Source organism: Flavobacterium denitrificans DSM 15936, from assembly GCF_000425445.1.
Taxonomy (GTDB): domain Bacteria; phylum Bacteroidota; class Bacteroidia; order Flavobacteriales; family Flavobacteriaceae; genus Flavobacterium; species Flavobacterium denitrificans.
This window is the reverse complement of record NZ_AUDL01000004.1, coordinates 461,371-519,041: the sequence shown is the minus strand read 5'-3', so window position 1 is coordinate 519,041 and position 57,671 is coordinate 461,371. Positions and strand designations below refer to the sequence as shown.

At 33.7% G+C, this 57,671-nt stretch carries 56 protein-coding genes (2 of these 56 only partly in view); 16 read left to right on the top strand and 40 right to left on the bottom strand.

The features are described 5' to 3' along the window. From atpG to H600_RS0102320, 8 genes are all read left to right on the top strand, one after another. Positions 1 to 189: the end of an ATP synthase F1 subunit gamma gene (atpG, locus tag H600_RS0102355; protein WP_026727277.1), read on the top strand. It extends 672 nt beyond the left edge of the window; 189 of the gene's 861 nt are visible here — the last part of the coding sequence; its start codon lies off the left edge, out of view; its stop codon occupies positions 187 to 189. Between the two features lie 524 nt (positions 190 to 713). Beyond that, complete coding sequence (locus H600_RS0102350) at positions 714 to 1,160, top strand: GNAT family N-acetyltransferase (protein ID WP_026727276.1); 447 nt, start codon at positions 714 to 716, stop codon at positions 1,158 to 1,160. Positions 1,161 to 1,254: 94 nt separating this feature from the next. Further along, positions 1,255 to 2,712 carry a lipopolysaccharide biosynthesis protein gene (locus tag H600_RS0102345; protein ID WP_026727275.1) on the top strand — a complete coding sequence of 486 codons (1,458 nt, stop codon included), beginning with the start codon at positions 1,255 to 1,257 and terminating at the stop codon, positions 2,710 to 2,712. A gap of 26 nt (positions 2,713 to 2,738) precedes the next feature. Next, a complete protein-coding gene (dut, locus tag H600_RS0102340) occupies positions 2,739 to 3,173 on the top strand; it encodes a dUTP diphosphatase (protein WP_026727274.1) in 435 nt (144 codons plus the stop codon). A 95-nt stretch (positions 3,174 to 3,268) separates the two neighbouring features. After that, positions 3,269 to 4,285: a sugar phosphate nucleotidyltransferase gene (locus H600_RS0102335; protein ID WP_026727273.1), complete on the top strand. Its 1,017-nt coding sequence runs from the start codon at positions 3,269 to 3,271 to the stop codon at positions 4,283 to 4,285. A gap of 51 nt (positions 4,286 to 4,336) precedes the next feature. Further along, positions 4,337 to 5,686, top strand: coding sequence for a tetratricopeptide repeat protein (locus tag H600_RS0102330; RefSeq protein WP_026727272.1), 1,350 nt, complete (start codon positions 4,337 to 4,339; stop codon positions 5,684 to 5,686). A gap of 3 nt (positions 5,687 to 5,689) precedes the next feature. Next, positions 5,690 to 6,472, top strand: a complete 783-nt coding sequence (gene lolB1, locus H600_RS0102325) for a lipoprotein insertase outer membrane protein LolB1 (RefSeq protein WP_026727271.1) — start codon at positions 5,690 to 5,692, stop codon at positions 6,470 to 6,472. A gap of 23 nt (positions 6,473 to 6,495) precedes the next feature. Then, positions 6,496 to 7,749, top strand: coding sequence for a murein hydrolase activator EnvC family protein (locus H600_RS0102320; RefSeq protein ID WP_026727270.1), 1,254 nt, complete (start codon positions 6,496 to 6,498; stop codon positions 7,747 to 7,749). 45 nt (positions 7,750 to 7,794) lie between these two features. Here H600_RS0102320 and H600_RS0102315 read toward each other — a convergent pair whose 3' ends face one another. Next, positions 7,795 to 8,214 (bottom strand): CBS domain-containing protein, encoded by a 420-nt coding sequence (locus H600_RS0102315; protein WP_026727269.1) that lies wholly within the window; start codon positions 8,212 to 8,214, stop codon positions 7,795 to 7,797. A gap of 229 nt (positions 8,215 to 8,443) precedes the next feature. On the opposite strand from H600_RS0102315, the gene rbfA reads away from it, so the two are divergent. The 3 genes from rbfA (at position 8,444) to H600_RS0102300 (ending at position 11,637) form a co-directional block, all read left to right on the top strand. Next, positions 8,444 to 8,836, top strand: a complete 393-nt coding sequence (gene rbfA, locus H600_RS0102310; protein ID WP_026727268.1) for a 30S ribosome-binding factor RbfA — start codon at positions 8,444 to 8,446, stop codon at positions 8,834 to 8,836. Between the two features lies 1 nt (position 8,837). Continuing rightward, positions 8,838 to 10,037 carry an ABC transporter permease gene (locus H600_RS0102305; RefSeq protein ID WP_026727267.1) on the top strand — a complete coding sequence of 400 codons (1,200 nt, stop codon included), beginning with the start codon at positions 8,838 to 8,840 and terminating at the stop codon, positions 10,035 to 10,037. A gap of 172 nt (positions 10,038 to 10,209) precedes the next feature. After that, the gene (locus H600_RS0102300; protein ID WP_026727266.1) at positions 10,210 to 11,637 is read left to right on the top strand and encodes an MATE family efflux transporter; all 1,428 of its coding nucleotides are present in this window, start codon (positions 10,210 to 10,212) and stop codon (positions 11,635 to 11,637) included. A gap of 49 nt (positions 11,638 to 11,686) precedes the next feature. On the opposite strand, the gene dusB is transcribed toward H600_RS0102300, so the two are convergent. The 18 genes from dusB to H600_RS0102210 form a co-directional block, all read right to left on the bottom strand. After that, positions 11,687 to 12,679 (bottom strand): tRNA dihydrouridine synthase DusB, encoded by a 993-nt coding sequence (dusB, locus tag H600_RS0102295; protein WP_026727265.1) that lies wholly within the window; start codon positions 12,677 to 12,679, stop codon positions 11,687 to 11,689. Positions 12,680 to 12,840: 161 nt separating this feature from the next. Continuing rightward, positions 12,841 to 14,133, bottom strand: coding sequence for a flexirubin biosynthesis putative acyl-CoA ligase FlxY (flxY, locus tag H600_RS0102290; protein ID WP_026727264.1), 1,293 nt, complete (start codon positions 14,131 to 14,133; stop codon positions 12,841 to 12,843). After that, on the bottom strand, positions 14,130 to 15,794 hold the full coding sequence (locus H600_RS0102285) for an acyl-CoA--6-aminopenicillanic acid acyl-transferase (RefSeq protein WP_026727263.1): 1,665 nt from the start codon (positions 15,792 to 15,794) through the stop codon (positions 14,130 to 14,132). Before H600_RS0102285 ends, flxY begins: the two co-directional genes overlap by 4 nt. 8 nt (positions 15,795 to 15,802) lie before the next feature. Then, positions 15,803 to 17,320 (bottom strand): phytoene desaturase family protein, encoded by a 1,518-nt coding sequence (locus H600_RS0102280; RefSeq protein ID WP_026727262.1) that lies wholly within the window; start codon positions 17,318 to 17,320, stop codon positions 15,803 to 15,805. 1 nt (position 17,321) lies between these two features. Beyond that, on the bottom strand, positions 17,322 to 21,002 hold the full coding sequence (locus H600_RS0102275) for an MMPL family transporter (RefSeq protein WP_026727261.1): 3,681 nt from the start codon (positions 21,000 to 21,002) through the stop codon (positions 17,322 to 17,324). Positions 21,003 to 21,098: 96 nt separating this feature from the next. Then, the gene (locus tag H600_RS0102270; protein WP_026727260.1) at positions 21,099 to 22,277 is read right to left on the bottom strand and encodes a DUF2062 domain-containing protein; all 1,179 of its coding nucleotides are present in this window, start codon (positions 22,275 to 22,277) and stop codon (positions 21,099 to 21,101) included. 18 nt (positions 22,278 to 22,295) lie between these two features. Then, the gene (locus tag H600_RS0102265; protein WP_026727259.1) at positions 22,296 to 22,781 is read right to left on the bottom strand and encodes a hypothetical protein; all 486 of its coding nucleotides are present in this window, start codon (positions 22,779 to 22,781) and stop codon (positions 22,296 to 22,298) included. A gap of 2 nt (positions 22,782 to 22,783) precedes the next feature. Continuing rightward, the gene (locus tag H600_RS0102260; RefSeq protein ID WP_026727258.1) at positions 22,784 to 23,155 is read right to left on the bottom strand and encodes an ApeI family dehydratase; all 372 of its coding nucleotides are present in this window, start codon (positions 23,153 to 23,155) and stop codon (positions 22,784 to 22,786) included. Positions 23,156 to 23,159: 4 nt separating this feature from the next. Further along, positions 23,160 to 23,768 (bottom strand): outer membrane beta-barrel protein, encoded by a 609-nt coding sequence (locus H600_RS0102255; RefSeq protein ID WP_026727257.1) that lies wholly within the window; start codon positions 23,766 to 23,768, stop codon positions 23,160 to 23,162. Then, a complete protein-coding gene (locus tag H600_RS0102250; RefSeq protein WP_026727256.1) occupies positions 23,768 to 24,385 on the bottom strand; it encodes an outer membrane beta-barrel protein in 618 nt (205 codons plus the stop codon). The genes H600_RS0102255 and H600_RS0102250 overlap by 1 nt, the downstream gene beginning before the upstream one ends. 28 nt (positions 24,386 to 24,413) lie before the next feature. Further along, a complete protein-coding gene (gene lolB2 / locus H600_RS0102245; protein WP_026727255.1) occupies positions 24,414 to 25,049 on the bottom strand; it encodes a flexirubin biosynthesis protein LolB2 in 636 nt (211 codons plus the stop codon). After that, on the bottom strand, positions 25,015 to 25,641 hold the full coding sequence (gene lolA2 / locus H600_RS0102240) for a flexirubin biosynthesis/transport protein LolA2 (RefSeq protein ID WP_026727254.1): 627 nt from the start codon (positions 25,639 to 25,641) through the stop codon (positions 25,015 to 25,017). The genes lolB2 and lolA2 overlap by 35 nt, the downstream gene beginning before the upstream one ends. A 108-nt stretch (positions 25,642 to 25,749) precedes the next feature. Beyond that, entirely contained in the window at positions 25,750 to 26,535 is a 786-nt protein-coding gene (locus tag H600_RS0102235; protein ID WP_026727253.1) for a polysaccharide deacetylase family protein, read from the bottom strand. Next, positions 26,532 to 27,593 (bottom strand): beta-ketoacyl synthase N-terminal-like domain-containing protein, encoded by a 1,062-nt coding sequence (locus tag H600_RS0102230; RefSeq protein WP_026727252.1) that lies wholly within the window; start codon positions 27,591 to 27,593, stop codon positions 26,532 to 26,534. The genes H600_RS0102235 and H600_RS0102230 overlap by 4 nt, the downstream gene beginning before the upstream one ends. Before the next feature lie 226 nt (positions 27,594 to 27,819). After that, positions 27,820 to 29,022, bottom strand: a complete 1,203-nt coding sequence (locus H600_RS0102225) for a beta-ketoacyl-[acyl-carrier-protein] synthase family protein (RefSeq protein WP_026727251.1) — start codon at positions 29,020 to 29,022, stop codon at positions 27,820 to 27,822. A 330-nt stretch (positions 29,023 to 29,352) separates the two neighbouring features. After that, the gene (locus tag H600_RS0102220; RefSeq protein ID WP_026727250.1) at positions 29,353 to 29,610 is read right to left on the bottom strand and encodes a phosphopantetheine-binding protein; all 258 of its coding nucleotides are present in this window, start codon (positions 29,608 to 29,610) and stop codon (positions 29,353 to 29,355) included. A 2-nt stretch (positions 29,611 to 29,612) separates the two neighbouring features. Further along, positions 29,613 to 30,230 carry a 3-oxoacyl-ACP synthase gene (locus H600_RS0102215; RefSeq protein WP_026727249.1) on the bottom strand — a complete coding sequence of 206 codons (618 nt, stop codon included), beginning with the start codon at positions 30,228 to 30,230 and terminating at the stop codon, positions 29,613 to 29,615. Between the two features lie 47 nt (positions 30,231 to 30,277). Next, positions 30,278 to 30,775: a hypothetical protein gene (locus H600_RS0102210; RefSeq protein ID WP_026727248.1), complete on the bottom strand. Its 498-nt coding sequence runs from the start codon at positions 30,773 to 30,775 to the stop codon at positions 30,278 to 30,280. A 327-nt stretch (positions 30,776 to 31,102) separates the two neighbouring features. Here H600_RS0102210 and H600_RS0102200 point away from each other — a divergent pair, with 327 nt between their 5' ends. Continuing rightward, a complete protein-coding gene (locus H600_RS0102200; protein ID WP_026727246.1) occupies positions 31,103 to 31,291 on the top strand; it encodes a hypothetical protein in 189 nt (62 codons plus the stop codon). Positions 31,292 to 31,298: 7 nt separating this feature from the next. Here the strand turns inward: H600_RS0102200 and H600_RS0102195 are convergent, their stop codons facing one another. The 16 genes from H600_RS0102195 to flxA form a co-directional block, all read right to left on the bottom strand. Continuing rightward, positions 31,299 to 32,438, bottom strand: a complete 1,140-nt coding sequence (locus tag H600_RS0102195) for a beta-ketoacyl synthase N-terminal-like domain-containing protein (protein WP_026727245.1) — start codon at positions 32,436 to 32,438, stop codon at positions 31,299 to 31,301. 115 nt (positions 32,439 to 32,553) lie between these two features. Beyond that, positions 32,554 to 33,003, bottom strand: a complete 450-nt coding sequence (locus tag H600_RS0102190) for an acyl-CoA thioesterase (RefSeq protein ID WP_026727244.1) — start codon at positions 33,001 to 33,003, stop codon at positions 32,554 to 32,556. Continuing rightward, a complete protein-coding gene (locus H600_RS0102185) occupies positions 32,978 to 34,261 on the bottom strand; it encodes an ABC transporter permease (RefSeq protein ID WP_026727243.1) in 1,284 nt (427 codons plus the stop codon). The genes H600_RS0102190 and H600_RS0102185 overlap by 26 nt, the downstream gene beginning before the upstream one ends. Beyond that, positions 34,251 to 35,003, bottom strand: coding sequence for an ABC transporter ATP-binding protein (locus H600_RS0102180; protein ID WP_026727242.1), 753 nt, complete (start codon positions 35,001 to 35,003; stop codon positions 34,251 to 34,253). The genes H600_RS0102185 and H600_RS0102180 overlap by 11 nt, the downstream gene beginning before the upstream one ends. 7 nt (positions 35,004 to 35,010) lie before the next feature. Continuing rightward, on the bottom strand, positions 35,011 to 36,009 hold the full coding sequence (gene darH, locus H600_RS0102175) for a BtrH-related acyltransferase DarH (RefSeq protein ID WP_026727241.1): 999 nt from the start codon (positions 36,007 to 36,009) through the stop codon (positions 35,011 to 35,013). Continuing rightward, complete coding sequence (DarG, locus tag H600_RS0102170; protein WP_026727240.1) at positions 36,009 to 36,413, bottom strand: flexirubin biosynthesis protein DarG; 405 nt, start codon at positions 36,411 to 36,413, stop codon at positions 36,009 to 36,011. Before DarG ends, darH begins: the two co-directional genes overlap by 1 nt. Before the next feature lie 25 nt (positions 36,414 to 36,438). Beyond that, positions 36,439 to 36,903 carry a hotdog family protein gene (locus H600_RS0102165; protein WP_026727239.1) on the bottom strand — a complete coding sequence of 155 codons (465 nt, stop codon included), beginning with the start codon at positions 36,901 to 36,903 and terminating at the stop codon, positions 36,439 to 36,441. 97 nt (positions 36,904 to 37,000) lie between these two features. Continuing rightward, a complete protein-coding gene (locus H600_RS0102160) occupies positions 37,001 to 37,432 on the bottom strand; it encodes a hotdog family protein (protein WP_026727238.1) in 432 nt (143 codons plus the stop codon). Then, entirely contained in the window at positions 37,432 to 38,565 is a 1,134-nt protein-coding gene (gene darB, locus H600_RS0102155) for a dialkylresorcinol biosynthesis protein DarB (RefSeq protein ID WP_026727237.1), read from the bottom strand. Before darB ends, H600_RS0102160 begins: the two co-directional genes overlap by 1 nt. 19 nt (positions 38,566 to 38,584) lie before the next feature. Then, positions 38,585 to 39,487, bottom strand: coding sequence for an NADPH-dependent FMN reductase family protein (locus tag H600_RS0102150; protein WP_026727236.1), 903 nt, complete (start codon positions 39,485 to 39,487; stop codon positions 38,585 to 38,587). A gap of 287 nt (positions 39,488 to 39,774) precedes the next feature. Then, entirely contained in the window at positions 39,775 to 40,656 is an 882-nt protein-coding gene (locus H600_RS0102145) for a lysophospholipid acyltransferase family protein (RefSeq protein ID WP_026727235.1), read from the bottom strand. Further along, entirely contained in the window at positions 40,656 to 40,910 is a 255-nt protein-coding gene (locus H600_RS0102140) for an acyl carrier protein (protein ID WP_026727234.1), read from the bottom strand. The genes H600_RS0102145 and H600_RS0102140 overlap by 1 nt, the downstream gene beginning before the upstream one ends. Then, positions 40,903 to 42,138, bottom strand: a complete 1,236-nt coding sequence (locus H600_RS0102135) for a beta-ketoacyl-[acyl-carrier-protein] synthase family protein (RefSeq protein ID WP_026727233.1) — start codon at positions 42,136 to 42,138, stop codon at positions 40,903 to 40,905. The genes H600_RS0102140 and H600_RS0102135 overlap by 8 nt, the downstream gene beginning before the upstream one ends. Positions 42,139 to 42,358: 220 nt before the next feature. Further along, complete coding sequence (gene flxB / locus H600_RS0102130) at positions 42,359 to 43,090, bottom strand: flexirubin biosynthesis SDR family reductase FlxB (protein ID WP_026727232.1); 732 nt, start codon at positions 43,088 to 43,090, stop codon at positions 42,359 to 42,361. 34 nt (positions 43,091 to 43,124) lie between these two features. Beyond that, the gene (locus H600_RS0102125) at positions 43,125 to 44,348 is read right to left on the bottom strand and encodes a WG repeat-containing protein (RefSeq protein ID WP_026727231.1); all 1,224 of its coding nucleotides are present in this window, start codon (positions 44,346 to 44,348) and stop codon (positions 43,125 to 43,127) included. A 33-nt stretch (positions 44,349 to 44,381) separates the two neighbouring features. After that, positions 44,382 to 45,905 carry a flexirubin biosynthesis tyrosine ammonia-lyase FlxA gene (gene flxA, locus H600_RS0102120; protein WP_026727230.1) on the bottom strand — a complete coding sequence of 508 codons (1,524 nt, stop codon included), beginning with the start codon at positions 45,903 to 45,905 and terminating at the stop codon, positions 44,382 to 44,384. A gap of 101 nt (positions 45,906 to 46,006) precedes the next feature. Here flxA and H600_RS0102115 point away from each other — a divergent pair, with 101 nt between their 5' ends. Continuing rightward, positions 46,007 to 47,257 (top strand): NAD(P)/FAD-dependent oxidoreductase, encoded by a 1,251-nt coding sequence (locus H600_RS0102115; protein ID WP_026727229.1) that lies wholly within the window; start codon positions 46,007 to 46,009, stop codon positions 47,255 to 47,257. 148 nt (positions 47,258 to 47,405) lie between these two features. Here H600_RS0102115 and H600_RS0102110 read toward each other — a convergent pair whose 3' ends face one another. The 5 genes from H600_RS0102110 to H600_RS0102085 all read right to left on the bottom strand — a co-directional run bounded on the left by H600_RS0102110 (position 47,406) and on the right by H600_RS0102085 (position 54,054). Continuing rightward, the gene (locus tag H600_RS0102110; RefSeq protein WP_026727228.1) at positions 47,406 to 48,479 is read right to left on the bottom strand and encodes a DUF4238 domain-containing protein; all 1,074 of its coding nucleotides are present in this window, start codon (positions 48,477 to 48,479) and stop codon (positions 47,406 to 47,408) included. Between the two features lie 267 nt (positions 48,480 to 48,746). After that, positions 48,747 to 50,432 (bottom strand): sodium/sugar symporter, encoded by a 1,686-nt coding sequence (locus H600_RS0102100; RefSeq protein WP_026727226.1) that lies wholly within the window; start codon positions 50,430 to 50,432, stop codon positions 48,747 to 48,749. Positions 50,433 to 50,705: 273 nt separating this feature from the next. Beyond that, positions 50,706 to 51,755, bottom strand: a complete 1,050-nt coding sequence (locus H600_RS0102095) for a UDP-glucose--hexose-1-phosphate uridylyltransferase (protein ID WP_026727225.1) — start codon at positions 51,753 to 51,755, stop codon at positions 50,706 to 50,708. Between the two features lie 17 nt (positions 51,756 to 51,772). Beyond that, a complete protein-coding gene (galK, locus tag H600_RS0102090) occupies positions 51,773 to 52,933 on the bottom strand; it encodes a galactokinase (RefSeq protein ID WP_026727224.1) in 1,161 nt (386 codons plus the stop codon). Between the two features lie 68 nt (positions 52,934 to 53,001). Next, positions 53,002 to 54,054, bottom strand: a complete 1,053-nt coding sequence (locus tag H600_RS0102085) for an aldose epimerase family protein (protein ID WP_026727223.1) — start codon at positions 54,052 to 54,054, stop codon at positions 53,002 to 53,004. Between the two features lie 102 nt (positions 54,055 to 54,156). On the opposite strand from H600_RS0102085, the gene H600_RS0102080 reads away from it, so the two are divergent. The 3 genes from H600_RS0102080 to fsa all read left to right on the top strand — a co-directional run. Then, positions 54,157 to 55,155 carry a GntR family transcriptional regulator gene (locus tag H600_RS0102080; protein ID WP_026727222.1) on the top strand — a complete coding sequence of 333 codons (999 nt, stop codon included), beginning with the start codon at positions 54,157 to 54,159 and terminating at the stop codon, positions 55,153 to 55,155. A 394-nt stretch (positions 55,156 to 55,549) separates the two neighbouring features. Continuing rightward, complete coding sequence (locus tag H600_RS0102075) at positions 55,550 to 57,604, top strand: transketolase family protein (RefSeq protein ID WP_026727221.1); 2,055 nt, start codon at positions 55,550 to 55,552, stop codon at positions 57,602 to 57,604. Between the two features lie 7 nt (positions 57,605 to 57,611). Beyond that, positions 57,612 to 57,671, top strand: the 5' end (the start) of a protein-coding gene (gene fsa / locus H600_RS0102070; protein ID WP_026727220.1) for a fructose-6-phosphate aldolase. Its footprint extends 597 nt past the window's final position; 60 of the gene's 657 nt are visible here — the first part of the coding sequence; it begins with the start codon at positions 57,612 to 57,614; the stop codon falls past the right edge of the window.

Here is a 57,671-nt window from a genome sequence, read left to right as displayed (position 1 = left end):
TTATATAAAGGTATCCGCGATTCATTTGCTTCTGAGCATGGAGCTCGTATGACAGCTATGCATAAAGCAACTGACAACGCGACTGCATTAAGAAATCAATTGAAATTGACTTATAACAAAGCACGTCAAGCCGCAATTACTAACGAGATCTTAGAGATTGTTGGTGGAGCTGAAGCTTTAAACGGGTAATATAATTAAGAATAAAAAGAGAGCCGACAATTACTTGTCGGCTCTTTTTTTTGTGTAAAAAAGCCGACATCCCCAAGTGCCTGCTTTTTTATATATAGATTTTATTTGTGAATTTGAACTTATAAAATGGTGATTCTCAATTTACCCAAAAACTGAGAATCAGTACCATTTTATAAAATTATTGTACAGATTTATCACCTCTGTTTGCTTTGTCTTTTATGGGAACAAACTAGCTTTATTAGTCCCAATGCTCTGTTTTTTGAGGGTTACATTTCAGCAGAATCAATCCCTTTTGCTTTGTCTTTTGTGGGAACAAACTAGCTTTATCAGTCCCAATGCTTTGCTTTTTTAAAGGGTTGTATTTTAGCTTTTCTCATTCCCTTTGATACAAAGTTAATACATAAGCAATTGTAAAAAATTATATAATTTTTTTGCGTTTTTATACATTTCACATCTTTAGTTGTTTTAGAATTATATTATAAAAGGAGAAAAATTGAGTATTTTTGAGGTTTATTTTTAGTATAATGGAATTTCAAATACGAGAACTTACTACAATCGAAGAAATGCTGGAGCAAATTGACACCATGCGTTTTCTATATCCAAAACTTTCAGTTGAAAAATATCAATCTTTTCTTTTGGAGATGGTACCACACAATTACATTCAGATTGGGGTTTTCGAAAATGATTCTTGTTTAGGGATAACGGGCTGTTGGTCTGCGACAAAACTTTGGACAGGAAAATATCTTGAGATTGATAATTTTGTCGTAAATCCAGCATACAGATCTAAAGGAATAGGAAAAATGCTAACGGATTATGTTGACCAAAAAGCAAAAGATCTAGGTTGCAGCAGTATTGTTTTGGATGCATTTACAGGAAATTTTGGCGCACATCGCTTTTACTACAATCAAGGATATAGCCCAAAAGGATTTCACTTTGTAAAAGTTTTGGACGAAACCAAATTAACGCAATAAAAACACGCACAACTTGTTTTATTGAACGAGCAAAATCATTATTAAACCAAAGAATTGGTTATTTTTGTTTTACGAACTTTATTATTAAATTATTTTGGGATTATATAAAAATCTATTCAAACAAACTGCGATTTACGGACTAGCAACGGTTTTACCTCGAATGCTGAGTTTTTTATTGGTCAGGTTATATACTGGTATTTTGCCAACAGCAGAATATGGCGAAGTTTCGATTGTCTTGTCTTGGATGGTTTTCTTTAATGTTGTTCTTTCGTACGGAATGGAAACTGCTTTCTTCAGATTCTATAGCGCCGAAGAAGACAAGAAAAATGTGATTGCAACTTCTACGATTTCAATATTTTGGTCATCTATAGGGTTTTTGTTTGTGGCCTTGATTTTTAGAAATACTTTAGCAACCTGGGCCGAAGTTGATGTACAATATATTACATACTCAGTTTGGATTTTAGTTTTGGATGCTTTGGTTTTAGTGCCTTTTTCTAAACTTAGAGCCAATCAAAGGCCAATGGTTTATGCGGCAATTAAGATTGGAAATGTTGTAATTAACTTATTATTGAATATTTTCTTTTTGATGTATTTGCCTGTATTAGCAGATTCACATCCTAATTCGGTTTGGGATAACTTATATGTTGAGAATTTCCAGATTGCTTATATCTTCATTGCCAATCTTTTGGCAAGTTTAGCCACTTTTGTGGTGCTTTCGCCAAATTATCTTTCGCTTGGCCGAAAATTCGATCCAGAACTTTGGAGAAGAATGATGAAATACGGTCTTCCAATTTTAGTTGCCGGATTGGCATTTGCCGTAAATGAACATTTCGATAAAATCTTATTAGGATATTTACTTCCAGAAAATTTAGCAAAATCTGAAGTCGGAGCTTATTCCGCTTGTTACAAATTAGGATTGTTTATGGTTCTTTTTGCAACCGCATTTAGATTAGGAATCGAACCGTTCTTTTTCAGCCATGCCAAAAATGAAAATGCACCTCAGACTTATGCCGTAATCACGAAATATTTTGTGATTTTAGGATCATTAATTTTATTAGGCGTTATTGTTTTTGCAGATGTCTTAAAATTTTTATTGTTAGATAACAAATCGTATTGGGAAGCGATGAAAGTGGTGCCACTGATTATTTTGGCAAACTTCTTTTTAGGGATCTACAATAACTTATCTGTTTGGTATAAACTGACAGACAAAACAAAAATTGGAGCTTATATTTCTATCGTTGGCGCAATTGTGACTTTGGTTTTAAATTATCTTTTGATTCCAAAATATAGCTATTATGGTTCGGCAATTGCGACCATTTCTGCTTACGGAAGCATGATGCTTATTTCTTATGTTTTAGGAAATAAATATTATCCAATTCCCTATGATATGAACAAAATTGGCGCTTATTTGGGTGTTTCCATATTATTTTCAATAATTTCATTTTACGGATTTAGAGAGAAATATTATGTTGGAATTCCGCTTCTTTTAATCTTTATGTATATGGTTTATCATTTTGAAAAAGACACTATAAAAGGAATATTAAAGAAATAAGTACGTTTAAAAATTTATACTTAGAAATGAAAATACAAATTATCAATAAATCACAGCATGATTTGCCAAACTACGAAACGATTGCTTCGGCAGGAATGGATTTGCGTGCTAATTTAACAGAATCGATTATATTAAAACCTTTAGAAAGAACTATTGTAAAAACGGGACTTTTTATTGAATTGCCAATTGGTTACGAAGCGCAAGTTCGACCAAGAAGCGGATTGGCAGCCAAAAAAGGTGTAACCGTTTTGAATTCTCCAGGAACTGTAGATGCTGATTACAGAGGTGAGATAGGAGTGATTTTGGTAAATTTATCAAATGAAGAATTCGTTGTTGAAAATGGCGAACGAATCGCACAATTGATTATCGCAAAACACGAAAGAGCAGAATGGATAGAAGTTGAAGAATTATCTGAAACTTCAAGAGGCGCTGGAGGTTTTGGGAGCACTGGAGTGAAATAAATTTTCGGTCGCAGTTTTCAGTTTACAGTACTTTAAAAAAACAAGAACCAACTCAAGAAGATTTTTAAATCTTCCCATAAAAAATAAATATAAAAATGAAAATAATAGTTCCAATGGCGGGCCGTGGCTCGAGACTTAGACCACATACATTAACAGTTCCAAAACCATTAATTCCGGTTGCAGGAAAAAGTATCGTTCACCGTTTAGTTGAAGATATTGCTAAAATTTTAAAAGAACCAATTGAAGAAGTTGCTTTTATATTAGGTGACGAAGCTTTTTTTGGCGAAGATGTTGTGACAAGTTTAGAGGATTTGGCAAAAGGTCTTGGAGCAAAAGCATCTATTTACCGTCAGGATTTGCCTTTAGGAACAGGACATGCTATCATGTGTGCCAAAGAATCATTGTCTGGTCCTGCAGTTATTGCTTACGCGGATACTTTAATCAGAGCTGATTTTGAATTGGATCCTTCGGCAGATGCTGTAATTTGGGTAAAACAAGTAGATCAGCCAGAAGCTTTTGGTGTAGTTAAACTTAATCAGAATAATGAAATTATTGAATTGGTTGAGAAGCCAAAAGAGTTTGTAAGCGATTTAGCTGTTATCGGGATTTACTATTTCAAAGAAGTTGGTGATTTGAAAAAAGAGCTTCAAGGTGTTTTGGATAACAATATTCAAAATGGTGGAGAATATCAAATCAATGACGGAATTAAAGCCATGATGGCAAACGGAAAAGTTTTTAAAACTGGAAGTGTTGATGAATGGATGGATTGCGGAAACAAAGACGTTACGGTTGAAACGAATTCAAGAATGCTTGGTTTTTTACATAATGATGGAGAGCATTTAGTAGATTACGATGTAACATTAGAGAATTCAACAATTATTCCACCATGCTATATTGGAGAAAATGTGGTCTTGAAGAATACAACAGTTGGACCAAATGTTTCTGTTGGAAAAGGATGTCGTATCACAGACAGTTCTATTAAAAATAGCTTAATACAAACGTATTCTCAAATAAAAAACGCTAACTTAGACAATGCGATGATTGGAAATCATGTTAGTTATGATGGTAAATTTACCAGCATCAGCATTGGAGATTACTCCGTTTTAGAATAAGAAAAGAGTTTTAGCAGTTTCTTTTTGATTTAAAAATCAAATTTTTTTAAAATGAAAAAAGGCGTTTTGGTCATTTTATTTCTTGTTTTGCTTGGCAATTCAAACTCGGTTTTGGCTCAGACCGAACCGGAAGATATTGCTATGGTGCCAGATGAATATCAAGATGCTTTTTATGAATCTTTGAAACAAAAAGGAATCGAAAATTATGATAAAGCCATAGTATCATTAGAAAAATGCATAAAGCTAAAACCTAATGACGCTGTTGCTTATTTTGAGTTGGGGAAAAATTATTTTTCTTTAAGAAATTATCAAAGCGCAAATACTGCTTTTGAAAAAGCTACACAATTAGATCCTAAAAACAAATGGTATTGGCTTGGAATTTATGATGTAAGTTATGAAACCAAGAATTATCCGTTGGCGATAGAAACGATTCAGAAAATTATTGTTTTTGACGAAGAATACAAAGACGATCTGATTTCGTTGTATATGCTTACAAACCAGTTTGATAAAGCACTTGTGACGATTAACGAAATGAATGATAAATTCGGAAAATCGGAAGATCGTGATCGTTATAAAATGCAGATTCTTTCTCAAGGAAAATATCAAAATGCAGAGATTTCAAATTTGATTGATCAGATAAAAAGGAATCCAAAAGAAGAATCAAATTATCTTGATCTGATTATTTTATATTCAAAATCGGATGATAACGATAAGGCTTTAGAAATTGCAACAAAACTGGCAAAAGAAGTTCCAACTTCTGAATGGGCACAGGTAAGTTTGTTCAAAACTTATTTAGATGCAAATCAGGCAGATAAAGCAATCAAGTCAATGAATATTATTTTGGCAAGTTCAAAAATTGATTCAAAAATCAAACACAGAACTTTGAATGAGTTTTTGATTTTTACCAATAAAAATCCGCAATACGCTCCAGATTTAGAGAAAGCGATTTCATATTTTGATAATGATCCAAATGTTGATGTTGCTAAAGAAATTGGAAAATTTTATCACAGCAAAGGTCAATTTGAAAATGCGATTAAATATTATGAAAAAGATTTACGCGCCAATTCAGACACAGATCGCGAAACCAATTTGCTTTTGCTTGAAGCCTATACACAGGCAAAACAATTTGAGCCAATGACTAAAAGGGCCATGAATATGATTGAAGTTTACCCGAGCCAACCGCAATTTTATTATTATGCTGGACTGGGAAACAATCAGTTAAAACAATTTAAGAATGCAAAAACCGTTTTAGAAATGGGGCTTGATTATGTTGTTGATGATAAAATGTTGGAATCAAATTTTAATATTCAATTAGGAGAGGCTTACAATGGATTGGGAGATGCCAAGAAAAAAGAGGAATACTTTTTGAAGGCGAATGAGTTATTAAAACAAAAGAAGTAAAAGATGAAAAAATATATAGCAATTGTATTGCTCTCTGTTTTTGTGATTTCATGTAAATCAAAAGCCGTAGCAGTACAAAACAATAATGTCAAGACAGAAGAAGCGCCAAAAGAAGATAAAAAAGCAATTGAAAAACATTATAACAATAAGTTAGATTTTTCAACTTTAAGTATAAAAGCCAGCGCAAAGTATGAGGACGAAAAACAAAGTCAAAATGTTACTGCTGATATTAAAATCGAAAAAGACAAACAGATTTTAATAAGCGTTCGTTTTCTTGGAATCACAATGGCAAAAGCTTTGATTACGCCAACAACAGTTAGTTATTACGAAAAAATAAAAGGTACCTATTACGAAGGTGATTTTACCAGTTTGAGCAAATGGCTGGGAACAGAATTGGATTATAGCAAAGTTCAGAATTTATTGGTTGGAGAAGCACTTGACGATTTAAGAAAAGGAAAATATACACAGACAATTGTAGAAAATCTATTTCGTTTAGAAGATGAAAAAGAGGATAAAGTAAAAAAGATATTTTATTTAGATTCAGAAAAATATTTGATCCAGAAAGAAGAAATTTCACAATCTGCTGAAAACGTAAATCTGGAAATTATTTATTCAGATAATAAAACATTTAATCAAGGAACGCTTCCAACAAATATTGAAATTAATGCGGTACAGCCAAAAGGCAAAACCAATATTAATTTGAACTATAATAATATTTCATTTAATGAAGAGCTTTCTTTCCCATATAGTGTTCCAAGTGGGTATAAAAAAGTTATAATTAAGTAAATTTGCAAAAAGAAAACAGAAACATGCATAAATTTCTCCTAAGTCTTATTTTTATTTGTGCCACAACTTTTACGTGGGCACAGGATTCACAGCAAGAAAAACTTGAACAGCGTAAAGCGCAAATTCAGCAGGAAATTAGAGATAATGAAAAAATGCTTCAGTCGGTAAAGAAACAAGAGAAATCGGCTGTAAATGTTTATATGATTCAGGCGAATAAAATTAAGCTGAAAGAGAAACTTATAAATACAACTGCAAAGCAGGAGCGAATTTTGAGTAATGACATGTACATTAACCAAGTTCAGGTTAATAAGCTGAAAAAAGAATTGACAGTTTTGAAAGCTGATTATGCAAAGATGATTTTGAAATCATACAAAAGCCGTTCTGAGCAAAGCCGTGCAATGTTTATTTTGTCATCTGAAAGCTTTTTGCAGGCTTATAAAAGAGCACAATATTTAAAACAATATACGAATTACAGAAAAAATCAAGGTTTAGAAATTCAATCTAAAACGGCTCAATTAGTTGATTTTAACGCAAAATTAGACGGGCAGAGACAAGTTAAAAAGAAAATTATTGCTGAAAATCAAAAAGAAAAACAAAGTTTAGAAGTAGAAAAGAAAGAACAGCAAAAATTAGTTAATTCGCTTAAAAAAGATAAAAACAAAATTATTGCTGACACAAGAAACAAACAAGCGGAAGCAAAAAGAATTGACAGACAAATTGATCGTTTGATTCGTGAGGCAATTGCTGAAGCAAATAGAAAAGCAGCTCTTGAAAGAGCAAAAGAAAATCCGGGATCAACATCTTCAACGGCTCCAGTTTCATCTTCTAAAATTGCTTTAACGCCAGAAGGAAAAATACTAGCTGCCGATTTTAAAGCGAACCGTGGGAAATTGCCTTGGCCGGTTGAAAAAGGATTTGTTTCATTAGGTTATGGAGATCAGCCACACCCACTGCATCCGTCAATTACAGTTCATAATTCTGGAGTTGAGATTACGACAGAACAAGGCGCAACAGCCCGCGCAGTATTTGAAGGGGAAGTTTCGAGTGTAATTGTTTTATCACCAATCAACAGAGCAGTTATGATTCAGCACGGAGATTACTTTACAGTGTATCAAAATTTAAGTTCAGTATCAGTTGCAAAAGGTGATAAAGTAAATACGAAGCAAAGTATTGGAAAAGTAAGAACCAGCGGCGATACAGGAAAAACAACTATTAAGTTTTTGATTCTTCAAAATACAACAAATATGAATCCGGAAGGATGGTTACAAAACAGATAATAAAAAAGGGAGCTCTAATGCTCCCTTTTTTATTAAGCTTAAGGTTTATTCGTATTGTTCTAAAAGATATTTAATAACATCAGTAGTTGTGACAATTCCCTTAAGTTCGTCATGGTCAACAACTGGCAATGCATGGAAATCTTCTTTTGCGAAAATTTCAGCTAAATCTTTAATAATCATGTCAGACGGAACCGTTCTGGGCTTCGAAGTCATAATCTGAGAAATATTCAGCATATCAAGAATAGCTTCATCTGCACCTTCTTGTCCCTCAAACAAAGCACCAAAAGTTAATCGGTTGACGTCTGTTCGACTAATGATGCCTACTACTTCTTTTCCTTTAACAATTGGAATGTGACGAATTGTATTTTTCTTTAATTTTTCAACTACTGTTTTTAAATCATCTTTTTCATTTGCAGTCACCACGGCTTTTGTCATAATGTGACTAATTGGTTCTCTCTTTTTCATGATAAATAGGTTGTAATGTTTCCATCAAAGGTCGAAAAACAATAGTATGAAAAATATGATTTTTATCAGGTTTACTATTTGAAAATAAGAAAGTTAAGCTAATTTATTTTTCGAATAAAAATCAAGAAATCAGAATCAGATAAGAATGAAATTATCATCTATTTGAAAAATCAATCTATATCTTGATTTGAAATTAACCTATTGAATTTAAAAATAGTATTTTTGCATTATGGAAACAAATAGACAGAAAAAAATAGGCGGCGTTATCCAGAAAGATCTGGTTGATATCTTGCAAGGTGAAGTGCGAAAAAACGGAATTACCAATTTAGTAATTTCGGTATCCAAAGTTAGTGTAACTACAGATTTATCTGTGGCAACAGTATATTTAAGCATTTTTCCTCAGGAGAAAGCAAAAGAAACTTTAGAAGGGATAAAATCAAATACAACTTTAATCAAACATGATTTGTCACAGCGCGTGCGCCTGCAGTTGCGTCGTGTGCCAAACTTGGTGTTTTTTATTGACGATTCATTAGATTATATCGAAAAAATCGACAATGCTTTAGCTGGCAAAGATAACCCTATTGAAAACCGTGATCTTTTAGAAAAAAGAAGAAAATCATAAATTGAATTTCCCGCTTTACATAGCCAAACGTTATATTTTTAGCAAAAGTAAAAACAATGCTATCAATATCATAAACCGTATTGCCAGCTTAGGAATTATTGCTGGTACAATGGCTTTGTTTGTGGTTTTATCTGTTTTTAGCGGATTGAAAGTCTTTAGTTTGTCGTTTACAAACGAAATTGATCCCGATTTAAAAATGACAAGTACTTATGGAAAATCATTTTTGATTACGCCGGATCAGGAAAGTCAAATAAAAAAAATAGATGGTGTAGTTTCATACACCAAAATCATCGAAGAACGCGTTTTGTTTTTGTTCAAAGACAAACAAAAAGTTACTGTATTAAAAGGAGTTGACCGCAATTATCCCGTAGTCAATGACATCAAAAAAAAGCTTTTCACAGGGCAATGGCTTAAACCAGATACATATCAAGTTGTAATTGGTTACGGAATTTCTCGTGATTTTTCTTTAGGAGTTTTGGATTTTGAAAATCCGTTGCAGATTTTTGCTCCAAAACCAGGAAAAGGTGCAATTGAAAATCCTGAAGATGCTTTTACAAAAACAGATGTTTTGCCAGTTGGAATTTATTCAATCAGTGAAGATCTAGATTCCAAATATGTTTTTGCCGATTTAGGTTTGGTGCAGGAATTACTGGAATATAAAACCAATCAGATTTCAGGACTTGAATTTAATCTAAAAGAAGATGCAAATGAAAGTGCCATCAGATCGCAGCTTGAAAAGATCTTCAAAAATAAAGTTACGCTCAAAAATAGAGCACAGCTGAATGAATCTTTGTACAGAATGCTAAACACTGAAAATATTGCAGTTTATCTGATTTTTACATTGGTGATTATTGTAGCGCTTTTTAATTTGATTGGTGCTTTGATTATGATGATTTTGGAGAAAAAAGGAAACCTCAAAACCCTTTTTAATCTTGGAACAGAAATAAGCCACCTGCGAAAAATATTTCTTCTTCAAGGAACTTTGTTAAGTGTTTTTGGTGGCATAATCGGACTTATTTTGGGTGTTATTTTAGTATTACTCCAACAAAAATACGAGCTGATTATGATTACGCCAACTTTGGCATTTCCGGTTGTTTTTACAATTGAAAATATCTTGATTGTTTTAGGAACCATTATTTCATTAGGTTTCTTGGCTTCTTTAATTGCTTGTAGTCGCGTAAGCAAAAAGCTGTTGGATTAAGATTTCCGGCTGAAAAATATTTCCTATATTTATTGTCTCAAAAAATTACTGCATATGATAGTTTCTGCCTAATCCTAATTTATTTTTTAGAATAATTAGGATACTTTACGTTTTTTACTTTTTAGTTCAGGTTTATAGATCTGGACAATTTTATCATTTATCCTAATATATCATGACAGAAACATCTATAAAGGAAAGTTTTATTTCCAAAATTTTTACTACAACAAAACAAGCCTTAAAAGGCGACGAATCATTTGATTATACTTCGGGAAGTATAAAAAAGGCTGTAATTCTATTAGCTATTCCAATGGTTTTGGAAATGATGATGGAATCGGTTTTTGCTTTAGTCGATTTATATTTCGTTGGACATTTAGAACATAGCAGTTTTGCAATTCAAACGGTTGGTTTAACAGAATCTGTATTAACCGTAATTTATTCGCTAGCAATTGGAATGAGTATGGCCACCACCGCGGTTGTCGCCAGAAGAATTGGCGAAAAAGATCCTGTCGCTGCAGCAAAAGCCGGAATGCAATCCATCATAATCGCATTTGCGGTAAATAGTGTTCTAAGTATTTTCGGAATTATTTATGCAAAAGATATTTTGATTTTAATGGGTTCTTCAATAGAATCAGCCGAACATGGTTTCCGATTTACACAAATTATGATTGGTTCAAGTTTGTGTATTATGCTTTTGTTTTTGATAAACGGAATTTTCCGTGGAGCAGGAAATGCGGCAATCGCGATGAAAAGTCTTTGGATCGCCAACATTTGCAATATTATTTTATGCCCGATTTTAATTAACGGTTTTGGACCAATTCCTGCTTTCGGATTAGTTGGTGCAGCCTTGGCGACAACTTTTGGAAGAAGCATTGGCGTTTTATACCAATTGTATCATTTGTTTTCAGGAAAGGGAATTTTAAAAATTAAGCTTCCTTACTTCGCTCCCGATTTTACACAGATAAAAGCTTTAGTAAAAATTGCAGCTCCAGGAATTTTACAATTTGTAATTGCCTCCTGCAGTTGGATTTTCTTGGCGCAATTAGTGGCGACAACAGGTGGAGATCACGGTTCTGCAGGTTATCAAACCGCACTTAGAATTATGATGTTTTTTATACTTCCTGCTTGGGGATTAAGTAATGCCGCTGCGACTTTGGTCGGACAAAATTTAGGAGCAAAGCAAATTGAACGTGCCGAAAAATCAGTTTATACAACCGCGCGTTACAATGTGATTTTTATGGCTTCAATTATGATTATCACTTTAGTTTTTGGACAATATATTATTTCGTTTTTCACAAATGATCAACAGGTAAAAACCATTGCGATTGAAGCTTTGCAAATAATGAGCATCGGATTTATTTTTTACGGAATAGGAATGGTTTTGATCAATACTTTCAATGGAGCAGGAGATACTTGGACACCAACCGGAATTAACTTTTTCGGGTTTTGGTTGTTCCAAATTCCGCTGGCATTTGTATTAGCCAAACATTTCAATATGGGACCAACAGGTGTTTTTATTGCCATTCCCGTTGCTGAAACTGCGATTACTTTAGCAGGAATCGTTTTCTATAAAAGAGGAAGGTGGAAACGTGTTCAAGTATAATTTAAAAATAAGAAAGGCCTTCAATTTTGAAGGCCTTTCTTTTTACTTTTTAAACAAATTCATATCCCGCATAAACCTGTTCAATTTCTTTCATAATGGCGAATAAATCTTCAGGGGCATCAGTAGTAACTAATTTTTGCTTGAATTCTTTAAACGAATGGATTCCTTTGAAATAGTTCGTATAATGGCGACGCATTTCTACAATTCCCAAACGTTCGCCTTTCCAATCCATTGACCATTGCAAATGATTTCTAGCGGCTTCAACACGATCAACAACCGTTGGGGCAGGTAAGTGCTCTCCGGTTTTGAAATAATGCTTTATTTCGTTAAAAATCCACGGATAACCAATCGCTGCACGGCCAATCATGATTCCGTCAATTCCGTATTCATTTTTATATTTTAATGCTTTTTCTGGACTGTCAATATCTCCGTTTCCAAAAATAGGCATTGTAATTCTTGGGTTGTTTTTTACACGTGCAATGTGTGACCAGTCAGAATGGCCTTTGTACATTTGAGCACGAGTTCTGGCGTGAATAGTCAAAGCCTGAACACCAATATCCTGAAGCCTTTCAGCAACTTCATCAATATTGATCGAGTTTTCATCCCAGCCTAAACGCGTTTTTACAGTAACTGGCAAATTAGTTCCTTTGATAACGGCTTGTGTCAAGCGTACCATCAAATCAACATCTTTTAAAACTCCCGCGCCGGCGCCACGGCAAACCACTTTTTTTACAGGACATCCAAAATTGATATCCACTAAATCTGGTTTTACAGTTGAAACAATTTTAGACGACATTTCCATCGCTTCTTCATCTCCACCAAAAATCTGGATTCCAACAGGACGTTCATAATCAAAAATATCCAGCTTCATTCGACTTTTGATAGCATCACGAATTAATCCTTCCGACGAAATAAATTCAGAATACATCATGTCAGCACCGTGCGTTTTGCATAATCTGCGAAACGGGGGATCGCTCACATCTTCCATCGGAGCAAGCAGTAAAGGAAATTCGGGTAATTCTATGTTGCCAATCTTGACCATCTTCATAATTTTTTGCAAAATTACAACATTTAGTTCAATTCACAGCAAAACATTTAATGGGCTGTAAATAAAGCATATAAGTGATATAAGTTCATTTAAAAGATTGCGCAGTACAACGCTTTAATTAAATGAACTTATAATACTTATATGGTGAAAAAAAACTACATGTTTCGATAGTCAAAAAACCGAATTGGTTTTCGGCTCATTGGATTAAAAACTAAAGGGTTTAAAGTTTCTTTTGAGGCGAATTCTATTTTTGGAGTTACTCTTAATTTGGCTCTAAAATGATCTTTTATTTCCTGAAGAAATTCTGGAGTTTGATTTTTTACGGCAATTTTTATTAGGATTTCATCGGTGCCTAAATCATTTGTTGAGATTTCGATTAAATGATTTTCGATATTATCAAAACTGCTCAAAACATCGTTCATCGCTGGAGGATAAAGTGTTGTTCCTTTGTATTTTATCATTTGTTTTTTGCGTCCAACAACCGGTCCAACGCGCAATGTATTTCGCCCGCAGGCGCACGGTTCATCGTGAAATTGTACAATATCTCCAGTTTTAAAACGAAGCAAAGGCATTGCCTCGATTCCTAAAGTGGTAAAAGTAAGTTCACCAGTTTCGCCATTTTTTACCGGCATATTATCTTCATCCAAAACTTCAACAATAATCAATTCCGGATGATGATGACCGCCTTTCCCATGTTCACATTCTGTAAAAGCGGTGCTCATTTCCGTTGAAGCATAAGTCGAAAACAATTTGATATTCCATTTATCGGTAATTTTTTTCGATAAAATATTCATTGAAAAATCCTGTTCTCTTAAAGATTCTCCAATGCAGATGGCGCCTTTTATGCTCGAATTATTATAATCGATTCCGTGAATTTCGGCGTATTCAATTAATTTTAAAAGAAAAGAAGGAACCGTAATCAAATAACTCGGATTGTATTTTAAAATTGAATCCCATTGCATTTCCGGAATTCCTGCACCAACTCGGATCACGCCAACTTTCAATTTTCTTAAACCAAGAAAATAAGCCAATCCGGCCATAAATTTTCTATCAATTGTGGTCATTAATTGCACAACATCGCCTTCTGCAATTCCGGCGCAGGCAAAAGAAATAGCTTCATTATAAGCTAATCGATCTAAGTCAGAATCGGTTAAACCAAAAGTTACCGGATCGCCCAAGGTTCCTGAAGTTGAGGCATAATCGATAATTTTATGTTGCGGAACACATAAAAAATCGTCGTTGTATTGTTGCAAATCTTCTTTTGTAGTAACGGGTAAAAATTGTAAATCTTCTAAAGTTTTTACTTTTGAAATATCAATATTTTGTCCGGCAAAAAGTCTTTTGTAAAAAGGAGAATTCTCAATTATATAAGTTAAAAGTTCAGTCAATTTTTGCTCTTGAAAAACTTTAATTTCGTCTAAAGAATTTTTTTCTATTGCTGGAATCATTGTAATTTTCTTTTGAGTTTTTTTAAATATTTTTCAATTTTTGCTTTATCAGGAGCAGTTGTAATTTCTTTGGTCAGCGCTTTCTCAAAATTTATCTGTGCTACGCGGAATTCTTTTCGTTGATAAAAGTACAACCCTGCTTTGTAATATACAACCCAATAATCGGGGTTTAAGGATTGATAATGGCTTATAAATTCAGAAGAAATCGGAGCTTTCTTTTTTAGCCAAACATCTATTTGATAATTTTCTTTTTTAAACTTTTTAAAGTTTTGAAACGCCTCTGTCTTTAAAAAAGGATCTTTGGCGATGTTCAAATTTTCTTCTTCAAATGAGATTGCCGTATTTGATTTTTTGGAAAAAATAGAATCCAGATTATAGCAGACAAATTCGCCAAGTTGAAACGGATTTGCAGAAACCCAAACCAGTTTTGCTGCCGGTTTAAAAATAATTCCGTGATGTGCCAATAATTGATTTAGTGCTTTTTCGTTGCCAAAACCAAGCGGAATATCGTTCAAGCCATTTTTATTTCTTAGAATTTCAGAAGCAATTTCCGGATTTATTTTTTTATTTTCGGAAAGAAGTTCCTGCATTCTTTCAAAGCGATATTCAGAATGACTTTCTGTAATTTGTGTCTGATTCCGTTTTTCATCTTTAAAAGTGGTGCTTTGAAAATGATTGGAACAAATTAATTGATTGCTGTTTGGAACTTCGTATACATCCATTTTCTTTGGAGAAACTTCAATCAGAACAGCTTTGTTGTCTTGAGCGCTTCCCACCATAATAGATTCAGAAACGAATACTTTTCTTCTTTTTGCGATTGCAATTGCTTCTTGAATAGTTGAAGCATGTTGCAAAATTTCCCGCGTCAAAATAGAAATTGGTGTTTTGGCACTCATCGGAATTTCAGATTTTGCTGCATTAATGGTAACGCTCAACCCTTGTTGATTCATTCCAGAAACTGCACCAATCATTCCGGGCCAAGAAACCATCATAAAATTGTTTCCTTGTTCCGGTTTTATAAATGCAATAATTTTATTTTCTGCGAAAGCATCATTCACATAAAAATCGAAATTACGGCCCATAATCAAATTTCCGTCTTCCGATTTTTCGCCCCAAGCGGCAAATGACGAACAGCCAACTAAAGCCAGATCCTGTAAAGCGTGCCCAATATCGTGCGCCGCGTGCAGATATAAACCACGTTGATATTGCGGTGCAATATTGTCAAAATCATGTGAAGTGTACTGCGAAATGCCGAAAATTTCCGTTTGATATTCTTCTGGAACATTGGCATATAATTTTCGGTTGTACCATTTTAAAAATTGACGCAATATTTTTTGCTCAAATTTTGACGGAACTAAATCTTTGATTTTGGAGAAAAATATTTGTTGTTGTTTTCGCAAAAGAGAATCAGATAAAGCGCCGGTATTAAGACCAATTTCTAAGGGATCGCCTTCGACATAAAGTTCCCAAAGCCCTTGTTTATTTTTTAAAAGTGAATTATTTCCTGAAATAAAAACACTGTCAGAAATTTTTGTGACAACAGGTTTTGTAGCATTAAAACTTGAAATATCTGGCTGATGATTTTTTGATTTTGATGTACCGCAAGAAATAAGAATTCCCAAAAAACCGAGGAAGAAAAGATATGTAATTCGGTTTTTCATAATTCAATTTATTCGGCAGTTTGATTAATTTTATTGATCAAATATTCTTTTCCAACAATTTCTGAGCAAGTGACAACCGCGCCAATCGTTACACCCAGAACGCCATGCATATTAATACTTTGACCTGTAAGATATAAATTTTCTAACTTTGTTTTTGACGGAATTAAGGTTTTTAATGGATTATTAGAATCTTTAACATAACCGTACATATTTCCGTTGTCACCGCCAATATAATCGCGATACGAAAGCGGACTTGAAGTATGAATAGATTTAATACAATCTCTAATTCCCGGAAATTTTATTTCGATTTCGTCTAAAAATTTAGCCGTTTTTCTTTCTTTGAATTCTTCGTAACTCTCACCACGATCATTTTTTTCGACGGTTGTATTAAAAGTTTCTACCCAAGGCAAAACATCATCAAAGTTCATATAGGTTATAAAGGTCATTCCATCGGCCCAAATTTCATCTTCTTTTGAAGCATTCATAGAAGCCATATACATTTTTGGCCACGAATTTTCGTCGTATTCATGCGAAGACCAAACTTCACTGCTATTTTTGAAATGATAATAATTATGATTGATGTATTTGAAAGTTTCAGGCTTAAAAACCAAATACAAACTAAAAGCCGAAAGTACGCCTTCAAGACTTTGAATTCGGTTGAAAAATGGTTTTCTGAAGTTTGCTTCGCCCGCCATTTTCAAAGTCGTTTTGGGTTCGATATTCGAAATAAAAAACGTTCCAGAAACCTGCGTTCCGTCTTTCATTTTAACCGAATTCACTTTATGATTTTCGACTTCAAATTGTGTAACTTCTTTGTGTTTATAAAACTCACCGCCATGTTTTTTAAGCTGTTTCAAAAGCTGTTTTGTAATCTGGCTTCCGCCGTTAATACAGCGCCACGAGCTTTGAATGTATGAATTCACAATTAAAGCATGAACATAAAATGGCGATTTATCAGGAATGCCGGCGTATAAAAAATTGGAACCTGCCAGAACCGCTTTTAGTTTTTCATTTTCTGTAAAAGAATCAATCGTTTCTTTTGCATTTAAAGTCAGAATTTCAGAATCATATTTTCCTTCTGATTCTAAATTATAAAGCGGAAAAGAATCACAGATTGCTTTCAGTTTTTCGCAATAATCTGAAATGTTTTTTTCTTCTTCAGGGAAATATTCTTTTAACTGATGAACAAAATTTTCATAACCCTGCGCATGCGGATATTCGGTTTTATCATCTTCAAAAGAAATAATATCGAAAGCATTTTCATCTAATTTCTTCAGATTCAGTTTATCGATGATGCCCAAATATTTAAAATATTGATGCAGATTTTGGCCTTCGCCTAAACCTCCGATATAATGAATTCCAGTGTCAAAAATGGTTTTGTCCCGAACAAAAGTCTGAAGATTTCCGCCGTATTGATTGTTTTTTTCGAGCACACAAACGCTGTAGCCTTCTTTAGCCAGAATGATAGACGACACTAATCCGCCCAAACCGCTTCCGATAATCACTACATCGTAATGTTCTTTCATTTTAATTTTTCTTTAATAGAATCAAATCGTTTTCCTCAAAAACCGACTCAAAACCAAAGTTAATCAAAGTGTTTTTTAAACGCGGACAATCTATTAAAATTACGTACGAAGTTAGAATGATTACTTTCTGAACTTCATTTTCTGAATTTTCATCCGAAATTAAAACGGCATCATATTGATTTTCTGATATTCTTTCTAAATTTTCGAGATAGATTATTTTTCGTTTTCTAACAACATAATTGGTTTTGGCCACATCGCGTTTTTCTTCATCAGAAATATAAGAATGAATTTTTCGCTGTGGTTCTTGCAAAGCCAATAAAACATCTAATTGTCCGTAGTTGTCTGCTAGATGCAATAATTTGGCTTTCGCCGAAAATTGTTTTCCAAGGTTAAAATACGTATCAAGATGCTTTTTTATATCTTTCTTTACGCTGTCTACGACTTCAATTTCTTTATAGTCAAAACTGTGAAGTAACATCTTTTTGAAATAATCTGGAGCTTCTAATTGTTGGCGAATTTTACGATATTCTGTTTTGAAAAAAGTGCTTATTTGTTTTGTTCTTTCGGCATAATTTTTCCCGAATGAAGTATTTTCAGGCGTAATTCTTTCTAAAATCGTGATCGTTAATTTTCCCTTATGAATAACAAAATCGCCTTTCGGAATTAATTCTGAAGCGCCGTGAATCACAATTGGAAGAATATCCAAATTGAATTCTTCGGCAAGGAAAAAAGCACCTTTATGGAAACGTTTAATAACATTATTTTCTGAACGCGTTCCTTCCGGAAAAACCATTAAAGAGTAGCCTTCGTTTACTTTTTTGCGCAAATGCTCAACACCGCCTTCCAAGCCTTCAGAAACTGGATAAAAACCAGCTTTTCTAACAACACCACCAAAAATAGGAGAGTTGTAAACCCAGTCGCTTACAAGAAATATAATTTTTGGACTCAACATTCCCATTGCTAAAATGTCTAAAAATGAAGAATGATTAGCTATAATTACAGCAGGTTTTTCAAAATTTTCATCGAAATTATTTACAATTTTTTTGCGAATAAAAGGATTAGAATACAATACCGATTTCATGAATTTTGAAACGATATATCGAAAACCTTTCATTTTTGTTTTGGCACTCAATGGCAAAATTGGCATTAGCGTAAAACTGAAAATAGACATGACAATACCACCCAAACCATAATAAGCAAATGAAATTACACCGTGAACAAAAGTGCGCAAATGAAACGGTGGATTTCCTTTTTTCGATCGGTTTGAAATGAATAATTTAAAAAGAATCGGGTAGAAGATGAATGTGATAATCAGCGCCGCAAAAACTCCAATTAAAGAAACCGATGAAATCGAAGTCAACGCGGGATGCTGGGCAAAAATCATAGCGCCAATTCCTAAAATCGTAGTGATTACCGCCAGAATAATTGAAGTTCTATAAATTGCAATTTCGTTTTTTCCAGTTGTATATTCTTTCTGTAAAGCACTCGTCATGAAAATACTGAAATCGACACCATGACCAAAAATCAACGTGCAGACAATCATGCTGAAAATATTCATTTGAATACCAAAAATCCCCATAATTCCAGCTGTTACAATTCCGGTTAAGGCAATTGGAATACAGCTTACAATGACCAATTCGATTCTGCGGAAAAAGAAAAACAGAATTAAAATTACGGCCACAAATGAATAATTGACCAGCGAATTGAAATCGGTTTTCAAGGTGCTGAAAAACGTTTCGTTCATTTGCTGGCGGTCAATTGCAATTAAATTATTTTTGGCTGAAGTCGATTTTACAAAAGAATCACGTTGTTCTGGTGAAACTTTTACTAAAGTCGAAATCGTGTAAAAACCATTTTTTTCGGTCACAAATTCTTTTAACTGCAAAGCCTGAATTTTTAAATATTCATTGGCAGAAATTGGTTTGAAGCTGAAATTTAAATGATCAAAAAAGTTGGCATAAGTCGTTGGCTTAAAGCCGAGTTTTGAACCTTCGGAAATTAATTGCGATTGCAAAAGTTGTTTTTTATTGGCATCCCAAAACGAATTCCATTTTTCAATTTTCTGTTGTTGCTCCTTTTGTGAAAGCATTATTCCTCCAACAGAACTGAAATTCAGTATTCTGTTTTGCTGTTTTTCTTTTGACAAATCAGAGAAAAGAGTGCTGTTCGTTTGCAAAACTTCGTCCATGCTTTTTCCGTATGAAGCCACATAAATGGTTTTTGAAGTTAAGCTCGTGCTTTCTTCCAATTGCTTTTCGGCTGCTTTGATTTCTTTTGGAACAAAATTCAGTTGTGATAAATCGTTATTAAAACCAACATCATTATAAGTGAAACAGCAAATAATGGTGATGATGACGCAAAGTCCAATTAGGAATTTATTGTTGTGAAATGAAAAATGCGCCATTTTATCAATGACATTTTTCTTGTGTTCTGCCGGATTTTCTTTTGGCTTATATAAATGCGGAACAATCAAAAGCGAGAAAACTCCGGTTGCCATTACAATTACGGCGGCGAAAATTCCAAGATCATTTAGCGCATCCGATTTTACAAAAAGCAGACATAAAAATGCAACCGCGGTTGTTGAACTGCTCATAATTACGGGCATCGTAATATCCTTATACAATGTTTTGATGTCGCTGTTGTGCTTGTAATGTGTGAGAATGTGAATGGAATAATCGATCGTAATTCCGAGTAGAATCGAACCAATTCCGAGTGAAATTGCTGAAATCTGTTCTTTTACGAAATACAAAAATGCCACAGCGAAAAAAGCTCCGAAAACCGTTGGAAGAAAAATAATCAACGGAATTAATATTTTTCGGTAGAATAAAATCAAGATCAGCATCAACGTAAACATCGCAATTGATGTTGTCAAAACAATATCACTTTTGATTTGATTGGCATTGGCAACCGCAATCAAAGCCGAACCAAAATAACTGATGGAAGTTTTGCCCTTGTATTTCTGATTTAGATTTTCTTGAATCGATTTTAGTTTTGCCGCAAAAAGCGTGTTTTTTTCAGTTTCGCTTGATGGAAGATTCGAGGTTATAAAAAGCAAAAGTTTCTTTTTGTCCCTCGTCATAACAAATCCATTGTCGAGCGTAAAATCATCACCAACATTTAATTGCTGTAATTTTTTTAAAGCAATAAACGAAATCCCAAGCGGATCTCGTTGGATAAAATCTCTCGTGATAAATCCTGATGGTGAAATAATAGATTTGTAATTTCCTTGAACGGTCGCTGCAACACTGTCTTTTTGCAGTTTGCTTTGAATCGTTTCATAATCTTTATTTTCAAGAAAAAGGGGTAGATTATTATAAACAAAATCAATAGTTTCTTGAATATTTTCTTCGTCAATTTTTCCTTGAATTCCCGTTACATAAGGTTTGCATGAAGTTGAAACGCTATCAGAAAAAGCAGTTGCCATTTCTTTTAAGTCTTCTGAAGAACCGTTTTTTTCGAGTTTGAAAATGACGGTTATTTTATCGGCAAAATTTAATTGTTTTAAGACTTTTGCCGTAACATCGGCTTTGTCATTGGCGGGAATTAATTTGGTAATGTCTTCTTCAAATTTAATTTGAGAAGCGAAAAATCCAAAAACCAAAAGCACTAAAAACGCCAAAAAAACCGACAGCGATTTTCTTCGATTAACAAATAAATGAATGGCGTAAAAATATCGATGCATGATTTTGGTTTAAAATTTTTCCGCCACGAATTTCACGAATTTTCACGAATTGATTTGTGCTAATTGGTGAAATTCGTGGCAAAGAATAAATATATTTTATTCGATTTGTTTCTTGCTAAAAGTCGTTAAAAGCAAATAACTTATAAGACCAACTGATAGCGCCGAAACGGTTGCTAAAATAAGACTTCCTACGATATATTGCGTTGCATTTTTTTGAATATCGTCGAGCGTGATTGAACTATCTAAAACTAAAGGCGCATTGCTCGACACAAAAATGCTTCCAACTTGAAGCGATGCATAAATAATAAACGGAATAAAAGGCGGAAAACTCACATTTGACGTCAGATAAGCAATGACTTTATTAAGTCTGAAAATCGCTGCAAATGTAAAAAGCAAAATAGTCTGAAAACCCCAAAAAGGAGAAAATCCAATAAAAATTCCAAGCGCAATTGCGGCCGATTTTTTAAAATTAGAATCCTTGCTTTCTAAAATATCTTCTAGAAAGAACTTTTTAAAACCTTTTTTTTTTGCTCTTCTAAAAAAATCCCTTGGTTTTACGTAAAGCAAAGCATTCGTTACCAAAACCGTATTTAAAATACTGATTCGGGTAAAATCGCGAAACGGACGAAAATGCGAAACACGTTCTGCGGGATCATATAAAACCTGAATCGGAATATTTTTCACGACAATTCCTTTCCATGCAGCGCGTACAATAACTTCAATTTCAAACTCAAATTTATTGGTGTAAAATTTCTTCGGAAGCAATTGCAATGGATATAATCTAAAACCCGATTGTGTGTCATCGAGTTTAATTCCGGTTTCAAACTTAAACCAGAAATTAGAAAATTTGTTCCCAAAACTGCTTTTTTTCGGAACATTTTCTTGAGACATATTACGACTTCCAATCAAAAGTGCGTTTGGTTCTTCTTGAATTGCGGAGATAAAATTCGGAATATCAGAAGCAAAATGCTGGCCGTCAGAATCAATCGTGATCGCATATTCAAATTTCATTTGGATTGCTTTTCTAAAACCATTTCTGAGTGCTCTTCCTTTTCCTATATTTTTAGGATGATGAATTTGCGTAAGCTGTGAATAGTGTTTTAGAATTTGAGAAGTTTCATCAGTTGAACCATCGTTGACGATAATCACATTTGAAGTAAATTCCAAAATAGAATCCAAAACTTTTTTTAGCGTTTTCTGATTATTGTACGTCGGGACAATAACACAAAAAGAAGTGGAATTGAGTAGATCGTGCTGAGTAGAAATAGATTTCATTTGGAATTTTGCTTTCGTTTACTTCACGAATTGCTTCTCTTTTTCAGTAAAGCTTTTTGATTGTAAAATAAAGTCTTTTAGATATTCTTTTAGAGCACCGCTTTGATCAGCATAATGTTCTGTTAGATATTTTTTGTCTTCTTTGATATTCTTTTTATAACCTGTTATTCCAGGAACATTTTCTTGGATGCTCAAACGAATCATTCTGATTTCGATATTATTTGGTTCGCTTTTTATAGTCGATTCAAGCAATTTTGCACCTTCTTTAAAACGTTCAATTTTGTCGTTTAATTTTTTTTCGAATTTAGAATCCAATAAAATTGAAGCCGCTTTGTAAGCCACTAAAACTTCAGCATCATTATTTGAAATACCAGACAGTTTTTCTGAAAATTCTTTTGCGTTGCTTTCAGACTTAGTAACATTCGGATACATTTTTCTGATGGACGCCAAATCTGGATTGCCCACAAAATTTATCCATAAAAGTAATGTCAATAGAAGTTTCATAATTACATTTTTTTGTACACATTGCTTAATTTCAAAGCAACAGTGTCATTAAAATAAGTGGTGTTTTTTACTTTAACTAGATTATCTTCGGTTGTTGTAATGTCAAGTTCTAAGCGCAATTCAGGATTAACTTCTGGATTAATAAGTGCCATGAATTTTACATTGGCCAAAGTCTGGATCATCAAAGTTTCCTGTGTAATTTTCTCCGTCAATTCCTTTATAATCTGAATCATGCAAACACCCGGCATAATTGGATTTCCCGGAAAATGACCTTTGAAAACTTCGTGTTTTTCATTGACCAAAATCGTAATAGTATATTTTGTGTCTCCCGTTTTTTCTTCTGAAAGAATTGTATAAAAATCTTTTAAAACCATTTTTTTATTTTTTTCCGCTAAAGGCATAAGAAATTCCTAATTGAATATTGACATTGGTATTATAACTTCCAAATAAGTAATAATCATTTACGTCATTATAATAAGAACTGTCAAATACATCTAGCAAACCTTTTTTTAATCGAGCTTCAAATGTAAGCCCCGAAGGCAATCGATAAGCAACACCAGAAATAAGCGATAAATCGTTATACATTTCTACTTTATCTAAATTATCATTTACAAGAACATCCACAGCGGGTCCAAATTGTATTTGAATTCCAGGCCCAAATGTAAATTTATTTAAGAGCGTAAAGGATAAATAACCCAATTGCAAATCACGAAATTTCACTTTTTTTGGTTCAGCATTGTCAAAATAATAGCCAACATTATCAGATCCTTGTCTGCTATATGTTATTTCGGGCTGAAGAGCATATTTTTTTGTAATATTTATTTCTCCAAAAGCACCAACGTAAAAATCAGTTTTGTAACTGGATTTCGTTTCTGAAATTGTTGACAAACTCAAACCACCTCTTAAACCAGGATTAAAACTTGTTTGAGCATTAACTTTAGGAAAGGCGCATAAAACAAGAAAGGCTGTAATTAGATTTTTATACATTATTTCGATTTAAACGTATAACTGATTCCAAATTGAAAAACCTGATTCAAAATTACATTTTCATAATAGTAATTGTTGTTATCATAATCCAAATCGTCATACCCATAAATATCCACCAAACCTTGTTTGAATCTTGCTTCAAAAGTCAATCCGTTTGGTAATGTGTATCCAATACCGCCCACAAAAGCTAAATCAACATCAATAGGATCAAATCCGTATTTTCCAAAATTGTCATCTACTTTCAGATCAAAAGAAGGCCCTGCCAACACATGAAACCCTTGTCCGTGAAAATAAAATTTACCTACAGCTCCTGCCGTAATATAATTTAAGTCATAAGTGGTATTGCCAAGGCCTAATTGTTCAGGAGAACCATCATAATATCTTCCCTTGCTTCCTTGTCTTGAATACGTCAATTCGGGTTGCAACGTGAATAATTTGTTGAATTTAATTTCAACAAGACCTCCCACATAATAATCAGATTTCATATTGTTGTTGTCAATATTGGTCAAACGTGCAAGGTTCAAACCGCCTCTAATTCCTGGATTAACAGATACTTGCGCCTGAGATGAAACAAGTCCAATAAATAAAACAAATGCAATTAAGGTTATTTTTCTCATAGTTGGTTTGGTTTATGTTAATTGAATTCTATTCTGATTTAAAATAATTTAGCTCAATTTTCAGCTTGATATTTTGATGCAAAATGACGACTTTTTTAGCAAAAATATCGTTTTCTAAAGTAAAAGTAATTGTTATTTTATCTTTTGTTTTAGAGGAACGAACTACTTTTTCTAATTTTTGATCTTTTTTGGAGAAGAAAAGATAGTTGTCGCGCTTCCCGTCTTGCGATTTATAAATTTCATTTTCTTGGTTTTCAAATTGCTCCTGAATCAAATAGTTGTTTTTAAGAAGCAGACGAAAATCTTCTTCCAAAGTATTGATGAGGATTTTTCGATCCAATTCTGAAACAATCGAATTGACTTTAAAACTGTTTTCCGAAATTTCAAAATCCAATAATTTGTTTCCAAATTCGGTTGTAAAAACTACGCGATGTGTGGTGTAATTTATTTTTTTGGCGATGAAAATTCCGGACATTTCATGACCGTAAACTGTAATGTTGGTTTTGTAAACATAGTCGGTTTTTGAATCGGTAAAATAAGGAACTTCTATCGTGGTTTTGTCTAATTTTTTAGGCGTATAATTTTTTGTGACCGAGCCACAGGAAACCAAAACAATTGCCAGAAAACAATTAATTAGTAAAAACTGAATCGTCGATTTTTGCATTGATCACTTTATTTTTAAGTACAATTCGGGTATAATCTTCAGATGATTCTAGTAATTTTACCTGAACAACTGTTGCTTCTTCCTTGTCGAAAGTCAGTTCAATTTGTTTGATGTATTTTTTCAGCGTAGCATCTTTCGGAACAAATTTCGCCAAATTTTGGCCTTTCATTTTAAAATACGAAATAGTAAATTCTTTGTCGTCAAACATATTTCCGCTTACGCTTCCAATAATCAATTTGTTGATTCTTGCAAAGATTTTGCTGTTGCCAATATCAACCGCACTTTTCTTTCCTTCGTCGTTGATCAGGATTTTTCCGTTTTTGAAAACAATACTGTAATTGTATGGTTTTTTGTATTGCCATGATAATAAAGCCGGTTCTTTAAAAACCATTTTTCCCGAAGTTTCAATGTCTTTTGATAAAAAATCCAAATGTTTGTATTGCACAAAATCAGTACTTAAAGTTTTGATTTTTTTCGAAACCACATTTACATCTTGTTTGAAAGACGCAATTTCAGCATCGGTCATTTTTTGTTCTTGGGCGAATATATTGCCTGAAATAAATAGAATTAACAGTGCTATTTTAGTTTTCATGTTTTTTTAAATTGTGCTTAAATTTTGCCACGAATTGCACCAATTTTCACGAATTTTTAATTTAAGAAAATCAGTTTAAATCCGCGTCTTCGCGATAGCGAATCCGTTTCATCCGCGTTCAAATTCGTAAGCATTAAGTTTCAGTAATTCCTCTACAGAAACCACTTCATAATTATTTTGCTGTAAAAATTGCAAAAACTGTTCCAATACCAAAACAGAGTGTGGAGCAGTATCGTGCAAAAGTACGATTCCGCCGGGACAAACTCGTTTTTTTATTCGGTTCAAAATTAATTCCTGATTTGTTGTGCCACCGTCAAGCGAACGAATATTCCAGCCAATAACTTTGTGTCCAGTGATTTTTAAAGCTCTTCCGATTGATGGCGTTGTTACTCCATAAGGCGGACGAAAAAAGTTGATTTTTTTGGAAGTGAATTTCTCCAGAAGTTGATCTGTTTTTTGAAGCTCTTTCCTTATTGTTGGCTCCGTATAAAAATCAAAAAATTTAGAATGTGAGTACGAATGATTTCCAACCAAATGACCTTCAGCAATAACTTGTTTTAAAATTTCTGGATGCTTTTCAATATTTTTTCCAATGCAGAAAAAAGTTGCTTTGGCATCATACTTTTTCAGCAATTCCAAAACTTCCAAAGTATAAATGCTTGGTCCGTCATCAAAAGTTAAAGCAATTTTTTTCTCCGTTTCCGATGGATTATTGCAGAAAGCTTTAATGATATAATTAGATGAAATTCTTGAAGTGCCATAGATATTAATGGCAATAAAAGGTACAATAACTATGAAAAACCACAATTCGTTAATCCCTTTATCTGCTTTTAATACGAACAAGAAAAGCAATAAAAAGATAAAAAAAACAGATATGTTTTTATGCGTTATCATTTTGAAAGCAACGTAAAACTATGATTTTTTCCATTTACCTGATTGTACAATAAAATGGTATTGTAAGCTGGTTTTGAAACCGAATTTACTTTTATAATTTCAGGAACTTCCTGCGTTTTTATAATTTTTGATGCCATCCATAAAGCAAATGCCGAAGCTGTATCGTACGCACCACTCAAATGTTTGTAATACAGCTGAGGTATTTCGGCGAAAGCGTTTTCAGAAAGGTTTTTATAATAAAAATCAGAATCTGAGTTTCCATCAAAACCTAAAACCACAGCGTCAAGATCTGAAATTTGTAAATTATTTGTTTTTAAAAATGAAATTAAAGCTTGTTCAATTTCATTTTCTTCCAATGTATTTACGATTTCAACATCGAGAATTTCTGCATAAGTACTGGCTTTTCTTTCATTTTCCAAAACAAAAAAACTTGCGCCTTCTCCGTAAACAACACCCTTGGAATTGGCATTTAAAACTTCAGCAGGAAGATCGTTTTCTTTTTTAATTCTTCCGGCAAGTTTAAAAAGCGATAAAGTATATTCGCCATTTTCATCAACTCCGCCAACTAAAATTGAATTGGCTTCGTCCTCTTCAATTTGCATTTTAGCATCTAAAAGGGCAGATTCAAAAGAAACCGCTCCGTTTACATAGGTAAAATTATAACCTTTGCATTGCAATGAAAGTGCGATTTGTGCACCAACCGTATTGTGTGTCGATTGAATAAAAGAAGTCGGCGTTAAAAACTCTTCATTATTATCAAGAATGTTTTTCAGAAATTTTTCAGAATCTTCGATACAGCCCAAACCGGTTCCGGTGATAATGGCATCAACGTTTTCGACATTGGCATCTTTCATCGCCAAAGCTGAAGCTACTATTCCGTTTTTCACTCCTTTTGCCATTCTTCTGATCATGGCAGGAGAAATATAATCTTTGTAAACCGGAGGAACAATCGACAATACATTTTCAGAATTGTTGACAACAGCTTCTTCTAAAAAAACAGTATCAAATGTTTTTTGAGTCGAAATACAGCCTACTCCATTTATATATGTTTTTTTCATGCGAAGATTAAATTTGTTTTTTAAGAGAATATGGAATTGTCATTTTTGCTATCGGTCTCAAAAATAGTTTAAAACTATGTGCTATAGAAGATTTTGTTTTCAGCTTCTAAATTTTTTTAAACCACAAATTACACAAATTTCCGCAAATTAATTTGTGTTAATTTGTGTAATTTGCGGTTAAAATTAAGCTTTTAGTATTTTACTTTTTAGTAGAATCATGACGATTTTATGCGTTTTTAGAAAATATAAGAGTGGAACAATTTCCGCCAAAACCAAAAGAATTGGATAAAACGTGTTCGATATTTTTGTTTTTTAAAGTAGTCTGAGGTTTCAAATCAAATTCTTCCATTTGATTTTCAAAATTCAAATTGGGATAAACCACATTATTTTGAATGGCCAAAACGGAATAAACCGCTTCAATCGCCGCCGCCGCCGCTAAAGTATGGCCCGTAAAAGGTTTTGTAGAACTGAAATCCGGAACTTTTTCATCTTCATAAATTCGCAACAAAGCTCTTCCTTCAGATAAATCATTGTTTGGGGTTGCAGTTCCGTGAACGTTGATATAATCAATTTCGGAAGGTTTTATTCCCGAAACTTCAAAAGCTTTTTTCATCGCCAAATAAGCGCCGTCGCCATTTTCTGAAGAAGCAGTTTGGTGAAAAGCATCATTTGCGTTTCCGTAACCCGAAACTCTTGCCAAGACTTTTTTATTTTGCTTCGCAACAACTTCATCCGATTCTAAAACTAAAAAAGCCGCCGCTTCACCGAGATTTAATCCTTTTCGGTTATTGTCAAAAGGTTTGTTATAATCGTCAGATAAAATCATTAAAGTCTTGAATCCGTTGATGGTGAATTTTGCCAAAGCATCCGTTCCGCCCACAATTACGCGATCCAGTTTTCCGGTTTTAATCAGTCGCGCACCCAACATAATTGAGTTTGCTGCCGATGAACAAGCTGTACTGATTGTCGTAACCATTCCTTTTAAACCAAGTTCTGAAGCAATTTTTTCAGCCACATCGCCACCGTCATGACAGGTAATGTATTTTGTCAATTCTGGTTTTTCGAAATAATCGTAATAATGTTTCTCGGTCATATCCATGCCGCCAACGCTCGTCGCCGAAATAAGTCCGGTTCTGAATTCGTTGATTGAAGTAATCCCAGCATTTTCAACGGCTTGTTTGGCTGCCAAAGCACCAATCATCGTTGTTCTCGAAAAATTATTATTTTCTGAAAGCTGTAATTCGGAAACCAATTCTTCATTGGTTTTTTTGATTTCACCAACTTTGATGACATCAGCATGAACTGTCGGAATATTTTCAATTCTGGAAATACCGATTTTATTTTCGATCAGGGAAATATAATTTTCCTCGACTGAATTTCCAATCGAAGAGATAATTCCCATTCCGGTTATTGCGACACCTTTTGCCATTTTAGATTTATGATTTTAGATCAAATTAAACTTTGCGCCTTCGCTCCCGATAGCTATCGGGATTGCGAGCAAATTTCTCGCTGATAAGAAAAAAGCTTTATGATTTAATCTCGCCAAGTCGCAGAGTCGCCAAGTTTTATAAGCATTTCTTTGAGTTAGCAACTTTTTAATTTAACTGAAACTGTTAGAAAAAACTTTGCGCTTTGCTCCCGATAGCTATCGGGATTGCGAGCAAATTTCTCGCAGTTAAAAAAAAGCTTTTTAATTTAATCTCGCCAAGTCGCAGAGTCGCTAAGTTTTTAAGCATTTCTTTGTCAAAGTTTGTATAAATTACTTTGTTCTATTGGCGCTTATATACGCCGCCATCGTTTCGATTGACTGGAAAATTGATTTTCCTTCTTTCGGGTCAACCAGTTTAATTCCGTAATCTTTATCCAAAATCACGATCAATTCAAGTGCATCAATCGAGTCTAAACCTAAACCGTCTCCAAACAAAGGATCGTTATCTGCAATGTCTTCGATTGCGATATCTTCTAAATTTAAAGTCGTAATGATTTTATTTTTTAATTCTTCTTTTAATGCTTCCATGATTATTTATTGTATAATGTATTGATATTTTCGTCTCTATATTTCTCGTTTTCTTCCTTGCCAATGACGCAGAGAAAAGCTTTGTAATCTTCGTTAAAATATTCCACCCAACCGCAAAGGACTTTATCGGCTTTATCTGAATTCAATAAAATATTCGAATAATTCGACATAAATTCGGCGTTGAAAGCATCAAATATAAAGAAAGAATTCTCACTTTTTAGCTGATGACGGATACTTATTTCGCCCAAACAAATATTTGGCAGTGTATAAACAAAAACCGCCGGACTCGGATAATAGTTTTCTTTATCAGAAATTGATTCCTGATATTTTACATCGGTATCTAAACTTGATGATTTATTGGCCAAAACCAAAGCGATATTATTTTCTTCTTCCGAAGAAATTATCGGACTCAAAAGCAACTCCGATCCTAAAAAAGCGAGTTTACTCAAAGCATCCATTTTGAAAAACTTTGGATATTGGATTTCAAAATTACGTAAAGCTTGTTTGGAAAAATCAGCAAAATCGGTTGGTTCAGTTTTGAATACAGAAGTTCCGTTCAAAACAATTTCGTTGTTTTGGATGGTGATGCAGGATTGTATGTAGTTTTTGGTTTGAGTCATAATTGAAAATAATTTTTAATAAGACAATTTTTGAAATTTTGCCCTAATTAATTAAAAATTATACGTTCACTTAATTCCGCAATCTCATTATGTTTTTTAAGATTATTGGTGGTAATATTTACAATGAAACTTTTTTGTTTATATAAAAATGTAATAGAAATGTTTTTAAATTTTTGTGTTCCATAAGTTAAATAAGAAATACTGCTTAGAGCATCAATTCCATTTTTTAATTTTAAATATTTTATTGACTCTCCTTCAGCTTTTGAATTTATTTCAATTGTTTTTAAAAAAGATGCTTTAAATTCTTTAAGACTACTTTCTTTTAAGCCATTCATTTGTGTTTGCAGATTAGAAACAGTAATAGAATAATTATCTATCTTATCTACATCATATTGTAAAGGACAGCTATAATTGTTTTGATTTCCAATATTTCTTGTATATTCTAATTCACAAGGGGCATTAATAATAACACCTTCAATTTTGGTGCTAATCTGAGCATTTATTGGCCCAAAAGATAAAATGATAATTAAAAATATTTTTTTCATTTAGTTGAAAATGTTAGAAATGAATTTAGAGAGTAGTAAGATTTGTAATACAATGTAAGTTAATCCCCATCCGAAAAAAAATCCAAAAAAAAGAGAAATAATAAATCTTCCATCTTTTCCTTTTAAATTTTCGCTCGAATATGATAGAAAAAAAACAATTATAAACGAAATCAAGTAGATTATCCAAAACATAAATTTTTTCTTTTTTTGAACTCTCAAGATTTTCTTGAGAGTTGGATTTTGCTTTTGAACTGTTCAGAAATCCCGAACAGTTCTACAATATTTTAAATTTGAATAATATTTTAATTTTTATAGATTTGATGTCTTATGAAATTCTACGAAAAATATCCGCAATTAAAACAAAAAAACTTTTTGTCAAAAGTTCTTGTTGACACAGTATTTTCTACAATGCATTTAGAAAATCAAGAGGTTTCAAAAATAAAAATAATTAAAATTGTTGATGTTATTTTAAAAGAAAAAGAAATGGAAGGAAAAGCATTTTTTACAAAAAAATAATTCACGATTACGTCACTTTCTCAAAAACAACAGCCGTATTACAACCTCCAAATCCAGAAGCCGTTTTTAAAAAATATTCAATATTTGTCTCTTCATTTTTCTCAATAACATTTACAGTTTCACTAACTCCAATTTCATCAAAACCTTTCGATTCAAAAAGCATATTTCGATTCGCTGATTCAATTGCGATTACCGTTTCCAATAATCCTGAAGCACCTAATGTATGACCGTAAAATCCTTTTAAACTATTGATTGGAACATTTTGTAAATCTAAACGGCTAAACGCAATCGCTTCCATTTCGTCGTTGAATGGTGTTGCGGTTCCGTGTGCTGAAATATAATCTAATTTGTGGGCTTCAATTTTTGCTTCTTTCAAAGCATTTTGAATACTTCTGAACAAACCTTCGCCCGTTCTTGACGGACCCGAAATATGATTGGCATCGTTTATTGAACTATCTCCAATTACTTTTATTTTTGAATTTTTGGCTTCCGCCGAAACTAAAACTGCTGAAGTTGCTTCGCCCAAACTTACTCCGGTTCTGTTTTTAGAATACGGTTTACAAGGCAGTTCACTCATTGCCTGAAAAGCATTAAATCCAGATAAAACAAATTCAGAAACTTCGTCGCCGGCTACAACAAAAACATTGTCATAAAGTTCAGATTGAATCATTCTTTTGGCAACAGAAACAGCTAAAATTCCGGAAACGCAGGCATTTGAAACAACGATTGGCTGTGTTTGGAATCCGAAGAAATTGGCAACATTTTTGGCTAAAACATCTAAATGTGCGTTGTTGAAATTTTCTTCCGAATTCTCTTTTAAAGCCGTAACATTTCCTTTTGTTGTCGAAAGTATATAAGCAGTTTTCGAATTCAATTCAATTCCAGAATTTTTGATAATGGGTTCCAAAGCCAAAATCATCATTTTCTCTAAACGGGAATATTTGGTTTCAGCGCTGATTTTTGCAAAAGCGCTGTTTATTTTTTCATCAGGAATAATCGAAGCATAAAATGAATTTGGCATCAAAGAAATATCGCTATGTAGCTGAATTCCAGAATCGCCACGCAAAATCGCTTCGATGTTCGATTCAACATCAAAACCTAAAGGCGTGATACAATTCGTTTCGTTAATGTATATTTCTTTTGACATTTTATGGTTCCCGATTTCTCCTGCAAGGTTTCCAAAACCTTGTAGGTTTAAATTTTTAAGTTTTATTTATAGATACCTACAAGGTTTTGGAAACCTTGCAGGAAACGGATTTAGATTATTTAATTAATCCAACTTTCCTTTTCCATTCCTCATAAAAAGGAGGATTTGTCAGCATTAAATTCCCTTCTTTATCTAAAAAAACCTGAGTTGTTTCGCCTGTGCAGGCAACTTCGCCTTGAGCGTCAATAATTTTAAAACGATAAATTATTTTCGCGGCCGGAGTATCGACAACTGTAGTTTCGATTGTTACAACATCGCCATAACGCAAAGACAATTTATGTTCGCATTTTGATTTTACAATTGGAGTCGTGTAACCCGTTTTTGCAATGTCCAAATACGTAAGTCCGTGTTGTCGTCCAAAGGCTTCGCGACCGTCTTCAAAATAGGTAATATAATGGCCGTGCCAAACAATTCCAAGCGGATCAGTTTCGTTAAAACGAATTCTGATTTCGTGCGAAACGGTTAAGTCTGAGGCTTCGTTATACTGTTCTTTTCTTTTTGTCATAAAATAAGGCAATGGAAGTTGTGATTATAAAGAACAAAAATAACAAACTTATTTTTGGAATGATTTCGACGAACGAAACGTTGCGCAATAAAACATCATAAAAGGCTTCTAATCCCCAATTCATCGGTGATGATTTGGCAATAATCTGCATGATTTTTGGCATTGCAAAAACTGGAACCCAAATTCCCCCAATTGCGGCCAGAATGATAACACTCGTCGCACCAAACGGCGCCGATTGTTCCTGAGTGCTCGCCACAGTTCCCAATAAAATTCCGAAACCGATGGCGCCAAAACCTGAAAATAAAGCGACAACACTCATTAAAAATAAATGCCCTTCAACATTTAAAGGAGGCAGACCAATATGCGGAAACAGGAAAATCGCAACGGCAACCATCATATAAAACTGAATCATACAAATGACAGAATACGTAATTGTTTTGCCAATAATGACCACTAAATTAGAAACCGGATTGGTCAATAAACGAACAAAAGTTCCTTGTGATTTTTCTTTTACAATATTAATTGAAAGCGGAATCACGATAAAAAATATCGCAAAAAGCGTCCAGGCCGGAACGTTGTGTTGCACTGAATTTGGCAATACTTCTTTGTTGTTTATTCTCGGAACAATTTCTTTGAACGTGATAAAATTCTTTTGATCGAATTCGGTGTTTTCTTCACCAAACTGATTTTGAAAAGCAGTATAAATAGATTTGGTTTCGATTTGCGAAATCATTTTATCAATCGAACTCATTACCGAATTTTTGAAACTCAACTGAACTGCCGGATCAAAATATAATTTTACTTCTTTTTGCGCGATAACTTTTGGTTTTTCAGGTTTTGCAACGCTGTCTGTAAAACCCATTTTGCTCACAATGTTTTCGACATTCTGATCGACTTTGGCTTGTAAATCGGTGCTTAGGTTTTTTGGGATTATGATCGCTAATTGAAATTTTCCTTTGTACACATTTTCTCGGGCAACTTCTTCAGTAATTGTTTTATTGTCGAGCTGAGTTACAACGCTAAATAAATTATTCTTTTGAAGATTATCAAAAACGGTTTTCGAAACCGCACCTTTATCATTGTCAACCAATAAAATCTGAATTTTATTATCGCTGACCGTTTTAAAAGTACTGTCCTGAATAATCGTAACCGTGATGACCAAAACCAACGGCATGATAAAAAGAATAATCAAACCGCCTAAATCTCTTTTCAACAAAAGAAATTCTTTAACTATCGACATCCAAATTTTATATAGCATCTCTCAAGTCTTTACCGGTTAATGAAATAAAAACATCTTCGAGATTTCTGGCATTTTCTGTAGTTTCAATTAAGGTTTCTGGCGTTCCTTTTGCATAAATTTTGCCTCGGTCCAAAATGGCAATATTCGTGCAGAAATCTTCGGCTTCAGCCAAATGATGCGACGTATAAATAATAGTAGTTCCGTTTTGATTTAAAACTTTAAGATAATCGATAATAGCATTTTTTGATTGAACGTCAACACCCACGGTTGGCTCATCCAAAAACAAAACTTTAGGATTGTGCAGAATTCCGGCAATCAAATTCACACGGCGTTTCATTCCGCCAGAAAAAGTATGAATTTGTTTATCAGCGAATTTTAATAATCCTAAAAGATCTAAAGTTTCGATTACTTTATCTTTCAAATCGGAACCTTTCAAACCATACATACTTCCAAAATAATGCAGATTTTCTCTTGCAGTTAAAGTTGGATACAAAGCATATTCCTGCGGAACAACACCAATGATTTTTTTGATTTTCGAAGAATGATGGTGATAGTCTAAATCATCAATTGAAAAATGTCCCGAAGTGGGTTTTATCAATCCGCAAAGCATCGAAATCAAAGTTGTTTTTCCGGCACCATTCGGACCTAATAATCCGAAAATTTGACCTTCATTTATTTCCAGCGAAACATCGTTCAAAGAAAACTGATCGGCATCTTTGTACTTTTTCGAAAGGGATTCTATTTTTATAATGGAATTCAAAATATAATTAGCTGATTGCTTTTTTTAGTTTTTTGAAAAAGATTTCTTCGCGATTGGCAATGTCCAAAAGTTCATCTGCAATGGCGTTGTAAGCATCTTCTTTGGCACTTCTATTTTTATAAATTCGGGAAGCTTCAACGGCAAAATCGCGCCATGAATCGCCAATTTGTGTCATTTCTTTCGAAAGTGTTTTTAATTCTTCATTTTCTAAAACAACCGAAGCTTCCTGTAAAAACGCGGCGTAAATAAATCGGAAACCTCCGCCTCCGGTTCCAATTTCTTCCTGCATTCTGACCATTTGCGCCAAGTAATGATTTGCTTTTCGAACGCCGTGTTTTTTCGGCCATTTTCTAATTTGGCGAGAAACCATTTTGATTCCGCGAACACCTACAATTGGCATTGGCGCCAGCATATCTCGACACGTATTTTTGATTCCTTTGATAATCGCACTTTTTAAATCGACAGTTGACGGAATCTGAATTGGATAATACATTTGTCCGCGAGGCGCAAAAGCACCTTTGGCAAAACGCACTTTATCCATTTCCTCGTGTGTCAAAGTCGTAACGGTTTCCATCACCGGATCGCTGATCAAATAATCGGTTTCGGTTTTGCCGTAAACGACTAAATTGTGCGCGTTGAAATGAAAGCGATATTCATCAGGAAAATAACTCAAATGATAAACGCCAACTTGTAGTCCAGTTGGAATATTATTTTTTAAATTTTCTTCTAAAGCTTTACTAGCATTGGCAACCGAAGAAAATTTTTGTCTTTTTATTTTAAGATTTAAACGATTGGCCACTTTATTAAAAATGTGCCCAGGCAAAGTTCTATAGCTGATTGCCGGCGCGTGATTTACTTTTAAGAAAGGCAAATACACAAAAAAAAGTCCCGAACCAATCCCGAAAACCATCGGTTCGCTGATATTGAGTCCGCTGTTTTTTAAGAGGTTTGAAGCTACTCCGTTTTCACAATGAGCAGATTGATGATGTGTAAAAGTAACTTGCATTAATCTGTTTTAAAGTTTTTTAAATCGGCTAATGAAATGTCAAAAGCGTCGGCATATTTTTGTAAAATTTTGTCGTTTAGTTTGGCAAAAACGGCAGGTTTGAAATGTCTTTTTACGCGCCATTTCCACATTTCTACATATCCGGCAAGAATGCCTAAATCCATTTTATTCAATTCCATAAAATAACAAATCGGACTTACTTCTCCGTTTTTAACTTTAATTCTGGCTTCTTCGGCACGTTCTTTTATATCGTCGATGGCGTTTGAAAGTGCAATTGCTTTTGGTTCCCATCCGGTACTCAAAGCGGTTGTGTAATTCCCGTTTTCATCAGTCGCATAAACCAATTCTTTGAGATTTTTTTTGCTTAAATTTCCATCGTGCTGAGGTACATTTTCTTTTTCCATGACGGTTTTGTTTTCAATTTAGCATTTAAGTTGTCGCCGAAATCGTCTTTTGAATAAACAAATTAATTTCGCATTCTAACAGTTTTTTATCTTCCAATAAACTCTCGCAACTCATGGTGCACAAAGTATAATCGTCGCCAACAAATTTGGAAACCAAAGTTGCTTTGGTCGTTATGACATCGTCAACTTTTGGTAATGAATGTATTTTTAAATTCTTTAAAGCGCTGATAAAACCAATCACATTTACGTTTTCATTTTCAGTTCCATCTTCTTCAAAAAAATATTTTTTTCCAACAATAGATGAACAGGTTTGTGCTGTATTTTCGATTAATCCGGCTTCTATTAAAATGCCTTTATCAACAAAAATATTGTCTTCTTTGATTAAAAATTCGGTTTCAACAGAATTGGCATCAATTTCCAAAATCAAGTCTACCATCAGCATTGGAGCGCGGTGCGGTAAATAATTTTGTATGTCGATTCCAACTTTCATGTTTTTTAAGCAGTCACTAAAATTTAATTATAACATTTTAAAAATTCAATATTTCGATTTTTGACATTGTAAATAGATTTTCAGGCTTTTGACTTATTTATTTTGCTAAAACGGTTTTCATTTGTCCGTTTGCAATTTCTTCATTATTTAAAAAAGTCACAATATCAACTAAAGTAACTCCGCCAAATTCTTGCAAAATGGTAACGTTCGACTGAATTATGTCGTTGATTTTTGGGAGTTTTTTAATCTGAATATCTTTAATAGAACCAATATATCCGGTTGGCGCAATTTCCTTTTTCAAGAAAAACTGATAACCGGTATGCAATGCTACAGATTGTGCCATATGTTCAATTAATCCGGCTTCTAAAAAAGAATTTCCTTCTAAAAAAATATTGCTTTCCTGAATTTTCAAACCAGAAACTAATCCGGTTTCAGAATAAGAAAACATGCGATCCACCATTACAAAAGGGAATTTTTGTGGAATCAGATTTCCAACGGCTTCTTTTTCTAAAAGTACAACGGTTTCCATTAGCAAACTGTTAAATACGCATAAGCAAATGAAAAACGTCCGCTTTCTGGAACCGACAATAAAATTTTGTCTCCTTTTTTTAGTTTTCCAGAATTCATTAATTCTTCAACTGCAATATAAATTGAGGCAGAACCAACGTTTCCAACTTGTAAAAGATTCATGAACCATTTCTCAGTTGGAATTATAACACCTTTTTCGTCGAGACCTTTTTTCAAGCCTTCAACAAAAAAGTACGAAGAAACGTGTGGCAAAAAGTAATCAACATCATTGGCAGTAACATTATGTTTTGCCATAGCGTCGGTCATACTTTCTACACCTTTTGGCAGAATAAATTCGTCAAGCAGTTTTACATCCTGTTTTACAGCCAAAATAGATTCGTTTAGCAATTGTTCAGGCTTGTATTCGCTCCATGGTTTTATTTCTCCGTTTTCCAATTTATCTCCACCGGCATACATGCAGGTTTCTAATTCGAATGCATACGAATACGCTTCCATCCATTCGATTTTTAAAGAAATATTTCCGTTTGGTTTATTTTCTAATAAAAAAGCACCAGCACCGTCTGATAACATCCAGCGTAAAAAATCTTTTTTGAAAGCGATGATTGGTTGTTCTTCCAGATTTTTTAAGTTGATGATTTCCTGATTGTATTGTTGTGCCGAAAGCCAAGTCGAAACTTTTTCAGATCCTGTGCAAACTGCATTTTTTGAATTTCCAGATTTTACTGAAAGAAAACCATATTTCAAGGCATTCATTCCAGAACAGCAAATTCCAGAAGAAGAGTTCAATTCAACCGATTTGTTTTTCAGCAATCCGTGAACCATTGCGGCGTGCGAAGGAGCAAAAACATCTGGTGATGATGTTCCGCAAGAAAGCACTTCTAAATCCTGATCAGTGAAATTTTCATCAAATAATTTTTCAATTGCACTTTTTGCTAATTCGGCATTACTATGTGTGCTTTTGCCATTTTTGTCAACGGCATAATATCGGCTTGTAATCTTATTATTGCGCAAAATAATACGTCTTGCTTTCGAAGCAGTATCGTTTATCAGCCCTAAATAATTTTCCATTTCATCGTTTGAAACAGCTTCATTTGGCAAATATTTTGCGGCTTTGGTAATATATACGTCAAACATAATATAATTTTCTCCTCTTCTAAACTCCCTGATAGTATTGAGTTTCTTTTTTTATAGTTTTAATCTTAAACGGATAGCTAATAACATGCAATATATATACTATTGGCGAGATTACCCATATTGCAAGGAATAAATAAACATAAAATAATTTAAGAAGCAGTTTTCTGTTTTTTTGATTCTTATGAATAAAATTAGACCATTTATTAAAGATTTTGTTAGCGGTTTTGTCTACAGTCACTAAATACGGACTGATTTTTACCGCTCCAATTTCGGCTAATTTTGGCTGTAAATCCTCTAATTTGTTTTGTTTGAATTCAGAAAGCATGATTTCGCCAAATTTATCTGATTCCTGAATGTCTTTATCCGAAACTCCGGGCAACGGGAAAAAACCTAAATATCTTTTCTTCACCCCCGAAAACATCCAATTTACAATCGTAATGACGCTGATTAGATTTCCAACGCGGTCGACTAAAGCTACGTTTCCAACCAGTTTTGCATTGGCTTCTTTCAGTAGAACTTTTACTTTTTCTTGCGCCATGATCCACATATTTCGGGAACCATTTATAGTAATAACGGGAGTGTTGTTAAGAATATTTTTACCGTCAGCACTTTTCAGAAAAGAGTTCATAGGAATGGATGGTGTTAGATACCAAACCTGATAATGCAGTAAAACAAGATCAAATTTTGTGTTTAGAATTTCTTCAGAAACGGGTTTTAAAGCTGTTGGAATTTGCAGAAAAGATTCTGGAAAAGCATCAAAAAAAGTGGTTTTATTCCAAGGAAAAGGAAACGGTTTTTCTAATTGAATTTCATGAAAAACGACATTGATTTCTTCTGAATTTAGAAAGGGTTTTGCAATGTTGCGTGCAATCGATTCCAGTTGTCCAGATTGGGAATAATAAATAACGAGAACATTTTTCATTTGGGTTTGCTTTCTTTGGTTGAAGGCAAAAATAAGTAAATTATTTTAAAAGAATTTTCTTGTTTAATGGAATGTTTTTACGCCACGAATTACACTAATTTTCACGAATTAATTGGTGCGTTAATTCGAAAAATAATTACGAATGTGACAATGAGGAGTTTAAAAACACATAATCTAAATATAGCCCGTGGTTGAAACCACGGGTTATAGAATTGTGCTTAAAAAATTAGTGGAAATTAGTGTAATTGCTCCGCCTGTTCGCTATCGCTCGGGTCGTGGCGAAAAAATTAGCTTTTCAAATCATTCCAAAAATCGAAATAATTGAACCATTGCAGTGGATATTTTTGCAGAATGCTTTCAACGCTTTTTACGTATTCTTTTAATAAACCTTTTTCGTCGCGATGTTTTACTGTTGCTTCGCGCGCGTATAAATGATAATGAAGATTTGGTTCTTTCATTACATAAACAAAAACAACAGGAACTTTTAATCTCGAAGCGATTAAGAATGGGCCGGCCGGGAAATTAGCTTCTTTGCCAAGAATTTCTTCAGAAAGTGATTTGGTTCCTTCAAAATAGCGGTCTCCCGTAAAGCAAACCAATTCATTATTGGCTAAAGCCGAATTAATTTCGAAAATATGTGATAAATCGTCTTTGATGATGATAAATTTTACGGCAGATTTTTGTGTAACACTTTCCAGATAATTTTTGATTGCCGAATGTTCCAAATCGGTTGTAACCAAATTGATTTGGAAATCAAGATCGATGTCGCCAAAAAAATGTTCAGCAATTTCAAAATTCCCGACATGCGCGCTGATTAAGACACCGCCTTTTTTCTCGGCTAGAAGTTTTTTCAGAATTTCGATCCCGTCAAATTCGTAAGTGAATTTATTTCGAAGTCCGGCAGAAATAGAAATTTTGTCAATTATAGTTTGTCCAAAAGTATAGTAACTTTTGAAAACCATTTTTTTTGACTGGAAATTGGAATAGTTAAGTCTTTCTTTGAAATAATAAAAAATAGCCTTGTTGCTCTTCTTTAGAAAAAGAAAATAATAAGAAGCGACAAAATAAAGCAAGACATAAGCAGATTTCACACCCGCTTTTTGTATCAAAAAAACGAATATTCTATAGCCTAAAACTGTTCCTTTTGATTTGCCATCCCATTGACTCATTAAGCAGTTTTAGCTTTTATTTTGGTTTCAATAAGATCATAGAAGTTTTGAAAAGTAGCAATTCCAACGAAATCAGCTTCAACCAATTTTACACCAAAGTTAGCCTCAATAGAAACTACTAAATCAACATAATCTAAGCTGTCTAACCCAAGTGTATCTTTTAAATTAGCATCTGGTTCAATTTCATCATTGTCTACTTCAAACTCATCAACCAAAAAACCATTAATTTTCGTTATAATCTCTTCTTTATTCATTGTTCAATTTAAACTTTTTAACCACCAACGCAGAGTTGGTTCCTCCGAAACCGAAAGAATTGGACAAAAATATGTCAAATTTTTTGTTTAAAGTAGTTTTGACCAAATTTAATTTAATCGCATCTTCATCTGGATTTTCTAAATTGATGTTTGGTGCGATAAAATCATTTTGCATCATTAGTATAGAATAAATGATTTCGCTAGCGCCGGCCATCCAGCATTCGTGGCCTGTCATTGATTTTGTAGAGCTTACAGGAGGATTTTTTTCGCCAAAGACTTCAAAAATCGCTTTAGCTTCGTTTCCGTCACCAACGGGAGTTGAGGTTGCGTGAGCGTTTATATATTCAATCTCTGAAGCTTTTAAATTTGCATCATCAAGTGCTCTTTGCATAGCTATAGACGGGCCTTCGACGTTTGGTGTCGAAATATGTCCGCCATTTGATGAAAATCCGTATCCAACAACTTCAGCGATGATATTTGCGCCACGAGCAATAGCTGATTCATAACTTTCCAGAATTAACGTTGCACCGCCACCACTCGGAATTAGTCCATCGCGGTCTTTGTCGAAAGGACGAGAAGCTTTTTCAGGATCGCTTTCTCTGTTGGAAAAAACGCCTAAACCATCAAAACTGCTCATCGCATATTTGTTGATTTCCTGTGCGCCTCCAGTAATTATAATATCTTGAAAACCACTTTTAATTAAAAAATATGCCAAACCAATAGAATGAGAACCACTCGCACAAGCCGCACTAACGGTTAAATTAATACCACGAAGTTTAAAAATCGTAGAAAGATTCATGGTAACCGTCGAGTTCATTGATTTGAAAATCGCTCCAGAACCAATTAATGCAGTATCTTTTTTCTCGCGGACAATATCTGTAGCGTCAATAATTGCTTTAGAAACGCTGTCATTTCCATACATAATTCCAACTTCTCTTTCGTCAAAAAAAGCGTCGTCGATATTTGCATTTTTCAATGCTTCTATAGTTGCCATATAAGCATATTCGGTTTCTTCACCAATGCTCATGCGCTGTCTGCGTGTCAATAAATTTTTTAAATCGGCTTTTGGAACCATTCCGGTTAAAGCTGATTGGAAACCAAATTCTTTTCGGTCAGAATCAAATTTAATACCTGATTTTCCGTTGTATAATGATTCCTTTACTTCATCTAAAGAAGTTCCGATACAAGAATAAATTCCCATTCCAGTAATTACAACTCTCTTATTCATGGTCTTTCAAAGTAATTTTTTATCCTTAAAGTGTAATTTTTTTAATCTCGCAAAGTTCATTTTTGCTATTCTTTATATTTTAATCTCGCAAAGACGCGAAGTCGCAAAGTTTTTTCTTTTTTAAAGTCTTATAAATAAAACTTTGTGACTTTGCGTCTTTGCGAGCAATTTTCGGTTTTAAATACAAAACTTAAAAATAACTTCGCAAACATAGCGACTATTAAGAATATATTCCTCCGTTTATATTGATAATTTCTCCTGTAATATAACTTGCTTTTTTAGAAATCAAAAAGCTTACCAAATCGGCAACTTCTTCGGCTTCGCCAAAACGATTTACTGGAATCAGTTTTAATAATTCTTTTTCGTCAAGCTGACTTGTCATGTCGGTTCTTATAAAACCTGGAGCAACAGCATTTACTGTAATGTTTCGTTTTGCCACTTCTTGAGCCAATGCTTTTGTAGCCGCAACAATCGCACCTTTTGCGGCAGAATAATTGGTTTGTCCAGCCGTTCCTTTAACTCCAGAAACCGAAACCATATTGACTATTCGGCCATATTTGTTACGCAACATTTTTTGAATGAAAAACTGCGTTACATTAAAAAATCCGTTTACACTTGTATTCATCACGCCGTTCCAGTCTTCGGGAGTCATCCACATAAACAGACCGTCTTTTGTAATTCCGGCATTGTTTACAATCGCTTCAACAATCGCTTCAGGATTTGCTTCCTGCCATTTTGTTAAAACCGTTTGTACTTGTTCAAAATTAGAAACGTCAAAACCCAGAATTTCTCCGGTTGCACCTAATTTCTGAATTTCCTGAAGTGTTTCTTCGGCAGCAGTTTGATTGGAATGATAATTAATCAGAATATGATAATCAGATTCAACGGCTAATTTTTTACAAACAGCACTTCCAATTCCTCTTGAACCGCCTGTTACTAATACACATTTCATTACTTAAGATTTTTTTATTTGGGGCTAAATAGTGTTATTTTTTCTTGGCAACTGGTTTTTTTACCGGTTTTGCTGCAGTTTTTGCTGGTTTTGCTTCTTCTTTAGGTTTTTCTGCCACAGCTTCAACCGCTTGTTTTTTTTCTGATTTCGAAAATAATTCGGCGTTTTCAAACCATTGATTGCTTAAAACTGTTCCGTCTGGTTTTAAGAAACCCCATTTTCCTTCATTTTTCACTCTTGCAACGCCATCAATAAATCCTTTATCTTGTTGCGTAAACATGGCGATAATGGCATTTGCAGTAATACCGTATTGTGTTGGGATTATTATTTTTCCACTTTCATTGATGAATCCCCAATTGCTTTCTTTTACAGGAGCCAATCCGTTTGAACTAAAAACTTCGGCATCATTATAAGTGGGTTCAATTACAAATTTTCCTTCTGGATTAATGAATCCCCATTTTTTTCCAACTAAAACTGGAGCTAGATTTTTTGAGAATGCTTTTCCTTTATCATATATAGGAAGAATTGCCCAATTCCCTTTTAAATCAATATAACCGATTTTTCCATTCTTTTTGGCAAATGTCAGATCCTGAGTTTCAAAATCCCAGATTTTTTCGGCACCATCAACCGGAATAAATTTTCCTGAGCTTACCAATCCGAAAGTTTTGTCTTTTCTGGCCCAAGTTGTATTTTTGAAATAATTTCCAACTTCAGCATAAGCAGGTTCAACTAATTCTTTTCCTTCGGTATTTATAATTCCCCAGTTTTTGTTTAATTCTACTCGGGCAAAACCATTTTCAAAAGATTTGATCTGATCGTATTTTGGTTCTAAAACAACAGTCATTTTGTTGTTGATCAAACCCACTTTATTATTTTGTCTGATAAATGCTACTCCATCATTAAAATCAAATAATTTATCAGAAGCTGGCGCTTTCTGGATTTCACCTTTTGTATTAATGTAAACCCAATCTTTGTCTTTTTGTACAATCGCGATGCTACTGTTAAAATCTTTCGCATCTTTAAAATCGGCAGGAATTACCCAAGTGCCTTTTGCATCAATAAAACCCCATTTTCCGTTGTTTTCAACAGCGGCTAAACCTTCAGAAAAACTTCTGGCCGATTTGTACTGCGGTTCAATTTTAAAAGATCCATCTTTGGAAATATATCCAATTTTTGAATTTTTTTTGACTAAAGCCAGTTCTTGACTATTAACAAATTGAATAAATACAAGCGATAAAAAAAGAAGCGTTTTTTTCATGATTTTTAATTTTAATTAATAGCGCGAAATATACTACAAATTGTTGATTAAATAATCTTTTACTTTTTGAACAAAAGGATACATTACTTGATCTTCCTTAAATTCCGGAATTATATTTCGAACATCGTCGTACCATTTTCGGGTAACCGATGAAATTTTATCTTTTTGTCCCAAATAATCAATTGCCTGAACGATGGTAATCATTTCGATGGCCAAAACTTCAAAAGCATTTTCGATTACTTTTGAGGTAATAACCGCTGCATTTGTTCCCATACTTACAATGTCTTGATTGTCATTGTTGTTAGGAATTGAATGCACATACATTGGGTTCGACAACATTTGGCTTTCAGCCGTGGTTGAGGTTGCCGTAAACTGAACACCCTGCATTCCGAAATTAAACCCTAATGTTCCTAAGTTTACAAATGGAGGAAGAATTTCGTTGATTTTTGAATTCAATAAATAATTCAATTGACGTTCTGCCAACATTGTCAATTTTGTAATAACGATTTTCAGTTTATCCATTTCAAGCGAAATATAATCGCCGTGGAAATTTCCTCCGTGATAAACGTGTTTGTTTTTTACGTCGATAATTGGGTTGTCGTTTGCCGAGTTGAATTCGTCTTCTAAAATCGAAGCGACATTATTTATCGTTTCTAAAACTGGCCCCAAAATTTGAGGAACACAACGTAAAGAATAATATTCCTGAACTTTTTCCTTGAAGATTTCTTCGGTATTTTCACCCGAATATAAATGGTCTTCTCTTTTACGGATTAAAGTACTGTCAGAAAGATTTTTTCGCATTCTTTCCGCCACTTCTTGTTGACCTTTATGACGTTTGGTTTGATTTAATTCTGCAGAAAAATGATCGTCATACGCCTGAACTAATTCGTTTATTGCACAAGAAGATTTTAAAGACCAGTCTAATAATTTTTTTGCATGATGAATATTCACAACGCCAATTCCTGTCATTACCGAAGTTCCGTTGATTAAAGCCAAACCTTCTCTAATTTCAACCTGAATTGGTTTTAGGCCTTCAATTTCAAAAACCTCTGGAGTTGGTCTTCTTTCTCCTTTATAAAAAACTTCGCCTTCGCCAATTAAGACTAAAGCCAAATGTGACAATTGAACCAAATCGCCACTCGCACCAACACCGCCATGTTCGAAAATTAAAGGTGTAATGTCTCTGTTGATTAATTCAGACATTAAATGAATAACCGACGGATGTACGCCAGAATTTCCTAATGAAAGTGTGTTCAAACGTGCCAAAATTGCCGCTTTTGCGCAAACCGGACTTAAAGGTTTTCCGGTTCCAGAAGAGTGGCTTCGGATTAAATTATATTGCAGCTGAATTTGGTCTGACTCTTTAATTCTATATTGAGCCATTGGTCCAAAGCCAGTATTTACACCGTATATTATTTTGTTCCCCGAAAATTCTTTCAGGAAATTAAAGCTTTCATTTACTCGATTTAAAACTACATCACTGATTGCAACTTTATTATTTCCAAAAATGATTGACTCGAATTCTGCTAAACTTAAATATTCATTAATTGTATTCATTAAACCGGTTTTGATTGTGCTAATTTAATTTTATTTATCAAAATAAATGTAGTTATTTTGATGAACGCAAATGTAAGTTAATAATTCATAACATTTCTATTATGACACAGGAGTTTGTTGATGTTTTAGTGATTGGTGCAGGACCTTCAGGATGCGTTTCGGCATCGTATCTTCATAAAAATAATGTCAAGGTTAAAGTTGTTGAAAAAACAAAATTCCCAAGACTTGTGGTCGGCGAAAGCCTTATTCCGCGAGTGATGGATCATTTTGCAGAGGCGGAGCTTTATGATGCGCTAAACGCGATGAACTTTGAAAAAAAATTAGGAGCCCGTTTTATCAGAGGCGAAGAAATTTGTGTTTTTGATTTCAGTCAGAAATTTGGAGAAGGCTGGGACTGGACCTGGCAGGTTCCGCGCGCTGATTTTGACAACACAATGGCGCAGGAAGTAGTTCGAAAAGGAATTGACTTAGAATTTGAAACAGAAGTTTTGGAGGTTTCTTTTGAAGGAAAAAAATCGAAAACAATTGTAAAAGACAAGGACGGAAATTTAAAAGAAATTCACGCTAAATTTATTGTTGATTCCAGCGGATACGGGCGTGTTTTGCCACGACTTTTAGATTTAGACACGCCATCAAAACTAGATCCGCATTCTTCTATTTTTACGCATGTAAAAGATATTAATAGAGAAGAAGGCGAGGAGGGAACTCAAATTTCATTTGATATTTTGGAAACCGAAGTTTGGCTTTGGGTAATTCCGTTTTCAAATGGAAATACCAGTTTAGGAGTTGTTGGTCCGACAGATTTTATCAATTCACTTTCTGAAAATAAAGACAATGCTGAAGCGTTGCGAAATGCCATTCAGAAATCAGATTATTATATTAAAAGATTTAAAGGAACGGAGTTTTTATTCGAACCAGTTAAATTGGAAAATTATTCAAGAGCTGTAAAAAGAATGTACGGCGATGGTTTTGCTTTAACGGGAAATAGTTCTGAATTTCTTGATCCTGTTTTTTCATCTGGAGTTGCTTTTGCGACAGAATCTGGAATGTTAGCGGCAAAACTATATTTAAAAGAATCGCAAGGAATTGAAGTAGATTGGGAAGTTGAATTTACGCAATATATGAAACGCGGTATCGCAGTTTTCACAACTTATGTTCAAGAATGGTACACTGGAAATTTACAGACTCTGTTTTTTCATCAGCCGGAAAATCCAGATGTGAAAGAAAAAATATGTTCGGTTTTAGCAGGATATGTCTGGAATGAAGAAAATCCGTTTGTGAAAAAACATGATCATGTGATTGCGAATATGGCGTATTTGCTGAATATGCAGAAAGAACAAAGCCCTGAGTGATTTTCAGGGCTTTTTTATGTTGATGGCGTTTACGAGCAGACGCTTGAGCGGCGGGTAATTAATATAAACTTTCAATTTTTTTTAATTAAACCCTTTTTATAGATCTGTTTTTCTATTTATAATATTCTGATTATGATCGGCTAACCAATCAACGCGACCTATTACGCATTTGGGAATGCTTTCGAAGTTGTGAAGCAGAAGAAGTTAATTGTTTATTTTGTCCTTTAGAATGAATTTTGATTGAGTTAATTTTTAATTTGGTTTCTACATCTGTTGATCCTACTACAATCAAATTTTTCTTTCCTTGTTTAATAATTTCTTCATCATTAGTGTTTTTATTAAATAAATAGCTAGAATGCGAAGTTGACTCATTAGCACGTTTATATCTTTTTGCTTTTACATGTAACTTCCGGACATAGTCCTCGGAAGTTTTTTCATTAAAATAAATACTTTCGAAACAATTAACAAATTGTAAAACATTTAGGTGATTTATCTCTGATAAATCTTCTATCAAGACGATATCTTGTTTTCTATTTCCAACTTTATATATTTCAGAATCATAAAAAAAAAGTATCAATTCAGAATTTAGAGGAATAAAAATTTGCAATCCTGATAAACCGTAACCTGATTTAGAAAGAGGCCAATTTTTATTTTCAAGAAATTGATTATATTTAACTATTGGAAAATCAGAAGTAATAAAGGGCTGATTTGTTACATTTTTTAAAAATTTATAATCTAAATCTACAATTTCTTCAATAACTTCTCCAATGTTAGACATTGACATTTTTACAGCATCATTATGACTTACTTTTGGGATAAATTTATCCAAATCAATATTGGGATCTAGTTCAGTTAACCGTTTTCCAATTTCCAAAATCCCATTTTTCATTAAGTTTATTTTTACAGGATTTCGTAGATCAGTTAAACAAACAAAGAGAAGCAAATTAATATGCTCCTCTGTTAATTTATTTGGAATTTTTAGCTCCAAAATGTTTTTCTTTAATTGTTGGGCTAATACATCCTCAACATTAGCTAGTACATCTTCAATTATTCCATCTTCACCATAAAAAAAACTTTTAGAACCTTGTGTTTTTAATTTCCCTTTTTGAACAAAAATTTCGTTTGATAAGTTATATACACCTATTTGCTTACCATTATTTTCATAAGAGAAATTTCTTAAGTAAAATTTAGGTATGTAATGTTGATTCTTTTTATCTGTCATAAGCAACAACTATAATTATTATTGATCAAGATTAATGTTAAACATGTTTTCTAAAAGTTTTATGATTTGAAAAATTCCTAGTTGACGAGAGCGTCTCGTTCGTGCACATAAAGATGCCTCGTTCCGAAGTTTCATCCTTTTTACTACACCTATAAAAACTTCCCGAAAATTCCAGACATCTAAATTATACTTTTTTCTAACAAAAAAAAGGCCGTCAAAACAGACAGCCTTTTTAATCTTCAAAAAATAATATAGTAAAAAATTATACTACCAGAATTTAACGTACAGCGCAACAATAATCAATAATGTAATTACAATTAAAACTGTAGTTTGTGGTTTTACTTTAAACATTTCAGAGTCTATTTCAAACGCTTTTGGATTTACTTTTGGTCCAGCAAAACTGATTGCAATCATCGCTAACATGGTAAAGAAGAATGATAATCCCATACAAATGTGGAATGGAATTTCGAAAGCTCCTTTTCCGTTAGGGTATGCTGTATATAATAATGTGTCGTTTCCAAATAACATTGGTGCATATTCATTGAATAAAACAGATAATAGGAATCCTAAAATTACACCTACAATTGCAGCAGTTCCAGTAGTTCTTTTCCAGAACATACCAAGGAAGAACATGGCGAAAACTCCAGGGCTAATAAATCCTGTGTATTTTTGGATGTATGTAAATCCTCCAACTCCTCCAATTCCAAGAATGTCATTCCATGTAAATAAAACAGCCAACAACATTGCAACAAAAACGGCAATTCTACCAATGTTTACTTGTTGTTTTTCACCAGCGTCTTTTTGGATGTATTTTTTATGAACGTCTAATGTATAGATAGTAGAAATACTGTTTACTTTGCCCGCTAACGACGCTACGATTGCAGCAGTCAATGCAGCTACAGAAAGACCTTTAAGACCAGTTGGCAAGAACGTCAAGATTGCAGAATAAGCACCATCTTTTCCTCCAACTAATTGAGGTAAATGTCCATTTTGGTATAAAACGAAAGCAGCAATACCAGGTAACATTACGATAAGTGGCATTAATAATTTTAACATACCAGCAAATAAAATACCTGTACGTGCCGTTTGTAAATCTGCTCCAAGTGCTCTTTGCGTAATGTACTGGTTACAACCCCAATAGTTTAAGTTGATGATCCAAATACCTGCCGCATAAGATAATAATCCTGGGAAAGTCAAATATTTATCAATTTCAAGTTGAGATGAAGTTGCAGTTGGTCTTGGAATAATCATTTTGAAATGCTCAGGAGCTTTTTCCATCAAGACATTAAATCCAGCGATAGCATTTTCTCCAACTCCAAAATAACGTCCAACAGTTGTAAGTGCGATGTATGAAGTCACTAAACCTCCAATGATTAAAACAGCAACTTGAATAACGTCTGTGTAAGCTACAACTTTCATTCCTCCTAACGAAATGAACAGAGCAAATACAGCCAATCCAAGCATGATCACATGCAGATATTCACCTCCAGCAAGACCATTGATAGCAACGGCTCCTAAATAAAGGATAGAAGTCAAGTTTACAAAAACGTATAAAAACAACCAGAAAACCGCCATAATCAAAGCAGTAGATTCGTTGTAACGTGTTTTTAAGAATTGAGGCATCGTGTAAATCTTGTTTTTAAGATATACAGGAATAAACCAAACTGCTACAATAATCAAAGCAATAGCAGCAAGCCATTCGTAAGCAGCAACAGCGATTCCTAAAAAGAAACCTTCACCACTCATTCCGATGAATTGTTCAGCTGAAATATTTGAAGCAATTAATGAAGCTCCAATTGCCCACCAAGTTAAATTTCCTTCAGCTAAAAAGTAAGCTTTAGCATCTTGTTCGTCTTGTTTACGCTTGCGGTAAACTGTATAACCGTAGACCGAAACTACGATGAAATAAATAATAAAAACCGCATAATCGGCGAAAGCGAGGTTCTGGTTCATTGTTAGTATTTTAAAAAATTAGTATAGGTGATTGTTTGTAAAGTGGTTTTATAAATTCGTTTTTAATTATAATTTCCGAAACCTGTTATTTTGTTGTTTTATCTTGTTAAAACTAAGATATCTGTTTTTATTCTGTTATTTTTTTATCAAAATAAGAACGAAAGCCAAAAGTATAATAAAATTCCATATCTACATCATTTACAAATGTGTTTTTTACATTTATAATCAATTTATTATGTTAAATTTTAAAACCGACTTGATTTTGTCTCAATTTTAAAGACTTTTATAATGTACGTCTGATTGTTGTCTTAAAATTTCGGCACTTTTTTCAGGAGTGATGTCTCTTTGCGATTCGCCCATCATTTCATAACCAACCATGAATTTTTTAACCGTTGCTGATCTTAACAATGGCGGGTAAAAATGCATGTGGAAATGCCATTCAGGATGTTTTAAACCATCTGTAGGAGTTTGGTGAATTCCTGACGAATATGGGAAAGAAGTACTGAATAAGTTGTCGTATTTTGTTGTAAGCTGTTTCAAGATTTTTGCGAAAGCCGTAGTTTCTTCCGAAGTAAAATCAGTGATTTTTCCGAAAGCTCTTTTGCTTAAAATCATAGTTTCGTAAGGCCAGATTGCCCAAAACGGAACCAATGCCACAAAATGATCGTTCTCTATTACAATACGGTCACCTGATTTTAATTCGGCTTCTAAATAATCTTGAAGAAGCGTTCTTTGGTTTTTATCATAATAGGCTTTTAAGCTGTTTTGCGTTTTTTCAACTTGCGTAGGCAATGATGATTGTGCCCAAATTTGTCCATGCGGATGTGGGTTAGAGCAACCCATCACGCTTCCTTTGTTTTCAAAAATCTGAACGTGATTGATATATTTGATGCTTCCTAAATCAGTATATTCTTTTTGCCAAGTTCTGATGATGTTTTCGATTCCGTCAATTTCCATTTCTGGCAAAGTCAAATCGTGTCTTGGTGAAAAACAAACTACTCTTGAAATTCCTTGTTCTGGTTTTGCTTTAAAGAAAGTGTGTTTGATATCTTCTTCAAAAATAATTTCGTCTTGCTTCATCGCTGCAAAATCATTTTCAAAAACAAAACTGCTTTCATATTTCGGATTGTTCATTCCGTTGGCACGAACATTTCCTGGGCATAAGTAACAAGTTGGATCGTATTTTGGCAATGCTTCGGTAGCGATCGTTTCATTTTGCCCTTGCCAAGGACGTTTTGCGCGATGAGGAGAAACTAAAACCCACTCGTTGATTAAAGGGTTAAAACGTCTGTGTGGATCTTCGTTAATGTCAAAATTTTTCATGTAATGTAGTTGTGGTATTAAAGTAGTTGTGTTCCGTTTGAGATTTTTACATCATAGAATTTTAATTCAATTCCAAATGTATCTAAATAAAGGTTTGAAAACTTACGTTTTACCTCATTTTCATGTCCTTTTTTAATTAAATTTATGGTACATCCACCAAAACCACCTCCCATTAAACGAGAACCAATTATTGCATCATCTGCTTTTGCAGTATCTACAAGCATATCAAGCTCTTCACAACTTACAGCATATTCTTGAGATAATCCATAATGTGTTTCAAAAAGCAATTGTCCTAAAAGTTCTATGTTTCCTTTGTCCAAAGCCTCGCAAGCTTTGATTACGCGGTTGATTTCTTTTACAACAAAATGAACTCTTTTAAAAACGGTTGGATCAAATTTATCCTGAATGCTCAAAAGTTGTTCTTCTTTGCAGTCTCTAAAAGTTTTTACTTCTGGGAAATTTTCTTTTATAATCGCAAGACCTTGTTCGCACTCAATTCTTCGAGTATTATATTCTGATGTGAAAAGCGAATGTTTTACGTTGCTATCCATCAAAATCAAAGAATAATCTTTGAAATCGGCATTGTGATATTCAAAATCCAGTGTGTTGCAGTCTAATTTGATTACTTTGTTGTCAAGACCATGAACGCTTGAAAACTGATCCATAATACCGCAGTTGATTCCAACCCAGTGTTCTGCTTTTTGTCCTAATAATGCTATATCTTTCTTTTCAATTTTTAAATCGAAAAGGGATGCAATTCCGAAAATCATTCCACATTCTAAAGCTGCAGAAGAAGACAATCCAGAACCAACCGGAATATTACTGCTAAAAACACAGTTGAAGCCTTCAAAAGCAAAACCATTATCTTGAAGTTGTTTAATAACGCCACGAATATAATTTGTCCAAACGGCATCGTTCAATTCAACTTTTTCAGTCAAATCGATTTCAAATTCTTCATTTAAATCAATTGCGATTACTTTTGATTTTTTAGTGTTGTTTTTTTCAAAAGCAAAACAAATTACTTTGTCAATTGCGGCTGGCAAAACGTAACCGTCATTGTAATCGATATGTTCTCCAATGATGTTGATTCTTCCAGGAGAAAGCACAATTTTTTGAGGTGCAGACCCGAAAGTTTTCTCAAAAAACGCTGTCGTGTTTTGTATTAAAATCTCATTCATTATTTAGTAATTGTAATAGTGTTTTCTTGTAATTTATTGGATGTTTTTTCAAGTATGATGGTTGATTCTTACTTTACATTTTCAAATTTGTAAACTGTTTTTTGGTGATATTCTTCCCCTTTTTTCAAAACTGAATTTGGGAAATTTTCTTGATTTGGTGCGTCAGGAAAATTCTGCGTTTCAAAACAAATCCCGCTTGCAGGATGATAAACGGCGTCTTCTTTTCCTTTTAAAGTATTAAAACAATTGCCACCTACATATAGGTGAACGCTTGGCTGATCGGTGTAAACGCTCATTTTCAATTTTGTTTTCGGACTGAATAATGTCGCGACAACATCATTTGAAGGTTCGATTACAAATGAATTGTCAATAGACGCAGGACATTTTTTGGCTGTTCTAAAATCAAAATCATGACCAGAAACGGCAGTAAATTTTCCTGTTGGAATATTCTCTGAATTGGTTTCTAAAAATTGATCCGAAACAATAGTCATTTCCTGATCCAAAACAGTCGAATCATGGCCATTCAAATTGAAATAACTATGATGTGTCAAATTAATAACAGTATCTTCAGTTGTTGTTGCTATGTATTCTAATTGTAATTCGTTTGCTTCTGTCAAAGTATATTTCAAAGAAACATGTAGAGCGCCTGGATAATTTTGGTCTAAATCTTCACTTAAAAGGCTAAAAGTAATCGATGGATTTTCGCCCGAAGTGATATCGGTTACATTCCATGCTTTTTTTCCGAAACCAACATTTCCGCCATGCAGCGCATTTCCATTATTGTTTCCAGCCAATTGAAATGTTTTTCCGTTTATAGAAAAAACACCTTTATTGATTCTTCCCGCATAACGGCCAACAGTTGTTCCAAAATATGGTGCACTTGGTAAATTGTATGAAGCGATATAAGATTCTAAAGTATCAAAACCTAAAACGACATCAACCAATTTTCCGTCAACAGGAATTTGTAGTGAAGTAACAGTTGCTCCATAATTGATTAACTGCACTTTCATTCCACTTTTGTTGGCTAATTCAAAAGAGAGAATTTCTTCGTTATCAGGAGTTAAACCAAACGATTTGAAAGCAGATGAATCTTGAAATTGCGATATATGTTTTATTTCCATGTTATTTTTGACAAAAGTGAAATTCAAAAATAGAAACATTTTACATGTTTACATACCAGTACCTACCAGTTTTTTGTATATTGCGCCCAAATTTCAATTTCTATGAATATTATTTCAATCCAAAATAACATCGGTCTGCCAAAATATAAGCAGATAATTCTTTCAATTGAAAAAGCGATTGATGAAGAAAAATTAGTTAAAGGAGACAAACTTCCATCGGTAAATAAAGTTTGTTTGGCTTTTTCTTTATCACGTGATACGGTTTTATTAGCGTATGACGAATTAAAAAAACGAGGCATAATTTATGCCATTCCAGGCAAAGGTTATTATGTTAAAAGCGTTGAAACTACTATAAAACACAAGATTTTTTTACTTTTTGATGAATTGAATATTTTCAAAGAAGACATTTATAATTCGTTTTTAAAAAATATCGGAAAGAATGTTCAGGTCGATATTTTCTTCCATCATTTCAATATTCAGGTTTTTCAAAAGCTCATAAATGACAGCAATGGCAATTACACAAAATATATTATCATGCCTACCAATTTGCTCGATACGGCAACTTTTATAAAAACCCTACCAGTAAATGAAGTTATCATACTGGATCAAACCAACGCCGATTTGAAAGCATATCCTGCCATTTATCAAAATCACGAAAAAGATGTTTTTGAAGGTTTATATAATGCTAAAGCAAGACTGAATAAATACAAAAAACTGATTTTAATTTTTCCAGGTTTTAGAGAACCGCTTGGCATGAAAATAGGTTTTGAAGCTTTTTGTTCACAGTATAATTTTCAATACGAAATCATCAGTGAATTTAAAGATCGAAAAATTACCGAAGGCGATTTGTACATAACGCCAACCGATCGCGAATTGGTTCATTTAATTGAAAGCGCTCGAAATCAAAATTTGAAACTAGGAACCGATTTCGGAATTATATCGTATAATGAAACGCCTCTGAAAAAAATTGTGGCCAATGGAATTACGACCATTTCCACTCATTTTGAAACAATGGGAAAAATTTTGGCCGAAATGGTTTTGAAAGGAAAAAAAGAACAGATCGAAAATAAATCGTCTTTGATTATGCGAAATTCATTGTAGGATTTTGCTAACAACCTTTGTCTACAATTATTTAAACACATAGGAACATAGCTTTTGTTTGCTTAAAAAGGCGTTTCAGTTGCCATACATAAACATAGAAATATTTCTTGGCTATGTGTTTAAAATAATTTTACACAAAAGACAACCCTATCTTTCTGTGTTTTTATTTCAAGCAATTCTCTTTTTGCTTGTTAAATTATCATTTTTTTAATTAAAAAAATAAGGAAACAATTTTTTTGTTTTTGTGGAATTATTTTACATACATTTGTAAATGTAAATTTTACACTTATTATTTGTTTCATTTGATCAGGAAGATTTCTGTCTGATATTCAGTGAAAACGAATTAAAAACCACAAATAACCAAACTCAATACCTTTCAATTTATTAATTAGAAATGAACAAGAAAATAGATCAACTAGCAGCAGATAATATAAGAGCATTAGCCATTTCGATGGTTGAAAAAGCAAAATCAGGCCATCCGGGAGGGGCAATGGGCGGTGCAGATTTCATGCATATTTTATATACTGAATATTTAAAATACGATCCAAGTGATATGCATTGGGTTTTTAGAGACCGATTTTTTATGGATGCTGGACATCTTTCGGCTTTAATGTATGCACAATACCATTTACTTGGAAATTTTGAAAAAACCGATTTAGAGAATTTCAGACAATGGGGATCAGTGACACCTGGGCATCCAGAAATTGATGTAAAAAGAGGAATCGAAAATACTTCTGGGCCGTTAGGACAAGGCCACGTAATGGGTATTGGAGCAGCAATTGCGGCTAAATTTTTATCGGCTAGATTTGATAATTTATTTGATCATAAGATCTACGGTTTTATTACTGATGGAGGAGTTCAGGAGGAAATTTCGCAAGGAGCAGGCCGTATCGCAGGTCATTTAGGATTGAACAATTTCATTATGTTTTATGACTCAAATGATGTGCAATTGTCTTCAATGACAGATGAGGTTACCAATGAAGATACAGCAATGAAATACGAATCATGGGGATGGAAAGTTGTTACAATTGACGGCCATAATCATGATGAAATCCGTTCGGCGCTTGATGCTGCAAACGCCGAAACAGAAAAACCAACTTTGATTATTGGAAGAACAATAATGGGAAAAGGCTGTGTTACTGCCGACGGAACAAAGTATGAAGGACAATGCGAATTGCACGGAAAACCTATCGGTGGAACAAAAGCTGATTTTGAAAAAACACTTTTAAATTTAGGTGCAAATCCAGAAGATGGCTTTGCAGTTTATAAAGATGTTGCTGATTTCTATAAAAATGTTTTAGCAGACAAAAAGGCTAAAGCGACAGAAAGCAAATCAAAATTTTCTGTTTGGGAAAATCAAAATCCAGAGTTAGCTCAAAAAATTAAAAGCTTTTTCAATGGCGATTTGCCAAATCTAGATTTTAGTTCAATTGCTCAAAAAGCAAATGCTGCGACTCGTGACGCCTCGGCGTCGGTTTTAGGATATTTGGCTGAAAATGTGGAAAACATAATTGTTTCTTCTGCAGATTTATCGAATAGCGACAAAACGGATGGATTCTTAAAAAAATCTTCCGTTTTAAAAAGAGAGGATTTCAGTGGCGGATTTTTGCAAGCAGGTGTTGCCGAGTTGACAATGGCGGCAATTGCAAACGGAATTGCACTTCACGGCGGTGTCATTCCGGTTGTGGCTACATTTTTTGTTTTTTCAGATTATATGAAACCGGCAATTCGTTTATCTGCAATTCAGGAACTTCCTGTAAAATATGTTTGGACGCACGATTCTTTCCGCGTAGGCGAAGATGGACCAACGCATCAGCCAATCGAGCAAGAAGCGCAGATTAGATTGTTGGAAAAAATCAAAAATCATTCGGGTGAGCAAAGTTTGCTGGCACTTCGTCCTGCTGATGCAATTGAAACTTCTGTAGCTTGGCAAATGGCACTTGAAAACAAGAAAACGCCAACAGGATTAATTTTTTCAAGACAAGATATTAAGGATTTGCCAACTATTGGAAAATCAAGATTTGAAGATGCTTTGCAAGCTCAAAAAGGAGGCTATTTGGTAAAATCAGTTTCAAATCCAGATATTACCTTAATCGCAAATGGCTCTGAAGTGGCGACGCTTATTGAGGCCGCGACTGAATTGGAACAAACCATCGGTATAAAAATAAATGTTGCTTCGATCATTTCTGAAGGACTTTTTAGATCACAATCAAAACAATATCAAGAAAGTGTAATTCCTAATGACGGATTGGTTTTTGGTTTAACAGCCGGACTTCCAGTAAACTTGGAAAATCTTGCTGGAAGAAACGGAAAAGTTTTTGGATTAGAGCATTTTGGTTACTCAGCGCCAGCATCAGTTTTAGATGAAAAGTTCGGATTTACATGTAAAAATGCCTGTGAACAAATCATTAAATATTTAGAAGAAAACAATTTTAACATATCAAAATAAGAAGAAAATGAAATTTTTTATAGATACAGCAAATTTAAAAGATATTAAAGAAGCCAATGATTTAGGG

Bases quoted from the DNA above. Each gene is read 5' to 3' on its own strand.
- lolB2 (WP_026727255.1), bottom strand. From the start codon at position 25,049: ATGCAAAAATCGACGATTCAGTTTTTACTAATTAATTGTTTTCTGGCA.
- H600_RS0102330 (WP_026727272.1), top strand. From the start codon at position 4,337: ATGAAAAAAGGCGTTTTGGTCATTTTATTTCTTGTTTTGCTTGGCAAT.
- H600_RS0102280 (WP_026727262.1), bottom strand. From the start codon at position 17,320: ATGAAAGAACATTACGATGTAGTGATTATCGGAAGCGGTTTGGGCGGA.
- H600_RS0102160 (WP_026727238.1), bottom strand. From the start codon at position 37,432: ATGGAAACCGTTGTACTTTTAGAAAAAGAAGCCGTTGGAAATCTGATT.
- H600_RS0102320 (WP_026727270.1), top strand. From the start codon at position 6,496: ATGCATAAATTTCTCCTAAGTCTTATTTTTATTTGTGCCACAACTTTT.
- galK (WP_026727224.1), bottom strand. From the start codon at position 52,933: ATGAATGAGATTTTAATACAAAACACGACAGCGTTTTTTGAGAAAACT.
- rbfA (WP_026727268.1), top strand. From the start codon at position 8,444: ATGGAAACAAATAGACAGAAAAAAATAGGCGGCGTTATCCAGAAAGAT.
- H600_RS0102300 (WP_026727266.1), top strand. From the start codon at position 10,210: ATGACAGAAACATCTATAAAGGAAAGTTTTATTTCCAAAATTTTTACT.
- lolB1 (WP_026727271.1), top strand. From the start codon at position 5,690: ATGAAAAAATATATAGCAATTGTATTGCTCTCTGTTTTTGTGATTTCA.
- H600_RS0102140 (WP_026727234.1), bottom strand. From the start codon at position 40,910: ATGAATAAAGAAGAGATTATAACGAAAATTAATGGTTTTTTGGTTGAT.
- H600_RS0102335 (WP_026727273.1), top strand. From the start codon at position 3,269: ATGAAAATAATAGTTCCAATGGCGGGCCGTGGCTCGAGACTTAGACCA.
- dusB (WP_026727265.1), bottom strand. From the start codon at position 12,679: ATGGTCAAGATTGGCAACATAGAATTACCCGAATTTCCTTTACTGCTT.
- H600_RS0102220 (WP_026727250.1), bottom strand. From the start codon at position 29,610: ATGGAAGCATTAAAAGAAGAATTAAAAAATAAAATCATTACGACTTTA.
- H600_RS0102255 (WP_026727257.1), bottom strand. From the start codon at position 23,768: ATGTATAAAAATCTAATTACAGCCTTTCTTGTTTTATGCGCCTTTCCT.
- flxA (WP_026727230.1), bottom strand. From the start codon at position 45,905: ATGAATACAATTAATGAATATTTAAGTTTAGCAGAATTCGAGTCAATC.
- flxY (WP_026727264.1), bottom strand. From the start codon at position 14,133: ATGATTCCAGCAATAGAAAAAAATTCTTTAGACGAAATTAAAGTTTTT.
- H600_RS0102110 (WP_026727228.1), bottom strand. From the start codon at position 48,479: ATGACAGATAAAAAGAATCAACATTACATACCTAAATTTTACTTAAGA.
- H600_RS0102195 (WP_026727245.1), bottom strand. From the start codon at position 32,438: ATGTCAAAAGAAATATACATTAACGAAACGAATTGTATCACGCCTTTA.
- H600_RS0102260 (WP_026727258.1), bottom strand. From the start codon at position 23,155: ATGGTTTTAAAAGATTTTTATACAATTCTTTCAGAAGAAAAAACGGGA.
- H600_RS0102230 (WP_026727252.1), bottom strand. From the start codon at position 27,593: ATGAAAAAAACATATATAAATGGAGTAGGCTGTATTTCGACTCAAAAA.
- H600_RS0102350 (WP_026727276.1), top strand. From the start codon at position 714: ATGGAATTTCAAATACGAGAACTTACTACAATCGAAGAAATGCTGGAG.
- DarG (WP_026727240.1), bottom strand. From the start codon at position 36,413: ATGGAAAAAGAAAATGTACCTCAGCACGATGGAAATTTAAGCAAAAAA.
- flxB (WP_026727232.1), bottom strand. From the start codon at position 43,090: ATGAAATGTGTATTAGTAACAGGCGGTTCAAGAGGAATTGGAAGTGCT.
- H600_RS0102100 (WP_026727226.1), bottom strand. From the start codon at position 50,432: ATGAACCAGAACCTCGCTTTCGCCGATTATGCGGTTTTTATTATTTAT.
- H600_RS0102285 (WP_026727263.1), bottom strand. From the start codon at position 15,794: ATGAAAAACCGAATTACATATCTTTTCTTCCTCGGTTTTTTGGGAATT.
- H600_RS0102135 (WP_026727233.1), bottom strand. From the start codon at position 42,138: ATGAATAAGAGAGTTGTAATTACTGGAATGGGAATTTATTCTTGTATC.
- H600_RS0102095 (WP_026727225.1), bottom strand. From the start codon at position 51,755: ATGAAAAATTTTGACATTAACGAAGATCCACACAGACGTTTTAACCCT.
- H600_RS0102165 (WP_026727239.1), bottom strand. From the start codon at position 36,903: ATGAAAGTTGGAATCGACATACAAAATTATTTACCGCACCGCGCTCCA.
- darH (WP_026727241.1), bottom strand. From the start codon at position 36,009: ATGCAAGTTACTTTTACACATCATCAATCTGCTCATTGTGAAAACGGA.
- H600_RS0102225 (WP_026727251.1), bottom strand. From the start codon at position 29,022: ATGGCAAAAGGTGTCGCAATAACCGGAATGGGAATTATCTCTTCGATT.
- H600_RS0102080 (WP_026727222.1), top strand. From the start codon at position 54,157: ATGAATATTATTTCAATCCAAAATAACATCGGTCTGCCAAAATATAAG.
- H600_RS0102275 (WP_026727261.1), bottom strand. From the start codon at position 21,002: ATGCATCGATATTTTTACGCCATTCATTTATTTGTTAATCGAAGAAAA.
- darB (WP_026727237.1), bottom strand. From the start codon at position 38,565: ATGTTTGACGTATATATTACCAAAGCCGCAAAATATTTGCCAAATGAA.
- H600_RS0102215 (WP_026727249.1), bottom strand. From the start codon at position 30,230: ATGACTCAAACCAAAAACTACATACAATCCTGCATCACCATCCAAAAC.
- H600_RS0102265 (WP_026727259.1), bottom strand. From the start codon at position 22,781: ATGAAACTTCTATTGACATTACTTTTATGGATAAATTTTGTGGGCAAT.
- H600_RS0102075 (WP_026727221.1), top strand. From the start codon at position 55,550: ATGAACAAGAAAATAGATCAACTAGCAGCAGATAATATAAGAGCATTA.
- H600_RS0102200 (WP_026727246.1), top strand. From the start codon at position 31,103: ATGAAATTCTACGAAAAATATCCGCAATTAAAACAAAAAAACTTTTTG.
- lolA2 (WP_026727254.1), bottom strand. From the start codon at position 25,641: ATGAAAACTAAAATAGCACTGTTAATTCTATTTATTTCAGGCAATATA.
- dut (WP_026727274.1), top strand. From the start codon at position 2,739: ATGAAAATACAAATTATCAATAAATCACAGCATGATTTGCCAAACTAC.
- H600_RS0102115 (WP_026727229.1), top strand. From the start codon at position 46,007: ATGACACAGGAGTTTGTTGATGTTTTAGTGATTGGTGCAGGACCTTCA.
- H600_RS0102250 (WP_026727256.1), bottom strand. From the start codon at position 24,385: ATGAGAAAAATAACCTTAATTGCATTTGTTTTATTTATTGGACTTGTT.
- H600_RS0102210 (WP_026727248.1), bottom strand. From the start codon at position 30,775: ATGAAAAAAATATTTTTAATTATCATTTTATCTTTTGGGCCAATAAAT.
- H600_RS0102235 (WP_026727253.1), bottom strand. From the start codon at position 26,535: ATGATAACGCATAAAAACATATCTGTTTTTTTTATCTTTTTATTGCTT.
- H600_RS0102315 (WP_026727269.1), bottom strand. From the start codon at position 8,214: ATGAAAAAGAGAGAACCAATTAGTCACATTATGACAAAAGCCGTGGTG.
- H600_RS0102125 (WP_026727231.1), bottom strand. From the start codon at position 44,348: ATGAAAAAAACGCTTCTTTTTTTATCGCTTGTATTTATTCAATTTGTT.
- H600_RS0102185 (WP_026727243.1), bottom strand. From the start codon at position 34,261: ATGCTATATAAAATTTGGATGTCGATAGTTAAAGAATTTCTTTTGTTG.
- H600_RS0102150 (WP_026727236.1), bottom strand. From the start codon at position 39,487: ATGAAAAATGTTCTCGTTATTTATTATTCCCAATCTGGACAACTGGAA.
- H600_RS0102085 (WP_026727223.1), bottom strand. From the start codon at position 54,054: ATGGAAATAAAACATATATCGCAATTTCAAGATTCATCTGCTTTCAAA.
- H600_RS0102270 (WP_026727260.1), bottom strand. From the start codon at position 22,277: ATGAAATCTATTTCTACTCAGCACGATCTACTCAATTCCACTTCTTTT.
- H600_RS0102145 (WP_026727235.1), bottom strand. From the start codon at position 40,656: ATGAGTCAATGGGATGGCAAATCAAAAGGAACAGTTTTAGGCTATAGA.
- H600_RS0102190 (WP_026727244.1), bottom strand. From the start codon at position 33,003: ATGACAAAAAGAAAAGAACAGTATAACGAAGCCTCAGACTTAACCGTT.